A 57,671-nucleotide genomic window follows, 5' to 3' on the forward strand; every position below is an offset into this window, starting at 1 on the left:
GCGCCAGAGGCAGGAGATGCCACGCCGATGCTTGAGAAGCCCCATTTCCCATCAGCGTGAACTGCCAGACTAGCGACAACGCCTCCTGCAGCGTCACCGGTTTGATCCAACCCAAGCCCGTCGTATTCGCAAGTTGAGCAATCAGATGAGGTACCCAAGGCAAATACAGGACCACGACAGTCAGGTTAGCAAGTAGCCATTGCCCTAGGGTAATCGCCATCCCGGGACGGTTATTCCGGCTCAGCCACCAAAACAACCAATGCACCAGTACACACAAACCTGCGAAGTAGTGAGTGTAAAAAGCAGCGCTCATCAGGAGCACGTAGATCACCGCAAAACGGCCTTGCTCCGCAACCCTCGCCCAACAAACCAACGCAACAGTTGCAGCCATCAACCAGCACCCGAGCAAGCTGTACATCCTTACTTCCTGGCTATAGCGCACCGAAATCGGGAGTAACGCCAATAGCAGCGCAGCAATCCATGTCGCCCTGCGCGTTGCAATCAGGCTCATCAACTTGATACACAGTAAAAGAGTGCCGAGATCCGCGAGTGCACTCAACGCCCGGGCAGACAACGCCGAGTCTCCCCACACCGACACCCAGTAGTGCAACAGCATGTAGTAAAGCGGTGGGTGCACATCCCGTGCCGTCAGCGCCCAGATGCGCTCCGGTGTTTCGCGTGCAAGCAGCAGACTATAGGCTTCATCGTTCCAGATGGCGGGTACTGAAATAGCGTAAAACCGTACGAGTAGTGCGAGGATCAAAACGATAGCGAGCGCGAATCGATCAACGAGCACTGGCGTAAAGGCTCGTCTGACAAATGCAACGGCCGCAAAAGTCTTCATAGCCGTTGTCTGCGAAACAATACAAACCTGAAAAAGCTGTACCCCAGCAACAGATTCAGCAGTGTAAACACCGCCACCGTCAGCAATCCCGGCAGATCACGCGTATCGGCGATCGAACCGATGGCAAAACTGAGCGCGCCCATCACCACGATAAACAGCAGATAACCAAGCACCGACGTTCGGCTGTCAAAGGTGTACAGCATGTTCACGTAAAACGAGAACATGGCCGCTACGCAGAAAGCCGCGAAATTGCTGGCGGCTTGGGTCAGTTCGGCAGCCGTGCACAGGACGAAAAAGATCTGCCAATGGATCAATCCATCGGCGATTCCGATAACCGTCAATGCCGAGAATCCCTTCATGCCGGTGCCCCGCTCTTGCCACGTTTGGCGAAGCTTCAACCTAGGCCAAGGCAGGTACCAGGTCTACTGTCAGAAATTACAGGTGCGCGGCTACTTCCGACGAGTGGCCTTCAAACTGCTGCTGAGCTAGCGCAGGAGGCTCAGCTTTGGAGACGATCCGCGGCATGGGCAATAAAAAACCCCGATCTCTCGACCGGGGCTTCGTTTTTTCAGCAGCTACGACTTAAGAGGCCGAACGCGCAGCACCCTGCGTTTCACCGGTCGGTTGCAACTTGAACACATAGAACAACACGGTCAGCAGCACCAGGAACGCCGGCCCCACATACAGCGCCACGCGGGTGTCCGGGAAGTACGCCATCAGTCCGACCACCAGCACCAGAAACGCGAGGGCAAAATACGAGCTGACCGGGTACAGCCACATTTTGTATTTCAGTGCCGCACGTTCGCTGGCGCTCAGGCCTTTGCGGAATTTCAGCTGGGCCAGCAGGATCATCACCCAGGTCCAGATCGCGCCGAAGGTGGCAATCGAAGTCACCCAGACGAAGACTTTCTCCGGCACCAGATAGTTGAGCATTACGCCCAAGAGCAACACCGCAATCGACAGCAACAGCGCTCGACGCGGTACACCATTATTCGATGTTTTGGCAAAACCGGCCGGGGCCTGGCCGTTCTGCGCCAGGCTGTAAAGCATGCGCCCGGTGCTGAAGATGCCGCCGTTGCACGACGACAGCGCGGCGGTGATCACCACGAAGTTGATGATGCCGGCGGCGGTCTTGATGCCCAGACGCTCAAAGGTCATCACGAACGGACTGCCCTGAGTGCCAATCTCGTTCCACGGGTAGATCGACAGAATCACGAACAGTGCGCCGACGTAGAACAACAGGATCCGCCAGAACACCGAGCCGATCGCATCAGGAATGGTCTTTTGCGGATTCTTCGCTTCACCGGCGGTCAGGCCGATCATCTCGACACCGAGGTAGGCGAACATGACCATTTGCAGGGACATCAGCACACCGGTCACGCCATTGGGCATGAAACCGCCATGGGCCCACAGGTTGGAAATCCCCAGGGCCACGCCGTCATTGCCGAAACCGAACGCGATGATGCCGATGCCGCCGATGACCATGGCGATGATGGTGACGATCTTGATCAGCGCGAACCAGAATTCGAACTCACCGAAGGCTTTTACCGCGATCAGGTTGATCGAGCCCATGCTGATCAACGCCGCGAGGGCCCAGATCCAGCGCGGCACATCGGGAAACCAGATGCCCATGTACACGGCCACTGCGGTGATTTCCGCGACGCAAGTCACCAGCCACAGGAACCAGTAGTTCCAGCCAGTGAGAAAGCCTGCCAGCGGGCCGAGGTAGTCTTGTGCGTAACGGCTGAACGAACCGGCCACCGGGTTGTGCACGGCCATCTCGCCGAGGGCGCGCATGATCACCAGGATCGCCAGACCACCCAGAATGTACGAAAGCATGATCGCCGGGCCGGCCATTTCAATGGCCTTGGCCGAACCTAGAAACAGACCGACGCCGATGCAGGCACCGAGCGCCATCAGGCGAATATGCCGTTCACCGAGTTCGCGTTTGAGCGGACCGCCCTGAGCGGTACCGCCGTGAGGCAGGTGATTGCCAGTTGGCATAGGGGGACAACCTCGTCTTGTTATTGGATATGACCACCGAGTATCGAAGCGTCGGCCGATAAGCCTTAGCTGCTGTGAAACCGCGCCGGCCTCGTGGGCCGACACGTCTTGCAGGATGACCTGAAAGATCAGCGGGGCGTGCAGTATAAAAACCTTGCTGCAGGTCTTTTCACTCTATAAATCACAAGATTCAGCGGGAGTTGTCGCGAATTTGCCAACAGACCGAGGTGATCAACTGGCAAATGTAGGAAAACTCGCCACCAAAAAAGGCGGCGAGTATTGCACAAGGATGGTGCAGCGTCACATCAGCCTGCCGTCGCACCGACTATCGTCATCACTGGCCTGTTCACTACTTTCATCACTTTGTAGTCAGAGTACACCTCCACGACCGTCTCCGGCGGCGTTCGCCATCCAGGCACTGCTGAGGAGTGTTTACCGATTCTGGGCCCCCCCTGGACGGACTGAAAATGCAGTTTCCAGGCACTCGTCTGGCGGTCGTACTTCATAAATGCAAATCCGGTAAGTAACGAATCTGCGCTACCGTTTGCGTCCACGCGAAATCCATAATCCTGAAATTCCATGGACGTGCTAAGACCCCAACCATGCTCGCCCGCAGGAAGGCCATTGTACTGAGCGAATTCTTTTGCTCCTTCAACGTGCCTGACCCGTAGCAGATTAGTATCCAACTGGTCGACCACCAACGAACAGCCAGTGAAATCAGGTGTGAATAGATAATCCGGTTGACCCCATTCGGGATGAACCGGTATATCCACGTAGCCTCCCTGGGGCATCCAATAACCACTGACGGCATTCGCGCCCACAGGAAGTTTGTTGATTTCAAGGTCATGTATTTTCAATGCATTGAATTCCTTCCCGACCGAGTTCGCAGGCTGGATCCGCTCCATTACAAAAAAGAAATTTGCACCGCCGTCTGTTCTGGCTAACTGTGCTTTGATCGAGGCGCTATATTCAGAGGCGTTCGTCGTCAAGCTCCCCACGACCGACAATCGACTGAATTCAGTTGCTGACAGCGCCTGATGAATGCTGGTGCGTTGGATCGAATAATGCGTAGTCGACTTTTGTCCCCAATCAAAAGGCAGGTGCGCCGTTTGACGATTATTGATGGTTTCAATGACAGGCTCCCACAAACCGTTGGGCAGTCGCCCACGCGTAAACACCAAGTCGAGTCCCAGTGCATTGCGGGATGTGTGCACGAGCCGGGCTGCAAAACTCGCGCTCTCATCAACAATCGCGCCTGCCGGGATTTCCGTCGCACCTGCTGAAAGGTCGCCGCCGCGCAGAGACACCGGCTGCCATTGATCTGGCGCCACTTGCCAGAGCCGGCTGCCATGCGCCCGATTGGTTACGCGATCGACAAGGATGACATCCGTCAGATCTGCGCTCAGGGAGAAATCATTTTTGATCTGGTAAAAAGCCTCTTGGCCTGTCCCATCAATGTTACGAATGTAAAAGCTCTGCCCGTCGGTGCTTCGAAAAATACCTCTGGCATTGGCTTCAAGACCGGCAATGACCGAGGATTTGACAGTGAAACGTCCCATCTCGGCGTTGCCGAACCCGCCAGATCCGGAGGGCCGAAAGTTGCCCGGTGCGCCATACAGCCGTTGGGTCCGGGTGTTATATGGATGCCAGCTACTGCCTTTCAATACACCCACGCTCTCAATACTTTGCTCACCCACTTTAAAGGTGCCCAGCGCTGCCGGCCCGTGCTGTTTGCTGACGCCAATCAGCAAGTCGTACCCAAACACAGCATCTCGAAACTTGTCGAACTGCTGCAAGCCTTTGACCCCCACATATTTGATCCCCGCCCCCAGAAGCTTCCCACCTGCCACCAGTACACTCAGCGGGTTGAGTTCGCCAATGACAAGCACGCCAATGATTTTCGCGGCCTTGAGCGCTTGACGAAGTGCCGAGGTTGTCGTGGCCGCCACTTTTGTCAACTTTGCCGCGACACTCACGCCAGCGGTGACGAAACCCAATACGTCGAGGAACAGATCAATTGCACCATCTGCGTATTTGCCGTCGATAAAATTGCTGACGGCCGATTTGAAGGGGATCAGGTTGAGTAGAAACTGCACGCGCGAATTCAGCACCGCGAGTTCTTTGTCCCACGTGGTCTGGCCTTCAGCCGCTTTGCGAATATCTTCATTGTCGAAATCAAGATGTTCGACAAAAGCATCGGCAATGATGTGAGATCTGTTGCTGGAATAATTGCTGGGGACGGGAAAAATCCCGGACGAGGAAAATATCTGCTTCAGATGCTCGGCATGTTTATTATTGGCAGGCTGGAAAAGTCTCACACCATACGACACGCTCGGGATATGCACGTCGACCCGATCTTCAGAAATGGCAGGATCCGACGCTCGCCTGGTGATTGATGCCGCACCCAGATCGATACAATACACCGAGACTTTTTTATCAATGCCTCGCTCGACTCTCAACGTCAGAGTCTGGTTGGAGTTGGTAATTTTCCTGTTCCAGAAATCCGTAGCCAACTTGATGGTCTTGTCCTGATAGAAATCGATCTTGCCATACTCGAGGTTCTCTCGGTCTTCGAGCGGCAACTCGGATATCAGACGACGTACGCTCATCTGAGTACCCTTTTTGAGGTTATTCAGCGTCGTCTCAAACTCATGATCGAACGTCTCTGGCACACGCAAGTCCATCGTGTTGATGGTGTGAAGATGTTGCACCAGAAACGGGTCGCGGGTATCCCATTTGAACCCCCCACGCATCATTGCCGCGTCCAGCAGTGTATGCAGTTTGCCTTTCGCTACCGGGGTGCCCGATGCTGCCGCCCAATTCGCGTCGCTATCAAGGACGCGCTCTTCAATCGGAAAGCCTTTGCCGAACTTCTTCTCCAGTGCGACCCGGGCTATTTTCTCGCGATTGGGAAACTCACTGCTTAGCAGCATTGGCGTGTTGAGTCGGTCGGCCAACTCGCTATTGAACGTTTCTTTCAACTCGCGAAGTTGTGCTTCGGTATAACTTTCAACCTCTTTCCTGTTCATCAGACCATGGACGACGCTCCAATCTGCCAAGGTGATTGTCTGGGCGTACTGCGCAACCGCCGGATCGCGCAACGCCGCACTTTCGGCGTAGACCATGACCTGGGCAAACGTCATGTTTGCGACCTTTCCCGGCGACTGGGCTTCGATGGTCGCTGCGGCAACTGCCAGGTTGAACCATGCAGGGCCGCCGTACTTGACGCCGGCAGGAGTATTTTTGATCAGGAACACGGGAGCGTTTTTCGCCAGCAAAATGTAGGCGCCCAAACCGGACATTTCGGGGTTGCTGCTGAGCTCTTTGATCAGATGTTCGCGCAGTTTGTCGAACACTGCTGTAACCGGTTTTCCCCAATGTTGCTTACTGTCCAGATCGAAACCCGCGACGCTATTGCGTTTATGGATTTCAATCGACTGCGGATCAAGATGCAGTTGAACAGCGGCCAGTGCGTAGTCGTTGACGCTGACATCCGAGGCGTAACCTTTCAAGCGGGTTTGCACCGCCAGCCCCAGTGCCTGGCCGCGAGCTCCGGCAATCAGGGTTTCCACTGCCTTGGCTGGATCGCGCAATGTTTCGGGGCTGAGCGGTTGCTCTATGTTGAGAAGTTCCAGCAGTCCTTGACCCGGCCGTGGCAAGTCATCAAGACCCTCGATATAAACCCGGACAGCTTCCAGTACTTGCTTCTTTTGGTCGACACTTAAAGGAATCTGCCAGGATAAAGCGCCGGCAAAATCACCCAGTGCGGAAGGCAAAACCTTTTCGGCTTCAAGTCTTACGGACTCAATATTACTTGTCTCACTATCAGACGCCGAAACAACATTCGACACAGAGTCTTTGGACTCAGACATACACTACTCCTCGTGAATTAAAACAAGGAAAAAGTAAACATGCAAAATTCTCAAAACAACAGTCGACAAGCATTACCAATTAAGTGTTTTACCAACTGTATATAAAGTTTAACCAGCATCTCTTCAAACAACCCGCACTGATTCACAGGCCAAACTATCAACCTCAAGCGCGCGAAAGCGCAAACAGCCAGAAAACCCAAGACCATAAAACTTTATCCACTTATGTTTTTTGTAAACTTTCATACTCACCATTGAATATAAGAACACTCATGTTTTTAACCACCAGCAACCCGTCCAGATTATTGGAGCGGCAACCTCTGCAACGTCGCCACTCATCGAGGGCTGGAGCCTCGTCAGCGCTTCGATGCTCAGCGCCCGCACAATTCCCTCGCCACTCGCCAACCACCGTCTAAGCTTCAGACAAGTCCGATCAATCTGCGTGAATGGATCAATCGACTATGGGCGCTTTGTGGCAAACCGATTCGAGTAAAGCCGTGGTTCCGACTGAACGAGTGGATGAAGCGCCTGTCCCTGAAAAAACCCGCCGCAATCGGCATGGGTGGAAGGCTTTCTGGTTGTTGCTGGTGATTATCGCGATCGTGGTGGGGCTGGCCGCGTCCAAGGAAATGCGCACCTCGCGCTTTCAGTCACGCGAGCTCAGCCAGTACGCGGCGTCACTGACCTACCATCTGGAACCCGGTCCCAGCGAAGCGATTCGCTATCCGGGCAATGGACCATTCGATCTGCGTCTGGGCTACAGCTCCCTTGATGAATTCCTGCCGCGCTTGCTCAAACGCAATTACGTCGTGACCGAGCAGACGCGTTTTTCGCCGGCCCTGCTCAGCTACACCGACAAAGGCCTGTTCGTACCGTATTCGGAGAAGATCCAGGCCGGGCTGTCGATCACCGATTGCCGCGCCGCGCCGCTGTACAAGTACAACTATCCGCAACAACTGTACGCCGACTTCGCCGCTATTCCGCCCGTGGTAGTCAGCAGCCTGTTGTTCATCGAAAACCGTTTCCTGCTCGACCCGAAACAACCGTTGGCCAACCCGGCGGTAGACTGGCCGCGCTTCGGCATGGCGGCGTGGTCGCAAGTGGCGAAATTGCTGCGCTTGCCCGGCCAGTCGGCGGGCGGCAGCACGCTGGCGACGCAGCTGGAAAAGTACCGCCACTCCCCGGATGGCCTGACGGTGTCCGGTGCGGAAAAACTGCGGCAGATGATGTCCGCCAGCGTGCGCGCCTATCAGCCCGGCCCGCAGACCTTGGGGGCACGGCAGAACATCGTGCGTGACTACCTCAACAGCGTGCCGCTCTCGGCGGTGCCGGGGCATGGCGAAGTGCATGGCATGGCGGAAGGGTTGCGGGTCTGGTACGGCAGCGACTTCAAGCAGGCCAACGAACAGTTGAACAGCCCGGCGACCGATCCGAAAACCATGGCCGCCAAAGGTCTGGCCCTGCGCGAGATGTTGTCGCTGATGATCGCCCAGCGCCGCCCTTCGTATTATCTGACCAAGGGCCGCGAGGAACTCGCTGATCTCACCGACAGCCATTTGCGTCTGCTCAAACAGAACGCGGTGATCGATGGCGCATTGGCCGATGCCGCCCTTGCCAGCAAGGTCAGCTACCGCGACTGGCAGACCCAGCCGACCATGCAGCCCATCGAAACCAACAAGGGCATCAGCGCCGCCCGCAGTCGTCTGGCGAGCATGCTCAACCGGCCGCTGTACGACCTCGACCGCCTCGATCTGTCAGCCACGAGTACCCTTCAGGGCGAGCTGCAAACCCAGGCCACCGCGTACCTGAAAAAACTTGCCGACCCGGCCTATGCCGCTGAAATCGGCCTGCTCGGCGAACGCTTGCTGACGCCGACCAGTACCACGCAAGTGCGCTACAGCTTCACCCTTTTCGAACTGACCCCGGACGGCTCACGGGTGCGAGTGCAGACTGACAGCACCGACCAGCCCTTCGACATCAACGAAGGCAGCAAACTCGAACTCGGCTCAACGGCGAAAATGCGTGTGCTCACCACCTACCTGCAAATCATCGCCGAACTGCACGACAAGTATGGGGCGATGAGCGTGCCGGAGTTGAAGAAAGTCGAAGTCCCCGATCAGGATCGCCTGAGCCAGTGGGTCATCGATTACCTGATTCAAAACAAGGATCACGACCTGTCGAAGCTGCTCGGCGCCGCACTCGATCGCAAATACTCGGCGAGCCCCGGCGAGGCATTCTTCACCGGCGGCGGCTTGCACACGTTCCACAACTTTCGCAAGGAAGACAACGGCCGCCTACCGACCCTGCGCGATGCCCTGCGCGAGTCGATCAACCTGCCGTTCATTCGCCTGATGCGCGATCTGGTGCGTTACACCACCTACTCCGGCCCCAACAACAGTGCCGAATTGCTCAAGGATGATCGCGACCCGCGTCGCCAAGAATACCTGGCCAGTTTCGCCGACCGCGAAGGCACCTCGTTCCAGCTCAAGTTCTGGAAAAAATACAAAAACAAAGACACCCAGGCGCGCCTCGACACCTTCCTCGACAGCATGCGTCCGACGCCGATCCGCATGGCTGCCGTGCATCGCTATTTGTTGCCCGATGCCAGTCAGGAAGACTTCAACACCTTCGTGCGCTCACACCTCAAAGGCGCCAAGCTCAGCGAAAAACTCACCGACGATCGCCTGATCCGCCTCTACGATTCCTACGGCCCCGGCAGTTACGATTTGCCCGATCAAGGCTTTATCGCCAAGGTGCACCCGCTGGACCTGTGGATGATCGGCTACCTGCTCCACCACCCTGACGCGACCTTCGGCGAGATCGTCAAGGCCAGCCATTTCGAACGTCAGGAAGTCTACAGCTGGCTGTTCAAAAGCAAGCACAAGGGCGCCCGCGACAGCCGTATTCGCACCATGCTCGAGATCGAGGCGTTCCTCGATATTCACCAGCGCTGGCAGAAAGTCGGTTATCCGTTCGATCACCTGGTGCCGTCGCTGGCCACCGCCATTGGCAGCTCCGGCGATCGCCCCGCCGCACTCGCCGAATTGATCGGCACCATCCTCAATGACGGCGTGCGCATGCCGACATTGCGCATCGACAGCCTGCACTTTGCCGCCGACACGCCGTACGAAACGCAACTGGTCAACGACCCACATGTCGGCAAGCGAGTGATGCCGGTGGAAGTGGCCAGAGCAATGCGCGAGGCGCTGTCGCAAGTGGTCGATGCCGGTACGGCAAAACGTGTTTCCGGCAGTTTCAAACTGGCCGATGGCAGCCCGCTGGCCATGGGTGGCAAAACCGGGACCGGCGACAACCGCATCGAGGCCATTGGCTCGGGCGGACGCATCCTCAGTTCGAAGTCGATCAACCGCACGGCGACCTTCGTGTTCTACATCGGCGACCACCATTTCGGCACCCTCACCGCGTTCGTTCCGGGGCGTTCGGCGGAGAACTTCAAGTTCACCTCGGCCCTGCCTACACAGGTGCTCAAGGGCATGGCGCCGATTCTCACGCCGTATCTGCAACCGGGCAGCGACTCGCAATGCAAGCCGACGCAAACCGCCAGCGTTGCAATGCTCGAGGCACAGCGTCCTACAGCGAGGTAACAAATCGTGTCGGGGTATTCGGAATCAGGGTGACGTTTTTTCTCGGCGGTGGGTGGTACTTATGTATTTTTCAGATTCGAATTTTCGTCGGGTTAGCCGCCCGCCAAGTCGTTTGCCTCCCGATCTTTGAACTTTTGTTTTGCCCTGCCGTGGGTAGGCTGATCACTCCTCAACAATCAAGGATGATTGGCCATGTCTCTCGCTCCCCTGCCTGCCGAACTCGCGGACAAAGGACGGCACTACGAATTCATCAAAGCCGCCGTCGACGACAGTTTCAAGAACGCCACCCTCGGTCGTGCCAACGCCCTGGCAGCCGCGCCACTGACGAACCCTGCCTGGTACAGCACTGCGCCCGCCGCCTACCGGAAGAAACTCGCCGCCGCCAACCTCAAGGCCTGGGGTTCGCAGAACCAGGTGGATCATCTGCTGGCGAAAACCGACCTGTATGCCTTCGCCGAACCATTGCTCAAGGCAAAAATCAAGGAGCGTCACGGCATTGAGCCGGATGTCAAAAAAACGTGGCTACGCCTGTACCTTCCCACGAACAGTGACTCCGACGGTGCCAAGACCCGCACCGTCTCGGTACTGGACGCCGCACTGCATAATTTCGCCCGCAATGAAACGCTTGGCCATGGCTCGGACTACATCAGCGAACCCGATGAGCGCGGTTTGTTCAATGTCGTGCCGATCAAAAGCGTCATGCCCATCAACCAGTTTCAAACGCTGTGCCGGGAGCTGGACATCGGTGCGCAGTACAAAAAGCATCTAGAGAGCTACCTGCTGCCCGGCGAACCGCTGGCCGAAAGCGTTCTGCAACACAAAGTGACTCAAAGCCAGAAAGACGCTCTCGCCGTCGCGGCGCAACTGGCGCTGATCAAGGATGACGTCCCGTACGACGCCTACAAAATGGTGTTGGGTCTGGCCGAAAACAAACCGCAACTGTTACTCAATGGCCGCTCAATGCAGTGCGCGGACCTGTCGCTGCTCGGTACGCGACTGACCGGGATCCTGCTGCTGACCCATGCGCAGCCGGACAACCGCGGCATTAATCGCCTGATTGTCTACATCCCCCACGACCCCGATCATCCACTCAAGGAATACGACTCGCTGAAAGCGTTCCGGGAAGAGTTAGCGCGCCAGTTGCGCGAAGACCGTTTCAGCGACACGACCCGGCAGACCTATCGTCAGTTTTTCAGCCAGTTCGTCGATCAACAGCAGCGCGGACACTTCTTCGCTGAACTCGAACAACGCCTGTTCATCACGCGCTACCACCACCGACAGGATCCGACCGATCAGCGACCGGCATGGCGCAAGGATCCCGTGAGCAACCCCAACCTGCGATTCAGTCGGGTGAAACTGCAAGGCGATTACTGGCGCCACGCCTATCAGCAAAAACTCAACAAGATCCTCAACGACGCCCCGGAAATCGCCGTTTCCACTGCCGACGCCGACAGTAAGGCGCGCGACGCCTGGTGGGACAACTTCAAGAAAATCCTCTCGGAGATCTTCAATGTCGCCCTGTTGATTGCCACGCCATTCGTACCGGGGCTGGGCGAATTGATGATGGCTTACACCGTCTACCAACTGACCACCGAAGTCATCGAAGGCATTGTCGATCTGGCCGAAGGTCTGTGGCAGCAAGCCGCCGATCATGTCATCGGCGTGGTGACCAGCGTTATTCAGCTGGCGGCTTTTGGTGCGGGCGCGGAAATCGCCAGTGCCTTCAAAATCAAACTGTCACCGCTGGTCGAGGGCATGAAACCGGTGCGCTTGCCCGATGGCAAACCGACGCTGTGGCACCCCGACCTCGGCCCTTATGAACACAAGAGCCTGCAACTCAATGCCGCCTCGAAACCCGACTCTCATGGCCTGCACAACCACGGCCGCGAAAGCATTCTGCCGCTCGAGGGCAAGCTCTACAGTGTGGAAAAAGCCTCGACGCGTGCCGACATAAAAACCTACCGGGTCAACCATCCCGAGCGAGCCAATGCGTACAAACCGATCATTGAACACAACGAGCACGGCGCCTGGCGACATGAGGCGGAAAACCCGGCGGACTGGGAGGAGCAAGCCCTGATGCCGCGCCTGGGCCACCGCGCCGAGCGCTTCTCGCCGACGCAGCTGGAGCAGATCCGCATCAGCAGCGGCACCGGGCACGAACAGCTGCGCCGCATGCACAGCGCCAGCAGCGCACCACCACCGTTGCTGGCCGACGGTCTCAAGCGTTTTTCAGCTTACGATGACGCGAGGATTGCCAGTGCCAATATTCGCGCCGGCCGGCCGATCGCAGCCGAGTCGGACTGGTTCGAACCGATCGTCACCAGCCTGCCCGGCTGGCCGCGCCAACGGGCGATGAACGTGCTGTACGAGCATCTCGATGGCTATTCGCGCCGGTACGGCAATCCGACGGCCAGCCCGGCCGACACCCTGACGATCACCCAGTCCGAACTCAATGCCGGGCACTTGCCGGAGCGGCTGGTGAGGTTTCTGAATGACGCGCAAATGCGCGCTTTGCTGGGGCGCGAGGTGCCCTCGGCGGAGCGTGTGCAAGCGCTACGCAATGTGCTTGCCGATGCCGTCGACAAACGCCAGACGGAGGTGTCCATGCGCCTCTATCAAGCGAGCGAACGATCCAGCAAGCCTGAGGCAGGCGTCCTGCGCAAAACGTTTCCTGAACTGCCGTTGCCACTGAGTGAAAAACTTCTGGCCGAGGCCAGTGCTGCCGAGTTGCAACGCACGGTGAACGAAAAACGCCTGCCACTGCGCCTCAAGACTGAAGCACGAGAACTGGATTTTGAAGCCAGGGCCAGCCGTGCCTACGACGGTTTCTATCGCGACGATCAACTGTCTGCCGACACCGAACGGCTCGCGTTGGGGACCTTGCGCATTCACACTGACACCTTTGCCAACCTGCGCATCGAGGTACGCGAAGGCACGCACGACGGGCCGTTGCGTTGCAGCGTCGGAGCGGAAGACGCCAGTACCCTCAGAAGCCTGATCAGAGATGAACACGGCCGCTACGAAGTGTTCGACGCCAACCACCGGTCGCTGCACGGCGCCGATGATTTCTATGAATCGATGCTGCATGCGGTACCGGCTGAAACGCTGTCAAGCGTGGGCTACCGGCAAGGTCAGGGCCAAGCGTTGAAATTGTGGCTGATGGAGCAGTCGGCCGCTCCCGCTGAACGCCGCAGCGTGCTGGCAGACCCGCCGATTCGCCCGGTGATCACCATCGAAACCGAAACGCTGGTACGTGGCTTGCCCCGGCCTCTCCGTGCATCGACCCGGGAGGAAAAAATCAGCGACCTGTATCCGTCAATGAACCCGAGGGAAGTGGCCTCGTTCCTTAAGGTGTTGCAGCGCCGGGGCGACCCGGATGAAGCCATCGCACGCCTGCACCAGGAGCTCAAGGAGCTGCGCAGCGAACTGGATAACTGGCGCAACAGTTTTCCTCCCGAGGTGGATCCAGAGACAGGCTACGCCGGCGTGTCATCGGACTATCTGCACAATGGCGGCGAAATGATCGAGCAACAGCTGATCGAATGCTTCCAGCGCCAAAGCACGTTTTTCGACGAGCGCAGCGTCCATCCAGAGGAAGGCTACACACTGGATTTGTCCGCCGAGCTCCAAGGCAAAAAACTCGAACCCTGGTGGAATGCGCTGCGCAAGCGCCCGAAAATGAAACAGTACTTCGATCGCATCACGGCCCTCAGCCTCGACCGGGCGCAACTTTCTGCAGATCCCAGTGCGCTGCTGAGCAGTTTCCCCAACCTTCGCCAATTGAGCGCCCGCAAGTGTGAGTTGCAGGAACTGCCTTCGATCCTCGGATTGATGCGCCCGCTGAGGGTTCTGGATCTGGCCGATAATCGAATCAGACTGAGTGCTGACTCCACGCAACAGCTCGCAGGCCTGACAGAGTTGCGAACGCTGAATCTGAACGGCAACCCTTTGACCCTGCCACCTGACGTCGGGCGTATGGAATATCTGACCGAGCTGAATCTGGCCAATACCGGCATCGAGAGCTGGCCCGAAGGCCTGTTCACGGTCAATGACCTGGACAAACAGCGGCCACGCAGTTTCATGCTGGACATGCGCGCAGCGCCCATCAAGACCTTACCCAAAGTCACTCCCGGTTCCAGTCAGGCGCACATTCTCGGTCGCGCGCGTTTCGATACCGGGCGGCTGTCCAACGAGGATCGCGTGCGCTATGGCACCTACCGCAAATCCGTAGGCATGGCGTTTGTGCAGGACTATTCAGCGGCGGCCGATGACGAGATCAGCCACTGGAAGTTGTTTCCTCAGGAACAATCCCCTTTCAGCCCTTCAGCAGCGTTCAGCAAATACCGCGAAGAATCCTGGCATGACCTCATGGCCGAACCCGATTCCGGCGGTTTTTTCGCCATGATCCGCAAACTGCGAGAAAGCGCCGATTACCGCTTCGACCAGGGTCGCCGACGCTTGACTCAGCGTGTCTGGGAAATGGTCGATGCCGCAGCGCTGGACGCAAAACTGCGCGGGAAGCTGTTCAAGCAGATCGTGTCGCCGAAAGATTGCGGCGATTTCGGTGCGCAGTTGTTCAACTCGCTGGGCATGAAGGTGCTGGTGTCCAAGGCCTACGCAGAATCCACCTCAGCCGCCATGCTTGAGGACAAACTCGTGCGCCTGGCCCACAGCGCGGCGCGCTTGAATCGGGTGACCGACGAAGCGGTGTTCGAATACAAGACACAAGCAAGGCTGAACGAAGAGGACCCGCGCAATCTTGCGCCGGATGAAGTCGAAGTGCACATGGCCTTCGAAACGGGGCTGGCTGAACGTCTGCAATTACCCTGGCAGACCGAAGGCATGCTGTACCGGCCTCGTTCGGGCGTGACCGACGAAAAGATCAATAACGCCTACGACAGGATCATTGCCGGTGAACACGGCGATGGTCTGGTCAACGGCATGCTCGATCTGTATTACGGCAAGTTCTGGGAAAAGTATTTGCGCAAGACTTATCCGGAGGAGATCGCACGCAATGATCTTGCGTTTCGTCCCAAGGAGGACTTGCTCGCAGAACTGAAAGAGGCAAAGGCTGAATGGGCCTTCCCGAACGAGCAAACCAATCTGCACACACTCACCGCCCGGATCGAGGACCTGGCCAGACAGCTGGGTATTCCTGACGCCCCGGAGCTGTTCGACGATGCGCCGTTGAGCGATAAACTTTATAAAGAGCTGTATGACGGTATCAGCTCGCAACGCAAGGAGTTGTTGCGGCGCTGGACCCGTGAAGCAATGGCCAGAGCCGGCCTCTGACGGCGCCGCTTGTCAACTCGGCCAGCGCCGCCGAAGGCTGGCCGGGATTGCCTAACCGGTTTCCGAATCCCAGATCACCGTGATATTGCCTTTATAGGGCCGGCCTTTGGCGTTGTTGATCAGCCAATCGGTCCAGTCTTTACTTATTTCGAAGTGCAGTGTTCCGGGCCTGCGATCAACATAAAAACCCGGTTTAAACACCGGACTGGTGTCACGACGCAACGGGAAACGCCGGACCGCCTGACCAGCGCTGTCAGTCAAGCCGTTGGGCAAGCTGACGCTGACGTCGACGCCACCCGCGTAACCGGTCTCGCGATCCAGAATGGCACAACCTGTCCCCGTGCCCAGTTCATGTTCGCACTCAAGCTTCATGGTGAACTGCGACGACGCGGAGATATGGAAAAGCTGATCGCGGTAAAGCCGCACCGGTTTGCGCCCGCTCTCCAGCCAACTGCGCCAGCCGCCCTGAGGCTCCAGCACGATGTGGTTACCCCCGGGCGGAATATCCACTTTCAGGGTGTGCTGCACGTCCAGTACGAAGTCCAGAGTAAGGTTGCTGTCGTCGGCCTGCATCAATGACCCCATGTCGAAATCGCCGCCGGGCCCGAGGGTGTAAGTCAATGAGCCGACATAGCGACCGGAGGCCATGCCCAGTGGATTGGGCGTGAGCAGTTCGTAGGCGAAATCCAGCGTATCGAAAGACATCGATGGAATGTGGTACGCCGGGATCTTCGCGCACATGGCATCAAACGGGGTTTTCCAGAAGAAGCGGAAGGTTTCCGGACCATGTTCGGCAACGCCGCTGTAGGTGCAAGGACGGGCAACACCATTCACCCAACTGTCCGTGGTCCACAGCCTGCCATGCGCTTCAAGCGGGGTGCTACCGCCTGCCAGGCGCATTGCCGGATGGCTCAGCACATAATTGGAGCCGAGCCCGGTGATGCGCACCGCGAGCGTTTCCGTGGCTTGCGTTTGCGTATGGGTCACGGTCAGCTGGCTCCAGCGGACGGGGGCCTTGACTCCGACCGAGTCGCCGATGCCGACGTAGCGAGTCGAAGTGAAACGCGCCGGTACGCGAATACTGAACATGCGGAAGTTGGCGCACTCGGTCGGATGTGTCTGGCAATAACCGCTGTTTGGCGTCTGGTTAACGAACGCGTTGTTGTTCGGTTTGGACGAATCGGGCTGAAACAACGCCCGGATCTCCTGATTCAGTGCCAGCGCCTCGGGGACGTTCATTATCAGCAGGCACAGCAGCAAGATGATTTTCTTCATGATTCAACTCGCCTGACGGTCACGGTTCTGACTCCCCGGCTGGCGCGGCGGCACTGAACATCAGCAACACATTGCCGCTGTAATCACCCGAACGATAGCCGCCCTGCGGCTCGATCGGCTCGATTTTCAACGCCACGCGCTTGCCGCCGGCAGCCTCCTCCTTCGAGACCACTTGCTGAGGAACAATGTGTGAACTGAGCACGACGTCATTGAACGTGACCCGCAGCATGATCACCTCATTCGGCCGGCCATTTTCCAGATAGGGCTCAAAGAGCAGGCGTGCATCGATGGCGCTGCTGTCATGGCGCACGTCAAAGTTTTTCTCCAGGCTGCCGAGGGTTGCCTTGGGGTAATCCCAGAACAGCTGTTGCGGCCGGTGAATCCAGTCCGGCTCGGCGGGAATGACATAAAAGGGCCGGCTGGGAATGGTCAGGGACACCTCGAAGGTGTGCTCTTCCCGGGCCGCCCACGCCAGCGCGCCGGTCAGCCCGGTGGCGACCATCAGCGCAGCGACGGTGCATTGCTTGATCATGTTGATTACCCGATGCGTCAATGGAAACAGACCCTAGCGACTCGCGATCTTCACGTTTTTTTTGTCGCTGCCTTCGATCAGGAAGAAGCGGTATTCGCGCCCCTTTTCCTTATCGAAAGCGAACGTCTTGCCCGCCAGCACATGGTGCTTGGTGGTCGCACCGCAGTCGGATTCCTTGCTCAGCGAGCAGCTTTTGAACTCGTCGACGACGATCACCGTATTGCCGTTGTTGCGCAGTTCGTAGCGGCTGGCGCTGTCATTGATCAGCGTGTCGAAACGCGCGTCTTTTGGCCGCACGAAAAAGATCGTGCCAAACCCGGTCATCACGTTGACCCCGGCCGACAGCGAGTTTTTATAGTCCTCGCGCTCTTCGTTGCTGACCACGAATTCGTCTTCCTTCTCCGGCACCACCGGCACGAAGCGCACGCGAAAATAGCGCTCGCGATCACGCTCGCCCATGTACAGCAGACGCGTGCCCTGCATGCCCTGCGCCGGCACGATCAGCCGCGCGGGACTGGCCATCAGGCCATTGCGCGAGGCACCGTCGGCCGCGTTTTGCACAGCAATTTCCTGCGAAGTACCGTCGGCGCCGTAGACGATTTCCAGCACGTTGACCTTGACGAACGCGGTGGCATCGCCGCTATTGAAGACACGTTTGAGGTAGGTACTTTTATCGGCGTCGAGATAGTCGTACACGGTGCCGACATTGATCTGCGGACCGGCCTGGGCGGTCAGACAAAACACGCTGAGCACGCCCAGCAGAAAACCACGGTTCATCGTTTTCAACTCCCTGAAATTTGAGTAAGGCCTCGCTCGGACGGTCATACGTCCGAGTCCCAGATAATGGTGATGTTGCCGCGCAGCCGGTCGGTCTTGCCGGGCCGCAGAAGAAAATCGATAGCGAAGGGGGTCATTTCGAACAGCAGCGAACCTGGCTTGCGGTCGACATAGATACCGGGCTGGTAGGGTCCCGCCCAATGGTTGAAACTCAGAGGCGACCGGGTGACATTGCCACCGCCTGGGCCGCTGATGCCTGGCGGTAACGTCAGGAAGACTTCGACCTCAGTGGAATCGCCCTTCGGGCTCCCCAACTTGCATGCCGTTCCGCCAGTGGAATTGCACAACATCAATACCTTGAAGCGCGATGACGCCGAGATATAGAACGGTTGATCGCGAAAAATCCGCGTTGGTTTGCGACCACTGTCCATCCAGCGCGCCCACCCGCCTTCAGGTTCCAGAGAGACGTTGTTGCCACCGGGCGGCAGGTCGATCTTGAGGGTGTGCTGTACGTCGAGGACGAAGTCGAGGGTCAGGTTGTCGTCGTCCGGGCGCATCAAGTGACCCATGTGAAAATCTCCACCGGGGCCCATGGAATAGCTGATCGATCCGGTGTACAGGCCGCTCGACATGCCCAATGGGTTAGGGGTTTTCAGTGCATAGGAAAAGTCGAGCTTCTCGAACCACATCGATGGAATCGGCAGAGCGACGGTCTTGGTACAAGTGGACTCCACCGGTGTGTGCCAGAAAAACCGATAGGTTTTATTACTGACTCCGCTCACTGGGCTGTTGCGACAAGGCGGCGCGGCATACACCCAACCGTTGGAAGTCCACAGTCGATCATGGGCCTGGAACATGTTGTCGATTCCGGTGAGATCCTGCACCGTCTCACTCAAATGAAAAGTTGAGCCGACGCCAGTGATACTTACCTCGACCTCCTCCGTCTCGCCGGTATCGCGATTGGTCACCGTCAACCGTCGCCAGTTGACGGGAACCTGCAGCGAGACGCCCCAACCGGGGACGAGGTCGCGGTATGACGTGAAACGAACCGGCACTTCGATGCTGAACATATTGGTGGCGGCACACTGATCGGGATAGCTCACGCAATAGCCGCTGTTGGGCGTCTGATTGACGAAGAGGTTGTTGCTCGGCTGCGCAGGATCGGGCTGAAACAACGCACGAATTTCCTGATTCACGGCCTGCGCCGGCGACACGCTGAGCGCCAATGCCACTGCGCAACCGGTTGCAATTATTCTCATAGGATCAACCCGCCTTCTGTTCAGTGGTCGTGACATCGGCCAGGGTGTCCGGCGTACAGCGCAGGTCACCGATCATCAGCACGTTGTTTTCACTGCGATGGTCGGCCTCGTTGAGGCGGAACTGGCACAGCAACTGATTGCCCTGACGGACTTCCAGAGTCGGCGAGCCGGCGTTCATTTCCATCGAAAAGAACCCGTCGACCTCGGTCACGCCACGGCTGGCGTGGTTGATCACGTGATGCCCCTTGAGCGGCTGCCCCTGCGCATCGACCAGGCGGCCGAGTACGGTCAGGGTTTTCATCACGCGGACCTTGCGATACTCCACGCCGCCCTTGTTCAGGTGATAACGCGTGCGCGCCGGCTCGATCGTCGCCGCTGGCACGTTGTTGCCCTCGAAATCGAAACTCACCGAGCTGTTCTGGTAGGCGGTGATCGGTATGAAATTGCGCCCCGGCTTCAATGCCGCGCCGCCGCCGCTGTAATCATCGGCACGCAGCGCGATGTCCTCGATGTCCGACTCGACGTCGACAATCATCCCGGCGCCACGCACTTCGCTCTGGCTGGTCATGAGCATCTGCTGCCCCCCCACCACCAGCGTGCTGTCGACGTTGAGGCCGCCGGTGAAATTGCCGTTGTACGAGGAGCGCTGAACGAAGGCGTCGCCGTTGACCGCATCGGTGCGGAAATTGGCCAGGCTGGACATGCCCACGCCATAGGTGTCGGTGAGCGCAGTGACCGAAACGCTTTGCAGCACGTGATCCTTGAGATCCTTGCGCCAGCCGAGGGAGGCGTTGTTATCGCGCGCGCCGTCCCGGGCAGTGCGCGAGCCGATACTGCCGGTAATCTGCTCGCCGGGTGCACCGAGTGCCATGTTGATGCTCAGATCGACGCCGCGATTGCGCGCATCGCCACTGCTGTAACTGCCCGGCCGATCGAACAGCGACAAGCGCCAACTGGCATCGCTGCCCAGCACCACCGTGCGCTGGGTCCAGCCCAGATCCACGCCCATGCCTTCGACATTGCCCTCGCTGTGCGAGACCCGTGCGTTGACCGAACTCTTGCTGCTGATGCGATGGTTAAGCGCCAGCGACGAATTGCTGGCCTGGCCGATAAACACATTGCGCGGCCGCACGCGGGTACCGTCGGGTAACGTGTCGTAGGTATTGGTGGTGTCGAGCCAACTGCGGTTGTGGCTGACGACGATACTGCCGGCGCCATAGTTGTAGAGGCTTTGCAGATCGAGACCGGTGCCGTAATCCTCGGTCTTGTAGACGTTGGCGTAGAGGCTGACGTGATTGGCCAGGGTCCAGTCGATGGACGTGCCGTATTGCAGTTTTTCACGGATCTGCCGCGCCGACAGGCCAAGGATCACCCGCGGGTGCAGCAGGTAGTTGACCGCCGCGCCCGCCGTCGGCTTGCCGCTGGCCTGGGTATCCCAGTTGCTCAGCAGCTTCTGTTCTTCACCGGCGAATACGTTGTAGCGCCAGCGCTCGTCGAGGTTGCGCCAGTTGTTGGGCTTGTACACCAGCTCCTGGGTTGTCGACGTGATCTGGCCGTCTTCGATCAGACGCACTTCCACTTCATAGATACCGCCGGGCAGCGGCCGGGTGTCGAGGGTCTGCAACCCGGCCGGCACCGATTGCGTGTTGATCAGCAGGCCGTCGCGCCAGATCTCCACCGAACCCTGACGGTTGGCAGTGACATAGATCGGATAAACGCTGGGCATCGGGCTATTGATGGCCAGGCTGTCGGAGCTGCCATACATCACACCGACAGCGGTGTCGGGGCTGCTGCCGAACGTACGTGGCTGGCGCGTCAACCCTTCGGAATTGGGGGTGAAATAACCCAGACGGAAAAAACTGCCTTGCAGTTCGCGCTGGGTATGAAGCTCATGGACGGCGTGGTAGAGCTTGTCGTCCGGACCGCCGAGACGGGCCATTTGCAGATTGAGTGTCTGGCTCCAGTTGCCCAGGCTTGAGCTGGCCTCAAGACCGAAACGTCCACCGAGGTCCTGATCCTGACCGCCATTGAGATTGAGCTGATTGCGCACCATCAGGCCGCTGCTGCCGCCATCGGGCTGCTCGTAATAGCGCTTGGCAGCTACATCGCGTTCAGCGTTTTCGGTGACGAGCGACACCAGCGAGTTTTCCAGGTTGTAGTGCACCGCCAGAAACTGGTCCGGGCAGGAACCGCTGCACGCGCCCAAGGGCACGCCGGGTTTCAGATAGCTCGCCCATTTTTCCCGCTCGGCGGGGCCGAAACGGTTTTCGCTGGTATCGGTGAATTCCAGCAGGGTGATGCGATCATCACGGGACAACACCACCATGGCCTCACCCAGTGGTTGCTGATCGACTTCAACCCGTACCGCCAGCGGCACATCAAAGAAATGCTCCTCGAAATCCGCCGGCAAACCCTTGGCCTGCGCCAGCAGACTGCGGGGTGTGGTACCGGTGGAGTTGGAAGCCACAGCTGCGCTGGCACAAAACAACAGCGCAAGCGCAGCCGCGATGGGTGTCATCGGGAACATGAACGCGTACTCGGATAACAAACAATGGGAGTCCGTCGAGGCAAACAAAGCGTCAGCCCCGACGGTCAAGCGTCAACATTGAAGTTGGGCTTAGTGCCTGATCGATCGATCAAGTGACGGCTGTTATGGCGTCACGGCGTCGAAGATCATCGCCACGGCTCCGGTGTAATCACCTGGCTGGAAGTTGCTGCCCACGGCGCTGATGTTCAGCGGCGCACGGTAGTTGACGTCGGACTCGGCTTCACCCACGACCATTTGCGGAGTCAGGGTCAGTTCCTTGTTGTTGAACAGCACGCGCAGGTCGATAGAAGTACTGCCCGAGACCAGTTTTGGCAGGCTCTCCAGGCTGGCGTGTACCGAGCCATTATTGTTGCGCACATCGAAGAAGCCATTGACGTCGCGCATTTTGCCGGTGGTCGGCTGATAGCTCATGTCCTGGTCCTTGTTGACCAGATCCGGATCGGTCGGCACGACATAGAAACCGTTGGTCGGCACATGCGCGACAAGGCTGATCGAGTGCGACGCTTCACCGGCGGCGAATGCGCCAGTGGAACCCAGTGCCAGAAGAGCCAGTGGAGCGGCGATTGCGAATTTCTTGAACATCGTTATGTACCTGTTTTCTTGATAGGGGGATGAGCATTGAAAGTTCAAGACAAACACTGGCCGAATCGCTGCCCGGCTTGTTTCAGGTCAACTTGAACTTTCAATGCCGGAGCATCATCGGCTGTTAACTCTGGGAAGTAAGCAGGCAACTTCCGACAACCTCGTAGTTAAACAACCCCATGACCCGCAAGAAAAAAGAACAAAAAAACAATATTCGAAACAGTGACTGTAAGTTCCACCCTACAGACAGTTTAAGTTAAAAAACCATACAGCAACTTCGCCCTGCCAGCACGGCTCGCCTAGTGCAATTTAGAACATATGCTCTACAAAGAATAGAGTGATGACTTTAACTTTCAGGTTATTGCGCGCGCCGTTCGCCGGCGAAATCATCGCTTGCCTGGGTGGCAGGTTGCCGCTCGTCAGCCCGGATCACGGCTCGGGGAAAAACATCTTGCACCCGCCTTAAGATATATCTTAAGTTGTATCTAAACACGACGAGAGAAGACTGAAATGAGAGACCATCATTCCCCCCACCGCGAACACGGCGACGGCCGTGACGGCTTTGAGAAGCGCCCCGGACGTGAGCGCGGCGGCCGTGGCCCACGGGTATTCGCCCCCGGTGACCTGAAATTGCTGCTGCTCGCGCTGGTCGCCGAGCAGCCATGCCACGGCTACGACCTGATCCGCCAGATCGAAGGCATGTTCGACGGCGCGTATAGCCCAAGCCCCGGCGTGATCTACCCGACCCTGACCTTTCTCGAAGAGAGCGAACTGATCACCGGCGACGCCGAGGGCGGCAAAAAACGCTACAGCGTCACCGAGGCCGGTCGTTTGTCTTTGAGCGAACAAGCCGTTGCCCTCGACGGCGTGCGCATGCGCATCGATGTGAGCAAACGCTCCCTGCGCGGCCATGATCGGCCGCCGGAAATCCACGAGGCGGTGCACAACCTGCGCCATGCTTTGCAAATGCACCACGGCCGCTGGAGCGCGGCAGAAATCCTGCGTGTGCGTGACCTGCTCAACGACACCGCCAAAGCCATCGTCGACGGCCCTGCCGTTCAACCTGTTTCGGAGAAAAGCGAATGACTGCAGTCGATACCCAAACCATTCACCGCGTGATGCACGAAATCAAACGCCGCAAGCTTGAGGTGTTGCGCGTGGTCGACCTGACGCCACGCATGCGCCGCATCACCCTTGGCGGGCCGGAACTGGCCGGGTTTATCAGTCTGGGCACTGACGATCACGTCAAGCTGTTGTTCCCGCAGAACGCCGAGCAGGTGGCCGCACTCGAAACGATGGTGCTTGGCGCCGGCAAGGACGATGGGCCGAAGCCCGAAATGCGCGACTACACCCCGCGTCGTTACGACCTCGATGCGCTGGAACTGGACATCGATTTTGTTCTGCACGGTGACGGCCCTGCGTCGACCTGGGCCGAGCAAGCCAAACCGGGGCAATTCCTGCACATCGGCGGCCCGCGCGGTTCGATGATCGTGCCGGACATTTTCGACAGCTACTTGCTGATCGGCGATGAAACCGCCCTGCCCGCCATCGCCCGCCGCCTCGAAGGCCTGGCGGCCAATCGCAAGGCGTTGGTGGTGATCGAAGTGGAAAACGGCGCCGAGCAGCAAGTGCTGGAGAGCCCGGCGCAGGTCAATGTGATCTGGGTGTTGCGCGAAGGCAGCAAGGACAACCTGCTGGCGACGGTTAAGCAATTGCAGGTGCCCAAGGGCAATCTGTATGCGTGGGTTGCGACCGAAACGAAAGTCTCACGGCAGATTCGCCGGGTGCTGATCGATGAGCATGGGCTGGATGAACAGTTCATCAAAGCCGTCGGCTACTGGCGCGCCGAAGGCACTCCTGAAGAAGAGTGATATCCCTTGTAGGAGTGAGCCTGCTCGCGATAGCGGAGTGTCAGTCAATAAATTTGTAACTGTTCCACCGCCATCGCGAGCAGGCTCACTCCTACAAGTGCTTTAACTTCGTGCAAATCTCCAGCGGTCGAGACCAATGACCACCAAGCCAATCACCACAAACCCCAGTAATATCCCCCCGGCATTGATCAGCACCTGTGGATAACCCAACACCGCCACATCAATGAACGGATACGCATACGCGCCGAGCAAATGCCCGCGCAGCAAGGCGTAGATGAAATACACCAGCGGATAAATCAGCCACACCGGCAGATGCCACCAGCGCAAAGTGCCCTTGGGTACGCACGCCCACCAATAGCCCAGAAACAGCAGCGGCATCACGTCGTGCAGCAGTTCATCGGCGACAAATTGCCAACCTTCGGGATGCCACAAATGCCGCAGCAAAATGCTGTAGGCCAGTCCGACCACAGCAATGCTCACGGCAATCCCACTGCTGACCCACGGCTGCAAAAACCAGCGGCGCGCAGCGGATTCGCGCGCAGTCACGGCACAGGTCAGCACCGTCGCCACCAGCGTATTGGTCAGAATCGTGAAGTAACTGAAAAAACTCACCAACCCGCCCAACAGGCTGGCGCCGACACTCAAGCGTGCGAAGAAAATCAGGTACAACTGAATGCCCAACCCCGCCCAGCCCAGTACGGCTGCGCAGGTGATCAGGCGACGACGCCAACAACCGGCGTCCATGTCAGAGCGGTCGCTTGGTGCGCATCAACTTAACGTACAGACGCTCGACCTTTTCCCGCGCCCACGGGGTTTTGCGCAGAAACGTGAGGCTCGACTTGATGCTCGGGTCGCTCTTGAAGCAGCGAATATCGATGCGCTCGGCCAGCCCCGACCATTCGTAATGGCTCACCAAGGCATTGAGGATCTGTTCAAGGGTGACGCCGTGCAGCGGATCGGGGGTTTGTTCGTTCATGCCAGGCCTTTGGGCGAAGTGAAAATGCAGAAGCCGCGCACCTTAGCCGAGGGGGTGTTCGGGTGGAAGGCCTACCTTCAAATGTAGGCCAACCTGAAAAGATCGCAGGCCGCGAACCGGCCGACAATGCGCCCGTTTGCCGCACTGTTACCGAATCCGAAACGCTGCATGTTCACAAAAGGCCTTTGTCTTTTTGTAACAGATCATTATCCTGCCGCCCTTCAGCTGAATCGCTTCACTGCCTGCGACTTATTGAAGCACTCAGCTCGCACCCCGAAAACACCAAAAAAAGACTTATCCATGCCCGATTTTTCCTTCTCCCGAGACAGCGCTATCTCAATCCTGCGCACCCTTGGCGGCTGCACCGCTCTTGGCCTCGCCACTTGCGCTCAAGCGGCGCCCGCGTTCGACAGTGAATCACCGTACATGCTCGGTGACTGGAACGGCACGCGCACCGAACTCTCGGAAAAAGGCTACGACTTCAAACTCGATTACACCGGTGAAATGGGCAGCAACCTGCACGGTGGCTATGACCATGACCGCACCGCGCGTTACAGCGATCAGTTCGGCCTCGGCACCCACCTCGACCTGCAAAAGATCCTCGGCTGGGACGACGCCGAGTTTCAACTGACCATCACCAAACGCAGCGGCAACAATATCAGCAACGACCGCATCAACGATCCGCGCGTCGGTGGTTTCACCTCGGCCCAGGAAGTCTGGGGCCGTGGCCAGACCACACGTCTGACGCAGATGTGGTATCAGCAGAAATTCTTCGATCAGAAACTCGACATCAAAGTCGGCCGTTTCGGCGAAGGCGAAGACTTCAACAGCTTCCCGTGCGACTTCCAGAACCTCGCGTTCTGCGGTTCGCAGGTCGGCAACTGGGTCGGCGGCATCTGGTACAACTGGCCGGTCAGCCAATGGGCGCTGCGCGTCAAATATCACCTGACCCCGGAGCTGTATGCACAGGTCGGCGCTTACGAGCAGAACCCGTCGAACCTCGATCGCGGCAACGGCTTCAAACTCAGCGGCAGCGGCACCCAGGGCGCGATCCTGCCGATCGAACTGGTGTGGACGCCTAAGCTCAACGGCCTGCCGGGCGAATACCGCGCGGGTTACTACTACAGCAACGCCAAGGCCAGCGACGTCTATAAAGACAGCCACGGCCAACCGGCGGCTCTCAGCGGCGAAGCCTACCGCAGCGCGTCGAGCAAACACGGCGTGTGGCTGGGTATTCAGCAGCAGATCACCAGCGTCGCCAGCGATAACAGTCGCGGCTTGAGCGTGTTCGCCAACGGCACGATGCACGACAAGAAAACCAACGCGATCGACAACTACGTGCAGGCCGGCATCACCTACAAAGGCCCGTTCGACGCGCGCGCCAAGGATGACATCGGTTTCGCCCTCGCCCGCGTGCACGTCAACCCGGCCTTCCGCAAAAACGCCGAAGCGAGCAACCGTGCCAATGCGGTCTACGACTATGACGATCCGTCGTTCCTGCCGCCGCAAGACACCGAATACAGCGCCGAGCTGTATTACGGCGTGCACGTGACCAACTGGCTGACCGTACGCCCGAACCTGCAATACATCCGCCACCCCGGTGGCGTGAACAACGTAGACGACGCCCTGATCGGCGGGATCAAGATCCAGTCCTCGTTCTAGAAAACCACTGAGATCCAATGTGGGAGCGAGCCTGCTCGCGAAAGCAATTTCAACTTCACCAACGAAGTCGTCTGACACACCGCTTTCGCGAGCAGGCTCGCTCCCACAGGAAATTTCGTTAGCTAGACAAGTTTTTATCTGAACCATGCCTGTGCCAAATCGTCATCTAAAGTGACTACAGCGCGGGACTACATAAAACGTCACGGAGAATCACACTATGAGCACCGAAAGTGCTTCGAGTCGGGGCCGTTTGCTACCGAGCCTGCTCGGCATTCTGCTTCTACTGATGGGCCTGGCCATGTTGGCCGGTGGGGTCAAGCTGAGCATGCTCGGCGGCTCGCTGTACTACCTGCTGGCCGGTATCGGCATCGCGCTGTCCGGCATTCTGATGCTGATGCGCCGTCGCGCGGCGCTGGGCCTGTACGCCATCGTTCTGTTCGCCAGCACCGTCTGGGCGCTGTGGGAAGTCGGTCTGGACTGGTGGCAACTGGTGCCACGTCTGGCCCTGTGGTTCGTCCTCGGCTTCGTGATGTTGCTGCCGTGGTTCCGTCGTCCGCTGCTGCTTGACGGCCCGGCGCCGATGGGCACTGGCGGTCTGACCGTCGCCGTGGTGCTGGCCGGCGTTACCGCTCTGGCCAGCCTGTTCACCCACCCGGGCGAAACCTTCGGCGAGCTGGGCCGCGACACTGCGGACACCACCAGCACCGCGCCAGCCATGCCCGATGGCGACTGGCAGGCCTATGGCCGCACCGAGTTCGGTGACCGTTACTCGCCGCTGAAGCAGATCACCCCGGCCAACGTCGGCAAGCTGCAAGAAGCCTGGCGCATCCAGACCGGCGACCTGCCGACCGCAGATGACCCGGTCGAGTTGACCAACGAAAACACCCCGCTGAAAGCCAACGGCATGATCTATGCCTGCACCGCGCACAGCAAAGTGTTGGCTCTGGACCCGGACACCGGCAAAGAACTGTGGCGCTTCGACCCGCAGATCAAGAGCCCGGTCGGCTTCAAAGGCTTCGCCCACATGACCTGCCGTGGCGTGTCGTACTACGACGAAGCCGCTTATGCCAAGTCTGAAAACGCTGCCTCGGCGGTGATTTCCGAGGCTGGCAAAGCCGTTGCGCAGGCTTGCCCGCGTCGTCTGTACCTGCCAACCGCTGATGCCCGTCTGATCGCACTGAACGCCGACACTGGCAAAATCTGCGAAGGCTTCGGCAACAAAGGCGTGGTTGACCTGACCCAAGGCATCGGCCCGTTCACCGCTGGCGGCTACTACTCCACCTCGCCAGCGGCGATTACCCGTGATCTGGTGATCATGGGCGGTCACGTGACCGACAACGAATCGACCAACGAGCCATCGGGCGTGATCCGCGCCTTCGACGTGCGCGACGGTCACCTCGTATGGAACTGGGACAGCGACAAGCCAGACGCCACCGAGCCATTGGCACCGGGCGAAACCTACAGCCGCAACTCGGCGAACATGTGGTCGCTGGCCAGTGTCGACGAAAAACTCGGCATGGTGTACCTGCCACTGGGCAACCAGACCCCAGACCAGTGGGGCGCTGACCGCACCCCGGGCGCCGAGAAATTCAGCGCCGGTGTAGTCGCTCTGGACCTGGCCACCGGTAAAGTGCGCTGGAACTACCAGTTCACCCACCACGACCTGTGGGACATGGACGTTGGCAGCCAGCCAACCCTGCTCGACATGAAAACCGCCGACGGCGTGAAACCGGCGCTGATCGCCCCGACCAAACAGGGCAGCCTGTATGTCCTCGACCGTCGTGACGGCACGCCGATCATTCCGATCAAGGAAATTCCGGTACCGCAAGGCGCCGTGAAAGGCGACCACACCGCACCGACCCAGGCCCGTTCGGACCTCAACCTACTGGCCCCGGAACTCACCGAAAAAGCCATGTGGGGCGCGAGCCCGTTCGACCAGATGCTGTGCCGCATCCAGTTCAAGGAACTGCGTTACGAAGGCCAGTACACCCCGCCGTCGGAACAGGGCAGCCTGATCTACCCGGGTAACGTCGGCGTGTTCAACTGGGGCGGCGTCTCGGTCGATCCGGTTCGCCAAATGCTGTTCACCAGCCCGAATTACATGGCCTTCGTTTCGAAAATGGTGCCACGCGAGCAAGTCGCCGCCGGCAGCAAACGCGAAAGCGAAACCGCTGGCGTGCAACCAAACACCGGCGCGCCATACGCGGTGATCATGCACCCGTTCATGTCGCCATTCGGCGTACCGTGCCAGGCCCCGGCCTGGGGCTACGTCGCCGGTATCGACCTGACCACCAGCAAAGTCGTGTGGAAACGCAAGAACGGCACCAGCCGCGACAGCTCGCCAATCCCGATCGGCTTCACCTTGGGCGTCCCAAGCATGGGCGGCTCGATGGTGACTGCTGGCGGCGTCGGCTTCCTCAGCGGCACCCTCGACCAGTACCTGCGTGCGTACGACGTGAACAGCGGTAAAGAGTTGTGGAAATCGCGTCTGCCAGCAGGTGGCCAAGCGACTCCGATGACCTACACCGGCAAGGACGGCAAGCAATACGTGCTGCTGGTTGTCGGCGGTCACGGTTCGCTGGGCACCAAAATGGGTGACTACGTGATTGCGTACAAACTGCCGGAATAAGTTTTAGCGGCGGTGAAAATGAAGGCGATGTCCCGCAGGGGGCATCGCCTTTTTTATGCACGCCATTTCTGCATCCACAGGAGAACCCTGTGGGAGCGAGCCTGCTCGCGAAGGCGTCAGCACATTCAACATCTACAGTGCCTGACACACCGCTTTCGCGAGCAGGCTCGCTCCCACAGGTTGAAAAGTGTTTATCTGTGGGAAATGTGCTCGTCCTACAGACGTTGAAAGTGGCGCGGAGTTTTCCGACAAGTCGCGTCGGTTGTGCCTCGGAAATCGGCTGGATAGGCTCGGGGGGTCGCTGCAAATTCAGCGAACGGGCGTCGCGGCCCGAGCAGTTCATTCGATTTGATGCATAATCGCCGGCCCAAACTGGAGCGCTCAGGTGCTTTTAGTTTGGTTTGATGGTGGCTGTGCGCGGGATACCTTCGGGTATGCCGAGATTGCCGAATGGCTCGGTCCGCGACCCCGCGTACAGCTGCCACCCTCTGTCGCGTCGCGGTGATTGAGAGTGACAGCCCCACTTATCATTCGGAGCGTCACCATGAAAAAGCCAACACCCAATCCGCCAGAAACCGACGACACCTCGCCCTACGAATCCCCCGATTCGAAGAAATTCCACGAAGCCGCAGAACGCGCCCTCGACCACTACCTCAAACCCAACGCGTTAACCCTGCGCTTCCACAAACCCAGCACCATGTTCCAGGTCGCCCCTGAACAGGACAGCGAAAGCCTGCTGGTCCACGCCTGCGAATCCCTGGCCCAGGCCAGCCTCATGACCAGCGACATCGCCGCCTACATCGACCTGCCGCAACGGCGCACGATTCTGGCGATCCAGCAAATCATCATGCTCGCCGAACTGGCCGTGAACCGCGTGCTGGATAACCACGAAATATCTCAATCTCCACCACACAGCTAATCCTCTGTGGGAGCGAGCCTGCTCGCGAAGGCGTCAGCGCATTCGGCAGTTGGAGTAACTGACACAGCGCTTTCGCGAGCAAGCCTGCCCCACACATGATCAGCAATGCGCCTTCTATATAACCCCAATCAAGAAGGTTCATCGCGAACAAGTATAAAAACCTGTCAGATATGACAGTTCCCCGTTTTTGACATTAATTCCAGACTTCCTTCTCCAAACAAATCAGGCACAGGAAGCTTCCCATGACCAATCCAAAGGCATCCCCAGCCGTATGGGTAAACGGTATTCTTAACGTTGATGTAAAAGGCACCATTGGCGACACGCCAGTCAAGCTGACCAGCTTCCTGTCGACCAGCCTTACCACGTCTTTCAGCCCGCTCGGCGGTTATGATTTTTCTTTCGAAGATAATCACAGTTCATCCAGCCGACGATCACTCACCATCTCGCTTCGCAAGCTGCTGGATCCTTCAATCGCTGACTACTATGAATATGTCGTGACCGAACGAGGTATTCATCCTTATGACTATGAATTGACATCCTCTTCCGGCATTACTGTAAGTCAACTCAATAGCGGCCTGTATTTATACTCCCTCGATAACTTGCAAATTTCCGCCAAGGCAGTCCACGGTGATGAAACGCGTGAACTCACCGGTAACGGATACTTTTTTCTCCAAGAGCTGACTTACCCTATCTAACAAGAAGGTCAGGATTTCAGTCATCGGGTTAATCGTGCGTCTGCCTTTCCGTCACGTGCAGGAACCGACGGAGGACGCACGCCGACATGCAATACCGAGTTGAATTCACATACTGAAAAGCCCCTCACCCTAGCCCTCCCGAAACGTCGGACCGCCCGTAGGGAGAGGGGACTGACCGAGGTGTTTTGGCGAGCTACGCCGACGTGCGATACCGAGTTGAACTCAGATTCCGAAACAGATCAAAAGCCCCTCACCCTAACCCTCTCCCGGTGGGAGAGGGTACTGATCGAGGTGTTTGGATGAGCTACACCGACGTGAAATACCGACTCGAACTCAGATTCTGAAACAGATCAAAATCCCCTCACCCTAGCCCTCTCCCAGAGGGAGAGGGGACTGATCTGAGGCGTTTGGACGAGTTACACCGACGTGAAATACCGAGTTGAACTCAGATTCTGAAACACATCAAAAGCCGAACACCCCACGCTCTTCACCACTCAATAGGCCGAGTGTCAGCTCGCCTGCTCTTGATCTTGATCTTGATCCACGGGCGACGTCGGAAGGCTGAGTGGAGGGATTGATCCGGGCGTGGGAGCGCAGCGACCGTTTGGCGCAGCCAAACACAGCGAGAGGAGGTGCAGCGAAGCAAACCGTAGACGCTGCGCCCGGATCGATCCCGGAGCGAAGGAACCCCGAGCCCCAGCGAGCGGGCCGCACGTAGGAGCAAGCGTTTTTTTGCTTACTTTTTTGAGGCGTTTGTCAAAAAAGTGAGTCGCCGTAAGGGCGAAACCGCCAGCCGCAGCACCCGAAGCAACGGATATACCCCCAAAACCCCAAGAACCTGGTCGGCCCAAAGGCCGCCAAGTCAAAAGCGTGAACCCTGTCAAAACCCTGAACACACAAGCAGAAACATCCCCTCCCATTGAAACCACCCAAAGCCTGCCCCATCTAAGACCCATACCCCATTGCGCAGGTGCCCCATGAGCGACCAGCAAGAATTCTCGGAAAACCCCGACGACTACACCGAAGCCGAAAACATCGAACACACCTCCTCCGGCAAAGGCCTCGCCCTGCCAGGCCAGAACCTGCCGGACAAGGTCTACATCATCCCGATCCACAACCGCCCGTTCTTCCCGGCCCAAGTCCTGCCGGTCATCGTCAACGAAGAACCCTGGGCCGAAACCCTCGAACTGGTCAGCAAATCCGAACACCACTCCCTGGCGCTGTTCTTTATGGACACCCCCCAGGAAGACCCGCGCCACTTCGACACCGGCGCGCTGCCGCAATACGGCACGCTGGTCAAAGTCCACCACGCCAGCCGCGAGAACGGCAAACTGCAATTCGTCGCCCAAGGCCTGAGCCGCGTCCGCATCAAAACCTGGCTCAAACACCACCGCCCACCGTATCTGGTCGAAGTCGAATACCCGCATCAGCCCACCGAGCCGACCGACGAGGTCAAGGCCTACGGCATGGCGCTGATCAACGCGATCAAGGAACTGCTGCCGCTCAACCCGCTGTACAGCGAAGAACTGAAAAACTACCTCAACCGCTTCAGCCCCAACGATCCATCGCCGCTGACCGACTTCGCCGCCGCCCTTACCTCGGCCACTGGCCCCGAACTGCAAGGCGTGCTCGACTGCGTACCGATGCTCAAGCGCATGGAAAAAGTCCTGCCGATGCTGCGCAAGGAGGTCGAAGTCGCGCGTCTGCAAAAAGAAATTTCCGCCGAAGTTAACCGCAAGATCGGCGAGCATCAGCGCGAGTTCTTCCTCAAGGAACAACTCAAGGTCATCCAGCAGGAACTCGGCCTGACCAAGGACGACCGCAGCGCCGACCTTGAACAGTTCGAACAGCGTCTGGAAGGCAAAGTCCTGCCGGCGCAGGTGCAGAAACGCCTCGAAGAGGAAATGAACAAACTGTCGATCCTCGAGACCGGCTCGCCGGAGTACGCGGTCACCCGCAACTACCTCGACTGGGCGACCTCGGTGCCGTGGGGCGTCTACGGCGACGACAAACTCGACCTCAAGCACGCACGCAAAGTCCTCGACAAACACCACGCCGGCCTCGACGACATCAAGGATCGCATCCTCGAATTCCTCGCCGTCGGTGCCTATAAAGGCGAAATCAGCGGCTCGATCGTGCTGCTGGTCGGTCCGCCGGGCGTAGGTAAAACCAGCGTCGGCAAATCCATCGCCGAATCCCTCGGCCGGCCGTTCTACCGCTTCAGCCTCGGCGGCATGCGTGACGAAGCCGAGATCAAGGGCCATCGCCGCACCTACATCGGCGCGCAGCCAGGCAAACTGGTGCAAGCGTTGAAAGACGTCGAAGTGATGAACCCGGTGATTATGCTCGACGAGATCGACAAGATGGGCCAGAGCTACCAGGGCGACCCGGCCTCGGCGCTGCTGGAAACCCTCGACCCGGAACAGAACGTCGAATTCCTCGATCACTACCTCGACCTGCGCATGGACCTGTCGAAAGTCCTGTTCGTGTGCACCGCCAACACCCTCGATTCGATTCCGGGGCCACTGCTGGACCGCATGGAAGTGATTCGCCTGTCCGGTTACATCACCGAAGAAAAAGTCGCCATCGCCAAGCGTCACCTGTGGCCGAAACTGCTGGAAAAGGCCGGTGTGTCGAAAGGCAGCCTGAGCATCAGCGACAGCGCGCTCAAAGCCTTGATCGACGGTTATGCCCGCGAAGCCGGCGTGCGTCAGCTGGAAAAGCAAATGGGCAAACTGGTGCGCAAAGCGGTCATGAAGCTCATTGACGAGCCGAAAGCGGTGATCAAACTCGGGCCGAAAGACCTCGAAGCGTCACTGGGTCACCCGGTGTTCCGCAACGAGCAAGTGCTGTCCGGCACCGGCGTGATTACCGGGCTGGCGTGGACCAGCATGGGCGGCGCCACATTGCCGATCGAAGCGACGCGGATTCACACGCTCAATCGTGGCTTCAAACTCACCGGGCAACTGGGCGATGTGATGAAGGAATCAGCGGAGATCGCCTACAGCTACGTCAGCTCGCACCTGAAACAGTTCGGCGGTGACGCGAAGTTCTTCGACGAAGCCTTCGTCCATCTGCACGTGCCAGAAGGCGCGACACCGAAGGACGGCCCGAGCGCCGGCGTAACCATGGCCAGCGCCCTGCTCTCGCTTGCACGTAATCAACCGCCGAAAAAAGGTGTGGCAATGACTGGCGAACTGACGCTGACCGGGCATGTGCTGCCGATTGGCGGGGTGCGTGAGAAGGTGATTGCGGCACGGCGGCAGAAGATTTTCGAGCTGATTTTGCCGGAGCCGAATCGGGGTAATTTTGAGGAACTGCCGGATTATCTGAAGGAAGGGATTACGGTGCACTTCGCGAAGAAGTTTGCAGATGTGGCGAAGATCCTGTTCTGACAGACAGCCCCCCTCACCCCAGCCCTCTCCCGGAGGGAGAGGGAGCCGACCGAGTTGTCTTGCGCTATACATCGACCTGAAACACCAAGTCGATTATGGATTCAATGATCTATTTCAGGTCGGTGGACTTCTGGAATATCCCCCGGTCAGTCCCCTCTCCCTCTGGGAGAGGGCTAGGGTGAGGGCTTGGTGTTGTCACACTTTGTCTCATCTTCAGTTATGCTCGCCGTTCGTCGCCAACGTCGGAGCCGCTGACCTTATGTCCCCCACTCGCCTGTTTCTCCCCCTCGCCCTCTCGTTGCTGGCCGCCTGCGCCACGCAGCCGAAACACAATGTGACCGTGGAAAAACAAAGCGAATGCCCCGTACGGCTGACCAACGGACAAAACCTCATCATCATGCTGCCAAGCAACCCGACCACGGGTTATCGCTGGGCCATTCAGGATTCCGCCGGTGGCGTGCTGCGCGCACTCAGCCCCGAGGTTTACAGCAATCCGGAAGATGCCGGTGTGGTCGGCGCAGCAGGCCTGTCGACCTGGCGCTTCCAGGCCTTTGCCCCCGGCACCGGGCGTCTGCGCCTGACTTCGCAACAGCCGTGGGCGCCGGAAGTGCTGCCGGTGGAAACCTTTGACTGCGCCATTTCGGTGAATTGATCGTGGGCTGGCTGATTCTGGCGCTGATGGGCGCGGTGACGTTTCTCTAAGGCGTCAGCACCCATGCGGCGTTGCTGTGCTTGCTGGTGAAACCGCTGCCGGTGCTGGCGCTGCTAGGCTGGCTGCACGATGCGCCACCCAGCGACTATCGGCGCTGGATCAGTCTCGGTCTGATTTTCTCGTTGCTGGGTGATGTGTTGCTGGCCTGGCCGGGGGACCTGTTTGTATTTGGCCTCGGTGCGTTTCTGGTCGCGCATCTGGCTTATCTGAAGGCTTATCTGAGTGACTGCAAGCGTCTGGCGATTTTGCCGCTGGTACTTGCCCTCGGAGTGGGCGCGGTACTGCTGGGTTTTCTGATTTCCAGCGGTCTTGGGCCATTGCTGGTGCCGGTGATTGTTTATGGCACGGCGATCAGCGCGATGCTCTGGCGCGCGCTGGCCCGTTTGGGCACCGATGTGCCGAAACGCTCGGCGTTGCTGGCGGCGGGCGGTGCGCTGGCGTTTGTATTCTCGGACAGCGTGATCGGTATTGATCGCTTCGTATCGCCATTCCACGCCGCGCCATACGTCATCATCCTCAGCTACTGGCTGGGCCAGTGGGGCATCGCGGCCTCGGCGTTCTCCCAGACTAAACGGATCTGATCGTTCCCACGCTCCGCGTGGGAATGCATCCTGTGACGCTCTGCGTCATTTGCGCAGGGACGCGGAGCGTCCGGGGCGGCATTCCCACGCGGAGCGTGGGAACGATCACCGGCAAAAAAACGCTTTATCAGACAACCCAAGCATCCCCGCGCCCTTTTGGCTAAAATGCCGGCCTTTCCATTTACACCGCCGGAACCGCCGTGAGCAAAGAACCCGATCGTATTTTCGCCAAGCCTTTGGCCCAGGTGCCTGACTTCGCCTTCAATGAAGACGTGGTGCGGGTGTTCCCGGACATGATCAAGCGCTCGGTGCCGGGTTACCCGACCATCGTCGAAAACCTCGGCGTGCTCGCGGCGCAGTTCGCCCAGCCGAACAGCGTGCTCTACGACCTCGGTTCATCGCTGGGCGCGGTCACTCAAGCGCTGCGCCGTCACGTGCGCACCGACGGTTGCCGGGTGATCGCTGTGGATAACTCGGCGGCGATGGTTGAGCGCTGCCGCGAATACCTCAACGGTCAGGACTCGATGTTCCAGGAGTTGCTGCCGGTGGAAGTGATCGAAGGCGACATCCTCGCCCTCGATTTCCAGCCGGCTTCGGTGGTGGCGCTGAACTTCACCCTGCAATTCATCGCTCCCGATCAGCGCACCGCGTTGCTCTCGCGCATTCGCCAATCGCTGCTGCCGGGGGGCGCGCTGATTCTCTCGGAGAAGCTGCGTTTCAACGATGCCGAAGAACACGCGCTACTCACCGATCTGCACGTCGCCTTCAAACGCGCCAACGGCTACAGCGAACTGGAAATCGCCCAGAAGCGCAGCGCCATCGAAAACGTCATGAAGCCCGACAGCCTCGAAGAACACCGCGAACGCCTGTTGGCCGCCGGGTTCTCGAAAGTCGTGCCGTGGTTCCAGTGTCTTAACTTTGCCTCGTTGATTGCCTTGCCATGATTGATCTGTCCCCCCTCGCCCGCCGTCTGGCCGGCACGCCACTGGCCGAATGGGCCAACACCCTGCAAGCGCAACTCGACAAGAAAATGGAGAAAGGTCACGGCGATCTGGAGCGCTGGCAAAGTGCGCTGGATGCCTTGCCGAAAATTCAGCCGAGCGAAATCGATCTGCTTAACGGCCTGAAACTCGACACCGATTGCGACGACGCAACCCGCGCGCAGATGCGTACTGCACTGATGGGTCTGTCGCCATGGCGCAAAGGGCCGTTCGATCTGTTTGGCGTGCACGTCGACACTGAATGGCGCTCGGACTGGAAATGGTCACGCGTCGCCCCGCATCTGGATCTGAAGGGCAAACGCATCCTCGATGTCGGTTGCGGCAATGGTTACTACATGTGGCGCATGCTCGGTGCCGGCGCGAACAGTGTGATCGGTGTTGACCCGAACTGGTTGTTCTTCTGCCAGTTCCAGGCGGTGCAACGTTATCTGTCAGAGCCGAATGCCTGGCACCTGCCATTCCCGTTCGAAGACTTGCCACCGAATCTGGAAGGTTTCGATACAGTATTTTCCATGGGCGTGTTCTACCACCGCCGTTCGCCGATCGAGCATTTGCTGGCGCTGAAGGATTGCCTGGTCAAGGGCGGCGAGCTGGTGCTGGAAACGCTGGTGGTTGAAGGCGACAAGCATCAGGTCCTGGTGCCGGAAGACCGTTATGCGCAGATGCGTAACGTGTGGTTCCTGCCGTCGGTGCCGGCGCTGGAATTGTGGTTACGTCGTGCGGGGTTCACCGATATTCGTTGCGTGGATGTGAGCACCACGACGGTCGAAGAACAGCGCGGTACCGAGTGGATGAAGTATCAGTCGCTGAGCGACTTTCTTGATCCCGATGATCACAGCAAAACCATTGAAGGTTTGCCGGCGCCGATGCGTGCGGTGATTGTCGCGAAGAAGTAATCCAACCACCCACCGCGGTGAGCCCACCCCTCACCCCAGCCCTCTCCCAGAGGGAGAGGGAGCTGATCGTTGAGCTTTTCAAAACTTGAGTTCGACTCGGTATCTCAGGTCGGCGGACCTCGCCCATCCAGCTCGGTCAGTCCCCTCTCCCTCTGGGAGAGGGTTAGGGTGAGGGGCTTTTTGCTCTTCGGGCGCGGAAGAACTCGGTCAGCACGGCGCCACATTCTTCGGCCAACACCCCGCCTTCATACAACACCCGGTGATTCAAAAATCCCTGGGTAAAAAACTGCCCCTGACTCTGCACAATCCCCGCCTTCGGCTCCAGCGCCCCATACACCACCCGCGCCACCCGCGAATGCACGATCAAACCGGCGCACATGCTGCACGGTTCCAGCGTCACATACAGGGTGCTTCCCGGCAGCCGATAGTTATCCACCGCTTGCGCGGCCGCGCGGATAGCGACCATTTCCGCGTGGGCACTCGGGTCACTGGCACTGATCGGGCAGTTGAAGCCGCGCCCGATGATTTCGCCATCCTGCACCAGCACTGCGCCGACCGGCACTTCACCCAGCGCTGCGCCTTGTGCGGCGAGGGCCAGGGCTTCGCGCATGAAGTCGCGATCACGGCTGCGGTCGATGATCGCGGCAGGGCGAATCTGGCGCATCACTTCACCTCGATGGCGGCCATCAGGCCGGTTTCCATGTGGTCGATCACGTGGCAATGGAACATCCACACCCCTGGATTATCGGCCACCAGCGCCACTTGCGCGCGCTCATTCTTGCCCAGCAGATAAGTGTCGGTGAAGTACGGAATGATCTTGTGCCGGTTCGACGCGATCACTTTGAAACTCATGCCGTGCAGGTGGATCGGGTGCTGGTACTGAGTCATGTTCTTCAGTTCGAAAATATAGCTCTGACCCAGTTTCAGGCTGGCGATCGGTCGATCGGCGCAGGTCTTGTCGGTGATGTCCCAAGCCTTGCCGTTGATTTGCCACAGGCTCGGCGGCCGCCCGTTGTCGACATCGACCGACACCGAACCGACCCATTCGAAATTGAAGTTGAGTTTCTCGGCGTTGGCCAGGTCCGGCTCAGCTACCGGGTTGGCGGGTAGCGCTTTCGGCCAGTCAGTCGGCGCATCGTTATTGGCCACCGAACGCAGCGTGCCCAGACGTACCGGCCCGTTGCGCAGCGACAGCTCTTCACCCGCCGCCGGCGCCTTGATCGCCAGACAAATACGCATGCCCGGACCGAGCCAGTATTCCTTGCCCAATGGCCGCGGTTCGACCGGGTTGCCGTCCAGCGCATAAATCTTCGCTTCGACGCCGGGAATGTTGATGCGGTAAGTCAGCGTGTTGTCGAGGTTGAGCAAACGCACCCGCGTGATCTGCCCGGCCGGCAGTTCGATCACCGGGGTCGGCACACCGTTGATCGTCGACAAGCGCCCCGCCGTGCCGCCACGCGCTGCTTCACGGGGGATGCTGAACTCGACGAAATTACCTTCGTCATCGATATGCCAGTTCTTCAGGCTCAGGGTCTTTTCGTACTTGAATCCGGTCGGCTCGCGCTCTTCGATGATCAGCGGCCCGACCAGCCCGCGACCGAGTTCTTCGCTGCTGCTGACGTGTGGGTGATACCAGTAGCTGCCGGCATCCGGTACGCGGAACTTGTAATCGAAGTACTCGCCCGGCAGCACCGGCAGTTGCGACACGTACGGCACGCCGTCCATTTCCAGCGGCAGACGAATGCCGTGCCAGTGAATGGTCGTCGCCACCGGCAGATGGTTGATGAAGCGCACCCGCAGCCATTCACCCTGACGCACGCGCAACTCGGTGCCCGGCGCCGACGGGCCGAATGCCCAAGCCTCGGTCTTGTGCCCCGGCACCAGCTCCACGTCCAGTGGCGCGGCGATCAGCTCGTAATCGTGCCCAGCCTCAGCGTCAGCCATTTTCCCGAGCCAATAACGCGACGCGCCCCCCGCTCCGACACCAACGACAACAAGACCGGCCAGGCCACCGAGGATTTGGCGACGGGTAAAGGACATGAACTCAACTACCTCACGTATCAGCGACAGACCCCTGAAGGCCCGTAAAAGGCGAATACGATACACCTGCGGTTGAGAAACAGTAAGGGCGACCTGAGGCCGCACGCCACTGATCGGCTTACGGTCGCAGCCCGGTAATCAAATGCACCACACCACCCTCCAAGGGCATGACGCCCGCAATACCGGCGGCGCTCAACGCCTGTTGATCCATGCTCGACACATCACGCAAAACAACCCGCACCCGCGTCAGCGCCAGTGGTTGCTGCGATTGAAGATTATCCACTCCGCCCAGCGCCGCAACGATAGCGGCGCTCAACTCGCCAGTCGGCTCGGCCGGTGCTTTCGGTGTGTCCGCGACCAGATCCGGTGTCAGGGCTTTCCAGAATGCCTTCTGCAATTGATCGAACATGTTCAGTTCTCCAGAACCCGTAAAGTATCGACGGTTGCCTCGTGAAACAGCTGCAACGCCTCGCGCACCTGCCCGGCGCTTTCCAGACCGAGCACCTGTTGCGCGATGATCTGACAATCCGCCAGCGCAAGCTCGCGCACCGTTGCCTTGACCGACGCAATCATCGGCACGCTCACCGACAGCTCGTCCACGCCCAGCCCCAGCAACAACGGCACCGCCAGACGTTCAGAGGCCATCGCCCCGCACACACCGACCCACTTGTCATGGGCGTGCGCAGCCTTCACGGTCATGGCGATCAAGCGCAAGACCGATGGATGAAAACTGTCCGCCTGACTGGCCAGGCGCGGGTGATCGCGATCCATGGCCAAGGTGTACTGCGTCAGGTCATTGGTGCCGATCGAGAAGAAATCCACCAGCGGCGCAAACAGATCCGCCATCAGTGCTGCGGCCGGCACTTCGATCATGATCCCCAGCTTCGGCCGTTCCGTCAGCCCCAGCGCCAGCACCTCCTCATCCAGCATCTGCCGCGCCTGACGCAGCTCCGACAGCTGCGTGACCATCGGCAACATGATGTGCAAACGTGTCAGATCACAGCAGCCGAGCATGGCCCGGAACTGCTCGCGCAATAACTGCGGGCGCTCCAGACACAAGCGAATGCCGCGTACCCCCAGGAACGGGTTGGTTTCGCTGTCCATGGGCACATAGGCCAGCGGTTTGTCGCCGCCGACATCGAGGGTGCGCACCACCAGATTGTGTGCAGATCCGACGCAGCGAGCGATCGCATTGTAAGTAGCGACCTGTTCGTCATGGCTCGGCGCATGGTTGCGCCCTATATAGAGGAACTCCGATCGCAGCAAGCCGACGCCCGCGCCACCCGAAGCCATCGCCTGCTCGGTTTCGGAAAATGAAGCGACATTAGCCGATACCTCGACGTGATGCCCGTCACGGGTCCTGGCGGCGAGCGTTGCATTGGCCAGCTCATGCTCATGGCGTTGACGCTGCTGCGTGTGGCGAGCCTGCCATTGATGGATCGTCGCGGGGTCAGGACGCACCTGCAGTTCACCTTTGTCAGCATCGAGCAAAACCTGAGTGCCATTGCTCAGTGCGAGCATTTGCACCGGCACCCCGCAGATCGACGGCAGGCCACAGGCGCGGGCGAGAATCGCCACGTGGCTGGTCGCCCCGCCACCGACCGTGGCAAAACCCAACACTTTGCTGGTATCGATTCGGGCAGTTTGCGATGGAGTCAGTTGATCGGCGATCAGAATGCTCCCTTGCGGCAGCTCCAGCGCCTGCTCGCCAACACCCAAAAGCAGCTTGAGCACGCGACGCCCGACATCGGTCAGATCCGCCGCCCGCTCGGCCAGTAACGCACTGCCCAGTTGCCGAAACATCGCCGCCGTCTCGTCCGTGGCCGAACGCCAGGCGAATGCCGCACTTTTGCCCGCACTGATCAGCGCTTGGGCCTGATCGAGCAGACCCGGGTCTTCGAGCAGTTCCTGATGCGCCTTGAAGATCTCGGCTTCGGCCTCGCCAGCGGCGGTATCACGCAAATGTTGCAAGGCCAGATCCGCTTCGATCAGCGCATTGGCAAAGGCCTCGCGCTCGACGTCTGCTCCGCCGCCGAACTCGCTGACGTCGAAGACCGGCTCGCTGATCTGCACCACTTGGCCCAACGCCGAACCGGGTGATGCGCAGACCCCACGCAGAAGCGTCAGCGTCTCGACTTCAACCACCTCGACAGGTGCCACTGCTGCTACCGTTTCGCCACAGCCCTCGGCCAGCAAGCGGGTCAGTGTATTGATTGCAGCGTCTGCATCTGTACCGACAGCACTGACCTGCACACTGTCACCAAACGCGGTCTGCAACGCCATGATCGCCACCAGGGATTTGGCGTTGGCCTGGGATTGTTGCTTGTGCAGGCAGATGCTTGCGCCAAACCCCTTTGCTGCTTGCGCGAACACCGCAGCCGGACGCGCGTGCAGGCCATTGGGGTTGGGCAGTCTCAACGTTTGCGAAAACAGCACCTGGCCCTCTTCCGCGACACCCACCTCGCTGATTGCCTGCACCGCGGCGAGCTCAAGCAACGGCTGGCCGCTTTCGACCCGTCCGCTCGGCGCGCTCAGCCAGGTAAACGGCTCACCACTGACCACCAACATCAGGGTCAACAGGCTGCGCGCATGGCGGGCAATGTAATCGGCATCGAACTCGATCAGCGCCTGTCCGGCTGCAACCCGCTGCCCCTCTTCGACCAGAGAGGTGAAGCCTTGCCCGGCGAGGTTCACCGTATCGAGGCCAATATGCATCAACACTTGAACGCCATGGTCATCGGTGATGCTGACGGCATGGCCGCTGGCCTGCACGTTGCTGATGATCCCGGCCAGCGGTGCGCACAGGGTCGACGAGGTCGGGTCAATGCACAGACCGTCGCCGATCACGCGCCCGGAAAACACCGGATCGGGCACCTCGTCCAGCGCCATCAGGACACCGGACAAGGGAGCCAGCAGTTGCAATTGTTGGGGTGTGGCCATGACGTCACCTGCATTTTTATGCGTTGAAGTGCCGATGGAGCGCAATGCTCCATCAGCATCGCTTATTTCCACCAGTATTCGACCTGCAATCCGACATTCGCACCGTGGCGGGCATTACCGAAGGCGCCGGTGTCGGACAACGCCGAACCTTTCGCCAGTTGGTTGGCCGCACGCTTGGCGGCCTCGTTCCAGGTGGCGTACGTGTAATACAGACGCACCTCGGGACGCGCCCAGAACTCTGGCCCCTTGGGCGACCAGGTCGGGGCAAACGTGAATTTGCTCAGCTTGCGCGTGCCGCCCGGCGCTTCGACCTGATCGTGGCCCAGTTCGCTCACCAGTTTGAAGTGTTCGCTGAGCGCGTAGGTGGGACGCACGCCCAGGGAGATCCAGTTCTGATCGGCACCGTCAGGGCGAATGTCTTTCTGATACACCGCAGCGACTTGTCCACCAAAACGCGGGGTCACCTGCCAGTCGAAAAACTCGACGATCCGGTAACTCTTGTTGCTGTCGTCCAGTTTGACGTTGCCGGTATAACCCAGCCCGGTGCCCGGCCCTTCACCATATTGCAGCGCCAGTTTGTTCTTGCCGCCGAGAAAGCCTGTCTGCAGATGTTGCGTGGTGATCGCCCAGCCCCGGTGGGCATCGCGGCTGTCAGGCTTGTCGATGTAGCTCAAACCGAACTCCAGCTCACCGCCAGGATTGGTCTTGAAACCGGCCACGTTGAAGTCGTGCCGATTGATGTAGTCCTTCTGGTACAGGTTGTCCTTGCGCGAGAAGGCGTAGCTGTATTTCAGGTCGCCGATCAGCACGTCTTCGACCCCGCCTCCCGTGGCGCTCTGGTTCCAGTAATAGAAGTCGGAAATGTGAATGTCATTTCGCTTGTAGTAACGGCGCCCCGCCCACAACGAACCGCCATTGAGCGCAGGCACCGCCGACCACTGTGCGTAGGCCTGCGGCAAGCGTATCGAACCATTGTCTTCTTTGAAGGTGGGGCTGCGGTCGTAGCGGTTATACAACGAGGCCATGCCATCGACGCTGAGCACCGAACCGTCGTCGAGGGTGTACAAATCCTGGCGCAGTTCCAGTTCACCGTACTGCTCGCATTCGTTACCCAAGCGATATTTGGTCTGCGCACCGGGTAACTGGAAGCACGATTGACCGCTGCTGTTGACCGACGTACCGACGCCGCTACGCAAGTAACCGCCAAACTCCAGCGCTTGTGAAGTCGGCGGTAAGGCCAGGCAAAAACCTGCGACTGCAAGGCTGCGATTTATTGTTGTTTTCATAAGCCACCCCATTGTTTTTATTGTCTGGTTGCATGAATTCGGCGCGCAAAAATCCCCCGCGCAGTGCACTGCGTGTTTTTTTTGAAAGCTGGTTTTTTAGTTAAATGTCAGGGATCGATCAGGTGCACGACGAATGACTCGTAAGGTCGCAGCATCACTTGTCGCTTGCGCAACGCGCCGTCCGGATAATTGCTGATCAACTGTCGCTGTCTCATCGATTCACTGATGACCGTCGCCGGTAATTCCACTTCACAGGGTATCCCGTAGAAGTTGTTCACCACCAACAGGCGCTCGGCATCACCTTCACGCACATACGCCCAGACTTGCGGATGTTCCGGCAGCAATTGTCGGTACAGCCCTTCAGTGATCAACGGTTCGTGGCGACGCAGCGCGATCAGACGGCGGTAGTGATGCAGCACCGATTCCGGGTCATCAAGCTGGTGGGCAACGTTGATCTGCGCGGCATTGGCCGGTACGCCGATCCACGGCTCGACGCTACTGAAACCGGCATTCGGGCCGGCGTCCCAGTGCATCGGTGTACGACCGTTATCGCGGGATTTCTGCATGATCGCCGCCATGTTCTCGGCATCGCTGCTGCCGGCTTCGCGCTTGAGGCGAAAGATATTCAGCGTCTCGACATCGCGATACTGCTCGATCGATTCGAACCCCGGATTGGTCATGCCCAGTTCTTCACCCTGATACACGAACGGCGTGCCCTGCAGAAAGTGCAGTGCGATGCCGAGCATCTTCGCCGACAGTTCACGGTACTCACCGTCATGGCCGAAGCGCGAAACCACTCGCGGTTGATCGTGGTTACACCAGAACAGCGCGTTCCAGCCACCACCGGCCTGCATGCCGGTCTGCCAGTCGGACAGGATTTTCTTCAGTTGAAGGAAATCGAAGTCGGCGCGCACCCACTTCTGCAGGTTCGGATAATCAACTTTCAGATGATGAAAGTTGAAAGTCATCGACAATTCTTTCGACTGCGGATTCGAATAACGTACGCAGTGTTCAAGGCTGGTCGACGACATCTCGCCGACGTTGATCAGGTCGTGGCCTTCGAAGACTTCGCGGTGCATCTGCTGCAGGTACGCGTGGACATTCGGCCCGTCGGTATAAAAACGTCGGCCATCGCTGTTGTCTTCGGGGAAGTCTTCTGGCTTGGAGATCAGATTGATCACGTCCAGACGAAAACCGCCAACGCCCTTGTCCCGCCAGAACTGCATCATCCTGAACACTTCGGCGCGCACCTTGGGATTATCCCAATTCAGGTCGGCCTGAGTGTGGTCGAACAGGTGCAGGTAGTACTGACCGGTCTGGGCTTCATATTCCCAGGCGGAACCGCCGAACTTGGACTCCCAGTTGTTCGGCTGATCACGCCAGATGTAGAAGTCACGGTAAGGGTTGTCGAGACTGCTGCGTGCCTGCTGGAACCAGACATGTTCGATCGAGGTGTGATTGACCACGATGTCGAGCATCAGCTTGATCCCGCGCTTGCCCGCTTCAGCGATCAACAATTCACAATCGGCCATGCTGCCGTAGCTCGGGTCGATGGCGTAGTAATCGCTGATGTCATAGCCGTTATCGCGCTGTGGCGAACGCAGGAATGGCGTGATCCACAAACAATCGACGCCCAGCCAGTGCAGGTAGTCGAGCTTGGCGACGATACCGCGCAGATCCCCTGTCGGGTTGCCGGCGTGGCTATGAAAACTCTTCGGATAGACCTGGTAGATCACCGAACGCTGCCAGTCTTGCATGGCGCAACTCCTTCAATAATGTCAGGCAACCCGATAACCGGGCCGGACAATCTTCATGCTCAATGCACAGGTCAGAACAAACGGCACGAGCATGGCAATCAGCATCCCGATGACGAACATCGGGATGTACTGCGGAATGATCGAGATGAAGCCCGGCAGGCCACCGACACCGATGGCCGAGGCCTGAACCTTGTTCAGCGAGAGGAATACGCAGCCGAGCGCCGAACCGGTCAATGCGGCATAGAACGGAAACTTGTAGCGCAGATTGACGCCGAACATCGCCGGTTCGGTGATACCGAAATAAGCGGAAATCGCCGAGGTCGATGCCATGCTCTTGTCCCGCGCATTACGGGTCATCCAGAACACCGCCAGCGCTGCACTGCCCTGGGCGAGGTTGGACATGACGATCATCGGCCAGATGAAAGTACCGCCCTGGGTCGAGATCAATTGCAGATCGACCGCGAGGAACATGTGATGCATGCCGGTGATCACCAGCGGCGCGTACAGCAGTCCAAAAATCGCGCCGCCCACCATCGGCGCCAGGTCAAACAGCATGACCAGCCCTTCGGTAATGAAGATGCCGATGTGGCGGGTCACCGGGCCGATGACCGCCAGCGCCAGCACCCCCGTGACGACGATGGTGGTGATCGGCACCACGAGCAATTGAATGGCGTTCGGCACGCGGGCGCGCAACCATTTTTCGATGACGCTCATCACGTAGGCCGCCAACAGAATCGGCAGGATCTGCCCCTGATAACCGACCTTTTCCACCTGAAACAAGCCGAGAATGTCGAAGTACGGCAGTTGCTGCCCGTCCAGCCCGGCCACGGCCTTGCCGTAGTTCCAGGCGTTGAGCAGATCCGGGTGCACCAGCATCAGGCCGAGCACGATGCCGAGGATCTCGCTGCCGCCAAAACGTTTGGCCGCTGACCAGCCCACCAGCGCCGGCAAAAACACGAACGAGGTATTGGCCATCAGATTGATCAGGCTCCAGAGCCCGTCGAGTTTCGGGTAGGCATCGAGCAGGGTCTGCCCTTCGATGAACATGCCTTTGGCGCCGAGCAGATTGTTGATGCCCATCAACAGGCCGGCAATGATCAGCGCCGGCAGGATCGGCATGAACACGTCGGAGAACACCCGCACCAGACGCTGCATGGCGTTGATCTTTTCGGCGCTTTTCTGTTTGACGTCAGCGATGGTCGACGCAGCGAGGCCGGTCTGCCGACGCAGTTCGGCGTAGACCTTTTCCACTTCGCCCGGACCGATTACCACCTGATACAAACCACCGGTGAAGAACGAGCCTTTGACCAGATCGATCTGATTGAGCGTCGCAGTGTCGACCAGGCTCGGGTCCTTCAGGGCCAGTCGCAACCGCGTGACGCAATGGGCGGCCTGTTCGAGGTTGTCGCTGCCACCGAGGCTGTGCAGCAATTGCCTGGCAATGTTCGGATAGTCGTGGCTCATGCTTGTTCTTCCGCTGTGGATTGTTGTTATTGGCAGCACGCCGAAGCGAAAAATACTCGTCTGTACGAGTTAATGCAACAACTCGTACAGACGAGTTTGTTTATGTATGTTCCCACCAGACCAACGACGAATTTTCCTACTTGACCCTAAGGTGTTTCCATCGTCCACATGGACAAAGCCCTACCCTGGCCTTAAGGTTCGAAGCTTTGAGCACCGTCGGCACCGAGCCTCCCCATGAGTAAATACAACCAGATCTATAGCGATCTGCTGGCCAGCATCACGACTGAGCGTTTGGAGCGCGGCGCCCGCCTGCCTTCCGAAACCGAACTGATGGACAGCTATCAGGCCAGCCGCGGCACGGTGCGCAAGGCGATCGAGCTGCTTCAGGAACGCGGTTTTGCGCAGAAGATCCATGGCAAAGGCACCTTCGTGCTTTCGACCAACCCGATCGAATTTCAGCTCGGCGGCATCGTCAGTTTTCAAGAGACCTATCCGCGCCTCGGCAACGATGTCAGCACCGAGGTAGTCGAACTGAGCCAGATCCCGCTTGAAGGCGCGCTGCTCGAGCACATCCATGCCGAGCCCGGCAGCCTGATCACGCGGATCAAACGCGTGCGGCGGATCGATGGCAAACGGGTCATCCTCGATATCAACCACTTTGTCAGCGATGTGATTCCCGGCCTGTCCCTCGACATCGCCGAGCAGTCGATCTATGCGCATATCGAACAGACCTTGCAGTTACAGATTGCCTACGCCCAGCGCACCATCGAAGCGGTGCCGCGCAGCAAGGAAGATCAACTGCACCTGGACCTCGATGGCCAGAGCCATGTGATCGTGGTCAGCAACCAGACCTTCCTCCAGGACGGTCGTCAGTTCGAGTACACCGAATCGCGGCACACCCTGGACAAGTTTTACTTCTCCGACGTGGCACGACGCTGACCCCCGCACGTTTCGAACGACAATGTGCGGTACATATGTAGTGCACTCCCCTTGAGCGAACAGGCCATGCTCGGCCTTCATTTTCTCAAGGATGGAGAAAGCATGAACGCAGCCCAGCAACCTCCTCTGCCGAGCCCGGCAGACAAAGCAGCTCTCAAGCGGATCGCCTTTACTGTCGTGCAAAACTGCCCCGGCCTGCAGGATGCAGCACGCGAAGCCGCGCGTGATCTGCTCGAAGCAAAAGGCTTGTCGAGCCTTGATCCGGATCAGGTGTATTTCCATCGTTTCAAGACAGCCCAGAGCAGCACTCGCTCGTTTACCGGGTGGGAGCACATCCGCGAAAAACCCTACGAATCGACAACGCTGACACAACTGGTGATTCATCGTTTTCGCGCCACCGACCAAGACAACGCCGATCTTCTCGATCTGTACGGCGGCTTCTATACAGAGGGTCCGCAGGGCGAAAACTTCGACGAAAAAAACCAAGTTCGCCTGCATGGCAATGAGGTCTTGAAATCGTTTTGGAGCCTCGACTTCAGTGGTCATTACAGCGCCACTCTGACGGACTTCTGGAACAGCCACGCCGATGATTTCCGCACCTTGGCCAAGTGCAATTTCCTCAGCCGCGCGGTGCAGGCGCTCGACCTTGGGCAACTCACCGGCAGTGACTTTCAATGGTTGGTCGACTCGGTAGTGGGGCCTGTCAGCTGGCCGGTAACCCTGAGCATGCTGCAAGCGAGTCACATGGCGAGCGGGGATGTATACGCCTTCGACATTGACGGGCATGTCGCCACGCAACTCCTGCGCATTGTCGATCCCGGTGGCCGGCAGATTATTTACCTGCCCGGTGAAACCAAGGCGTTCGTGGTCAAGGAGACGGCCGCAGACCTGCACTGGTGGGTGCTTGACCAAATGAACGACGCGAACCGCCGCGCGGCCTTCATGGAGCATTTTGCACTCGCCGACCGTCAGCACATGACCGAGAACGTGACCGACCTGATGAATCGGCTGGTCGGCACCTGGGGCCGGGCCGACCATCACCTGATCAACCGCACAAACCTGCTGTTGACTGATGATGCGTTCAGTTGGCTACGCGATTCGACCCGTCAGGCGATGTTCGCAGAAGCTCAGCTGTCTCTGACATCGAATGGCGATCTGCGCAAAAAACTGTGGATCGGCTACCTGAGTGCCGGCCTCAAAGCGTTTGGGCCGATGGCCACTGTCGGCTGGCCGCTGGCGCTGCCGGTGATTGGTGCCACCCTCGCGAACATGGGCCTGAATATCGATCAGGCGCAAAACGCTAAAACCAGGGCCGAGCGCAAGGCCGGCGTACTGGGTGCGGTGCTCAATGGCATCAATCTGCTGTTCAACCTTCCATTGCTCATCGGCACCGGGCCGATGCTGGAGGTGGGCGCTGAGGTCGATGCGGCTGAGGCCGCTGAAATGGCCGAGTACAGCGAATTCCTGAGCCCCTCCGTCGAAGCTGAAAACCCGACACAGATCATGGTGCCGGACGATGTCGACATTGCCGTGCCGAATCTTGATGAAACGGTGCTGGTTCCAGCACAAAAGGCTGCACCTCCACCGGTGCCCGAACGTTATCAGTGCAACGAATTGCTCGATGGCACCGCACTCGGCGAAGAGTCCGGTAAATACCAGGGTATTTACCGACTCGATACTGATCCGCCCTACGCCATTCTGATGAACGACAATCCGTACTACGTGCGTTATTTCGCTGACTCGAATGGCGCTGGCGACTGGGCAATCGTTGATCCGCAAAGGCCCAACCAGCTTGTCCACTCCTTGCCGATTCGCCTCAATGGTGCCGGTGAATGGGAGCGGATGCCGGCGCTGGGACTCAAGGGTGGCGGACAATGCATGGGCAAGCAATGCACTCCCGATATCCAACTCGACACCTTCGAACCCGCAGCGCCCGAGACGCCCGCGCAACCGCTGGCAGATCCGCAACCGTCGACATCGCGCCCGCCACGCGCTGTGCGCAGCGCCTACGATATCGATCCGACTGTGCGCCGCTCGATAAAGGGCTGGGCGCTGAACCTGGATGAAACCCATGCCCAAATGCAGAGCGACGGTGCTGGCGGTCTTGGCATCGAAGACCCGTTCGAGCTGTATGCAGTCGGCAAACGCCAGCTGTTGCAGCGCTCAGCCAGAAGCTTTTTCAAGAACCTACCGTGGATTACCCAGCCTGCGCGTCCGTCGATCCCCGAGATCAACCGCCTGATGCCACTGGCCGACCTCATCGACGGAATTTTCGAAAACGCTTCAGGACTGGTGGTGGGAGCAACTCTCGACCGCATCGCCAGTATGCGTTTTCTGATTGAAAACATGCCGGCGCTGGCCCGGCATGCGAAAACGCTCTACATGCGTGGCCTGCTCAGTGACTTCGCTCAAGTGGAATTGAACCGCTACTTCACGAGCGGCGATATGTCTGCGGATTTGCACACCTACTTGAGCAGTCTCGGCACTGACCCGGGCGGGCGTTTCAACCCGATTGAACTGGTCAAGGTCGCCAGAAGCCACGGTGTTCGGCTTCAAGCCATCGACTGCGCGGCGAGCTACAAAATGAAAACACCGCTGCCCCCCGTCGACGAGCAGATGATGGGCACCTACCTGACCAACGACATCATGACGGGGGATGCTTACCTCAACAGCCCGGAAAAATGGATCGTAGTAACGGATGCTCACAACACCAACACCTTCAGAGGGCTGGCGGGCGTCAGTGAATTGAAGAGAGGGATCGGCCTGCGTATTGATGAAGTCGCAGCCGATGAGGAACTGGGTGTGGATGTCGATCCGGGAATTGAAATACCACGCGGCAGCTCTCCTGGCAGTGGCGCCAGACAAGGCAATCTGGATCTGCTTCGCGCCGACTTGCGCTTGAAAGTCCAGGCACCCGAGGTGAACTGGAGCGAGGTGACGCTGGAAAATCTGCTGCATAGGCGCGGCATGTATCTGTTCAAGAAAACCGGCGACGCCTACACCCTGATCCATCGCAGCAAGCAAGGCATGCTCCAGCGCACCGCAATCACTCGCTTGAGCGACGGCAAGTTCTCCATCCACCGACCCGCCTGGCAGCGCGTGAATGACGTCGAGTTTACAAGCCTGGAAGAGATGTCCCAACGTCTGGTCGAGACTGGGCTGATCCTGCAAAGCCGAATCCCTGATTGACCCTGACCGATAGTACCCATTGTTCTGGTGAAGCCGCTTGTTACCGTTGAGATATGCAGCGACCTGACAAAAAAGCGCAACGTTACGTAGAATACCGCCGTGGCTATGGAACACCTTCCTTCTAAACCTCCTATGACCTAGGGGTTTCGCTCTCCACACCGCGCCTGCTTCTTGCAGGCGTTTTTACATCTGCTGTAGACACGATGCTGCAGCTCGTCCGTGACGGCGACCAAAGGAGAAAATCAAGCATGAATCAGGAGCTGTTCCTGCGTCGCCGTACCAAGGTTCACGTACCGACGGGCAATGGGGGGGCCACGCGTGCTCAAGTCGCGTCGGCTGTCCGGGAAATCGCCGCATTCAGATGCGCACTATCAGAGCCTCTGATCAAGCAGATCGGCACGTTGTCAGCAACAGAACTCACTTACTGGCTGCGCGACGTTGTCGGAGTGCTTCGACGGCAGACTGGCGCTCATGTGCACCACCGACCGTTTTATCCTGACTTTCCAGAGCAGGTTCTGACGGCCTCGGAGGCGGAGTTGTACCTTAACGCCGTCTTGCACTACCTCACGCTTTCGCGCATACCACCGACTGAAAGCTCTCGACCTGCAATGCTCGAAGGTAACTTCATCTCCCGCGTAATTGAGCCGGGATGCGTTCAAGAGTTCGAGTCACTGCTCGAGCCACTGGTGTCATCGCGCACTTCGCTCTCCGAAGAGGAAACGGCCGATGTTGCCTGGTTTATCCGAAACTACAAAAGCGATGTGTTCCGACTGCTGCCCGAGACCATCCCGTTCCGGGAGATCCGTGCACAGGTTGGCGGCACACTGATCCTGCATGTCGCCGGCGACAAACGGGTAGACACATTCCTGGAGCGGAATGTCGAAACAGCGACTGATGTACTACGACTGGCAGTCGCCCTGAGCGGAGGAGACGTGTCGCTGGCGACCGCTTCGACACGTTTCAAACCGATGAAGCGCTCGATGCGCCGTCTGTTTTTGCACCTGCTCGATAAAATACCCAACGCTGCCGAAGACGTAATGCGTCATACGGAGCGCTGGAAACGTCTGGCTGAAGTACTGCATCCGGGCGACTACGCCGATAAATATCCACACGCTCTGGCCGCCATCACGGCAGCGCGTCGAAACGAACCGCCCGCCACGTTTAATTCACGCGTGGAAATATTATTGGCCCAGCGTGACATCGCCACGCTTATGCCAATACTGCAAAGCCGTCCGGGCGAGTTCGCACGACGGCTTGACGTGGCCCTGCGCCGATCGAAAGAAGCAGACGCGGTACTCGACGCATTCGAGGCTGTCGCGGCACAAGTGTCCTCGCCTGTCCTGCTGCAGTTGCTGGCCCAGTTACATGCACCGCGCCCTCTGCCCCTGCGGGCCTTCATACCGAAAGGTTCGTTCGCCAAAGTCTATGGAATCAAGGATCAGCGAGAGCCTCTCGCACCTGAAGCGTTGGCGCGTGCATCCCGTATCTGCGAAAACGCGCTCGTGCAGCGTTTCGCGTCACTGCCGCCGCTAGGGCGCTGCTTCATCGATCCGGCATTACGCGAATACAGGGTGCCCCTAGCGCAGCGCGCCTCTTCGAAGTCGCTACGTACGCTGGTGCGAGGCAGTCGGTTGCCCATGCCTGACACACGTTTCATTCGCCTATTCCTGTGGTGGAAGAACGGTCGTGCACGCACTGACATCGACTTGTCCGCCGCATTCTTCGATGCAAACTTTATGTTCCGAGAAACGGTTGCGTACTACAACCTGAAAGGTTACGGCGGCTACCACAGCGGCGACATCGTCGATGCGCCCGACGGAGCTTCGGAGTTCATCGACCTCGACCTTGATGTTCTGGTCGAAAAGGGAATCCGCTACGTCGTCACGTCTATCAACTCATTCACCGAGCAGCCTTACTGCGATCTTCCAGAATGCTTCGCTGGCTGGATGGCCCGCGCCGACACGGCGTCGGGTGAAATATTCGAGCCGCGGTCCGTGTTCGACCGCGTCGATATTGCATCCGACACAGCTATTTGCCTGCCATTCGTAATGGACTTGCAGGAACGGCGCATGATTTGGGCCGACTTGGGGCTGACCTCATCTCCACGATGGAATAATGTCGGGAACAACCTCAGCGGGATATCGCTGATGTTGCGGGCTTTGGTACATACACCACGGCCGGATCTGGAAACTCTGTTCGACTTACATGTTCGAGCGCGAGGGGAGCGAGTGGCTTCGCTGCAGCAGGCACAAGCAGTGTTTGCGCCTGATCAAGGGATTACACCGTTCGATACGGATTTAATTCGATCACAGTTTCTCTGATACCTGGGCCAGCTCGCCTGTGAATCTGGCGCTGCACTCTGGTCAGGCTTGAAATTAGTTGCTCTAGCCAGACAACCCAACAAAAAAGGCGCCTAAGCGCCTTTTTTGTTCACTACGAAACAACTAGCGGGATCACTCCCACTCAATCGTCGCCGGCGGCTTGCTCGACACGTCGTAAGTGACGCGAGAGATGCCTTCGATTTCATTGATGATGCGGCCGGAGACGGTTTCCAGCAATTCGTAAGGCAGGTGTGCCCAACGTGCGGTCATGAAGTCGATGGTTTCTACGGCACGCAGCGCAACCACCCAGGCGTAACGACGGCCATCGCCAACAACGCCAACCGACTTCACTGGCTGGAACACGACGAATGCCTGGCTGACCTTGTGGTACCAGTCGGCTTTGCGCAGTTCTTCGATGAAGATGTGGTCAGCGCGACGCAGCAGGTCGGCGTATTCCTTTTTCACTTCACCGAGGATGCGCACGCCCAGGCCTGGGCCCGGGAACGGGTGACGGTAGACCATGTCGTACGGCAGGCCCAGTTCCAGGCCCAGACGACGGACTTCGTCCTTGAACAGTTCGCGCAGTGGCTCGACCAGTTTCAGGTTCATTTCTTCCGGCAGGCCGCCCACGTTGTGGTGCGACTTGATCACGTGAGCCTTGCCGCTTTTCGCGCCAGCCGACTCGATCACGTCCGGGTAGATGGTGCCCTGAGCGAGGTACTTGATGTTGTCCAGTTTGTTCGACTGGGCATCGAAGACGTCGATGAAGGTGCGACCGATGATCTTGCGCTTCTTCTCCGGATCGGCTTCGCCGGCCAGGTTGTTCAGGAACTGCTCTTCAGCGTTGGCGCGGATCACTTTGACGCCCATGTTCTCGGCGAACATGGCCATCACTTGCTCGCCTTCGTGCAGACGCAGCAGGCCATTGTCGACGAAGACGCAGGTCAGTTGGTCGCCGATGGCTTTGTGCAGCAGCGCAGCAACTACCGAGGAGTCAACGCCGCCGGACAGACCCAGCAGCACGTTGTCGGTGCCGACCTGTGCGCGGATGTTGGCGATGGCGTCTTCAGCGATCTTCGACGGGGTCCACAGGGCTTCACAGCCGCAGATGTCGAGGACGAAGCGCGACAGGATGCGACCGCCCTGCTTGGTGTGGGTTACTTCCGGGTGGAACTGCACGCCGTAGTAGCCACGGTCGTCGTTGAACATACCGGCGATCGGGCAGCTCGGGGTGCTGGCCAGAATGTGGAAGTCTTCCGGCATCTTGGTGACCTTGTCACCGTGGCTCATCCATACGTCGAGGCCGAACAGGCCGTCAGCGTCGATGTGGTCTTCGATGCCGTCGAGCAGGCGGCTCTTGCCGACCACGTCAACGCGGGCGTAACCGAACTCACGCAGCTCGGAACCTTCAACCTTGCCGCCCAGTTGCTCGGCCATGGTCTGCATGCCGTAGCAGATACCGAAGACCGGTACGCCCAGGTCGAACACTGCCTGAGGGCAACGCGGGCTGTCGGCGACGTGCACGGACTCGGGGCCGCCGGCGAGGATGACGCCTTTAGGAGCGAATTCGCGGATCGCATCTTCGTCCATGTCGAACGGGTGCAGTTCGCAGTACACACCGATTTCGCGCACGCGGCGGGCAATCAGTTGGGTGTATTGCGAGCCGAAGTCGAGGATCAGGATGCGGTGAGCGTGAATATCGAGGGCCATGATTCAGTCTCGTCTAAGTCGTTCAGAAACAGTCGTGATTCAGAAACAACTCGGGGCTGAATCAAACAGCCCCGGTTGCTTACTTTATTGCTTGAAGGCTCAACCTACGCGGTAGTTTGGCGCTTCTTTGGTGATCTGCACGTCATGAACGTGGGATTCGGCCATACCAGCGCCGGTGATCCGCACGAACTCAGGCTTGGTGCGCATTTCTTCGATGTTGGCGCTACCGGTGTAGCCCATCGAAGAACGCAGACCGCCCATCAACTGGTGAATGATCGCGCTCAGGGTGCCTTTGTAAGGAACACGGCCTTCGATACCTTCCGGAACGAGTTTCTCGGCGCCTGCCGAGGAGTCCTGGAAGTAGCGGTCGGAAGAGCCTTGTGCCTGGGACATGGCGCCCAGCGAACCCATGCCGCGATACGCCTTGTACGAACGGCCCTGGAACAGTTCGATTTCGCCCGGCGCTTCTTCAGTACCGGCGAACATCGAGCCCATCATCACGCAGGAAGCACCGGCTACGATGGCCTTGGACAGGTCACCGGAGAAACGGATGCCGCCGTCGGCGATCAACGGAACGCCAGTGCCTTCGAGGGCAGCGGCAACGTTGGCGATGGCACTGATTTGCGGGACGCCGACACCGGCGACGATACGGGTGGTGCAGATCGAGCCAGGGCCGATACCGACCTTGACTGCGTCAGCGCCTGCTTCGGCCAGAGCCTTGGCAGCGGCGCCGGTGGCGATGTTGCCGCCGATCACCTGCACTTCAGGGAAATTCTCTTTGACCCAGCGAACGCGGTCGATCACGCCTTTGGAGTGACCGTGCGCGGTGTCGACTACCACGACGTCCACGCCAGCATTGACCAGAGCGGCAACGCGGTCACCGGTGTCTTTACCGGTACCGACAGCAGCGCCCACGCGCAGACGACCTTGATCGTCCTTGCTGGCCAGCGGGTAAGCTTTGGCTTTTTCGATGTCTTTGACGGTCATCATGCCTTTGAGGGCAAACTTGTCATCGACGATCAGAACTTTTTCCAGACGGTGCTTGTGCAGCAGCTCGCGGACTTCGTTCTTGTCGGCGCCTTCACGCACGGTGACCAGACGCTCTTTAGGCGTCATCACTTCACGGACGGTGGCTTCCAGACGGCTTTCGAAACGCACGTCACGGGAAGTGACGATGCCGACCAGGTCGCCATCGTGCAGCACCGGAACGCCGGAAATGTTGTGCATGCGGGTCAATTCGAACAGGTCACGCACCGTGGCATCAGCCTCGATGGTGATCGGATCCTTGACGACGCCGGCTTCGAACTTCTTGACCTTACGCACTTCGGCAGCTTGCTGCTCGATGGTCATGTTCTTGTGGATAATGCCGATGCCACCTTCCTGAGCCATGGCGATTGCCAAACGGGCTTCAGTGACGGTGTCCATTGCAGCAGAAACCAGAGGAATGTTCAGCTCGATGCCACGGGTAAGGCGGGTCTTGAGACTGACTTCGTTAGGAAGTACCTCGGAATAACCGGGCACTAGGAGAATGTCGTCGAATGTCAGAGCTTCTTGGCTGATACGCAGCATCGCGGGGGCTCCCGAGCGGGAAAATGGAAGCGCGCCATTATAGTCAGACACCCCCTGCTGTTCAATGTAAAACTCAGCTTAATATCAATGTTGCTGATGTACGGGAATCCCCGCCGTTACAGCTCCACCTTGACCCAAGAGACAGGTTGATCGAGCCAATCAGCAAACTCATCGATAAAGCTCTGCTTGAAGCCCGCCTCCAGCCAGTTGTTGAAGATGAAACCGAGGTTGGAAAACCCGCACTCCTGCAAATAAAGGAAGCCATTGATGTCGTCTTCATGCCCGCATTCCGGACAGGTGAAGTTGTCAGTGCGACCCGGGAACCAGTCTTCGAGGCTTTCGAACAGCGCTTCGCCGATCTCACGCCGACACTCGGCGCAACCGGCCTCTTCGAGAAAACCCTTGGCCGGTGTGTAGATGCAGCGCTTGGTGACGATCTCCAGCCCGTTGATCGGCTCGCCGAAAGGCAGCGCTTGTGGATGCAGGACCACGGCACGCGCGCCATCGGCAATCGCGTAAGCCATGCGGTTGC

The 57,671-nt window shown here is 58.7% G+C and carries 37 protein-coding genes and 1 pseudogene (2 of these 38 only partly in view); 16 read left to right on the top strand and 22 right to left on the bottom strand.

Going from position 1 to position 57,671, the window contains the following annotated elements:
- From AB4N44_RS11365 to AB4N44_RS11380, 4 genes are all read right to left on the bottom strand, one after another.
- On the bottom strand, positions 1 to 844 hold the 5' portion of the coding sequence (locus AB4N44_RS11365) for a glycosyltransferase family 39 protein (RefSeq protein WP_460108895.1). The gene continues 827 nt to the left of window position 1, outside the view; 844 of the gene's 1,671 nt are visible here — the first part of the coding sequence; it begins with the start codon at positions 842 to 844; its stop codon lies beyond the left edge, outside the window.
- Positions 841 to 1,203, bottom strand: a complete 363-nt coding sequence (locus AB4N44_RS11370; RefSeq protein WP_127929624.1) for a GtrA family protein — start codon at positions 1,201 to 1,203, stop codon at positions 841 to 843. Before AB4N44_RS11370 ends, AB4N44_RS11365 begins: the two co-directional genes overlap by 4 nt.
- A 223-nt stretch (positions 1,204 to 1,426) precedes the next feature.
- Entirely contained in the window at positions 1,427 to 2,848 is a 1,422-nt protein-coding gene (locus tag AB4N44_RS11375; RefSeq protein WP_127929625.1) for an amino acid permease, read from the bottom strand.
- 305 nt (positions 2,849 to 3,153) lie between these two features.
- Positions 3,154 to 6,720 (bottom strand): hypothetical protein, encoded by a 3,567-nt coding sequence (locus AB4N44_RS11380; RefSeq protein ID WP_460108893.1) that lies wholly within the window; start codon positions 6,718 to 6,720, stop codon positions 3,154 to 3,156.
- 458 nt (positions 6,721 to 7,178) lie between these two features.
- On the opposite strand from AB4N44_RS11380, the gene AB4N44_RS11385 reads away from it, so the two are divergent.
- Both AB4N44_RS11385 and AB4N44_RS11390 read left to right on the top strand, forming a co-directional pair.
- Positions 7,179 to 10,322: a transglycosylase domain-containing protein gene (locus AB4N44_RS11385; RefSeq protein WP_160041677.1), complete on the top strand. Its 3,144-nt coding sequence runs from the start codon at positions 7,179 to 7,181 to the stop codon at positions 10,320 to 10,322.
- 192 nt (positions 10,323 to 10,514) lie between these two features.
- Entirely contained in the window at positions 10,515 to 15,614 is a 5,100-nt protein-coding gene (locus AB4N44_RS11390; RefSeq protein ID WP_460108891.1) for a dermonecrotic toxin domain-containing protein, read from the top strand.
- A 51-nt stretch (positions 15,615 to 15,665) separates the two neighbouring features.
- Here the strand turns inward: AB4N44_RS11390 and AB4N44_RS11395 are convergent, their stop codons facing one another.
- The 6 genes from AB4N44_RS11395 to AB4N44_RS11420 all read right to left on the bottom strand — a co-directional run bounded on the left by AB4N44_RS11395 (position 15,666) and on the right by AB4N44_RS11420 (position 22,587).
- On the bottom strand, positions 15,666 to 16,889 hold the full coding sequence (locus tag AB4N44_RS11395) for a hypothetical protein (RefSeq protein ID WP_460108890.1): 1,224 nt from the start codon (positions 16,887 to 16,889) through the stop codon (positions 15,666 to 15,668).
- 19 nt (positions 16,890 to 16,908) lie between these two features.
- The gene (locus AB4N44_RS11400; RefSeq protein ID WP_177413880.1) at positions 16,909 to 17,421 is read right to left on the bottom strand and encodes a CS1 type fimbrial major subunit; all 513 of its coding nucleotides are present in this window, start codon (positions 17,419 to 17,421) and stop codon (positions 16,909 to 16,911) included.
- A 33-nt stretch (positions 17,422 to 17,454) separates the two neighbouring features.
- Entirely contained in the window at positions 17,455 to 18,198 is a 744-nt protein-coding gene (locus AB4N44_RS11405; RefSeq protein ID WP_127929631.1) for a molecular chaperone, read from the bottom strand.
- 44 nt (positions 18,199 to 18,242) lie between these two features.
- Entirely contained in the window at positions 18,243 to 19,457 is a 1,215-nt protein-coding gene (locus tag AB4N44_RS11410) for a hypothetical protein (protein WP_460108888.1), read from the bottom strand.
- 4 nt (positions 19,458 to 19,461) lie between these two features.
- Positions 19,462 to 21,984 carry a CS1-pili formation C-terminal domain-containing protein gene (locus AB4N44_RS11415; RefSeq protein ID WP_127929633.1) on the bottom strand — a complete coding sequence of 841 codons (2,523 nt, stop codon included), beginning with the start codon at positions 21,982 to 21,984 and terminating at the stop codon, positions 19,462 to 19,464.
- A gap of 123 nt (positions 21,985 to 22,107) precedes the next feature.
- Positions 22,108 to 22,587 carry a CS1 type fimbrial major subunit gene (locus AB4N44_RS11420; protein ID WP_127929634.1) on the bottom strand — a complete coding sequence of 160 codons (480 nt, stop codon included), beginning with the start codon at positions 22,585 to 22,587 and terminating at the stop codon, positions 22,108 to 22,110.
- A 510-nt stretch (positions 22,588 to 23,097) separates the two neighbouring features.
- Between AB4N44_RS11420 and AB4N44_RS11425 the strand changes: the two genes are divergently transcribed.
- Together AB4N44_RS11425 and AB4N44_RS11430 are read left to right on the top strand one after the other, a co-directional pair.
- Positions 23,098 to 23,673 (top strand): PadR family transcriptional regulator, encoded by a 576-nt coding sequence (locus AB4N44_RS11425; protein WP_127929635.1) that lies wholly within the window; start codon positions 23,098 to 23,100, stop codon positions 23,671 to 23,673.
- Positions 23,670 to 24,458 (top strand): siderophore-interacting protein, encoded by a 789-nt coding sequence (locus AB4N44_RS11430; protein ID WP_150750433.1) that lies wholly within the window; start codon positions 23,670 to 23,672, stop codon positions 24,456 to 24,458. Before AB4N44_RS11425 ends, AB4N44_RS11430 begins: the two co-directional genes overlap by 4 nt.
- Positions 24,459 to 24,560: 102 nt before the next feature.
- Here AB4N44_RS11430 and AB4N44_RS11435 read toward each other — a convergent pair whose 3' ends face one another.
- Positions 24,561 to 25,202: a Pr6Pr family membrane protein gene (locus tag AB4N44_RS11435; protein WP_150750434.1), complete on the bottom strand. Its 642-nt coding sequence runs from the start codon at positions 25,200 to 25,202 to the stop codon at positions 24,561 to 24,563.
- A 1-nt stretch (position 25,203) separates the two neighbouring features.
- Complete coding sequence (locus tag AB4N44_RS11440; protein WP_007916799.1) at positions 25,204 to 25,434, bottom strand: VF530 family protein; 231 nt, start codon at positions 25,432 to 25,434, stop codon at positions 25,204 to 25,206.
- Positions 25,435 to 25,734: 300 nt separating this feature from the next.
- Between AB4N44_RS11440 and AB4N44_RS11445 the strand changes: the two genes are divergently transcribed.
- The 9 genes and pseudogenes from AB4N44_RS11445 (at position 25,735) to cmoB (ending at position 37,924) form a co-directional block, all read left to right on the top strand.
- The gene (locus AB4N44_RS11445) at positions 25,735 to 27,096 is read left to right on the top strand and encodes a carbohydrate porin (protein ID WP_160041686.1); all 1,362 of its coding nucleotides are present in this window, start codon (positions 25,735 to 25,737) and stop codon (positions 27,094 to 27,096) included.
- Positions 27,097 to 27,313: 217 nt separating this feature from the next.
- Positions 27,314 to 29,725 carry a glucose/quinate/shikimate family membrane-bound PQQ-dependent dehydrogenase gene (locus tag AB4N44_RS11450; RefSeq protein ID WP_095122452.1) on the top strand — a complete coding sequence of 804 codons (2,412 nt, stop codon included), beginning with the start codon at positions 27,314 to 27,316 and terminating at the stop codon, positions 29,723 to 29,725.
- 544 nt (positions 29,726 to 30,269) lie between these two features.
- Entirely contained in the window at positions 30,270 to 30,644 is a 375-nt protein-coding gene (locus tag AB4N44_RS11455) for a DUF6124 family protein (protein WP_127929640.1), read from the top strand.
- Between the two features lie 242 nt (positions 30,645 to 30,886).
- The gene (locus AB4N44_RS11460) at positions 30,887 to 31,339 is read left to right on the top strand and encodes a hypothetical protein (protein WP_127929642.1); all 453 of its coding nucleotides are present in this window, start codon (positions 30,887 to 30,889) and stop codon (positions 31,337 to 31,339) included.
- Positions 31,340 to 32,316: 977 nt separating this feature from the next.
- The gene (gene lon / locus AB4N44_RS11465; RefSeq protein ID WP_460108884.1) at positions 32,317 to 34,734 is read left to right on the top strand and encodes an endopeptidase La; all 2,418 of its coding nucleotides are present in this window, start codon (positions 32,317 to 32,319) and stop codon (positions 34,732 to 34,734) included.
- 259 nt (positions 34,735 to 34,993) lie between these two features.
- On the top strand, positions 34,994 to 35,386 hold the full coding sequence (locus tag AB4N44_RS11470; RefSeq protein ID WP_007916811.1) for a protease inhibitor I42 family protein: 393 nt from the start codon (positions 34,994 to 34,996) through the stop codon (positions 35,384 to 35,386).
- 2 nt (positions 35,387 to 35,388) lie between these two features.
- Positions 35,389 to 36,027 (top strand): annotated as a pseudogene (locus AB4N44_RS11475) (lysoplasmalogenase).
- A gap of 200 nt (positions 36,028 to 36,227) precedes the next feature.
- A complete protein-coding gene (gene cmoA, locus AB4N44_RS11480) occupies positions 36,228 to 36,971 on the top strand; it encodes a carboxy-S-adenosyl-L-methionine synthase CmoA (protein ID WP_007916813.1) in 744 nt (247 codons plus the stop codon).
- The gene (gene cmoB / locus AB4N44_RS11485; RefSeq protein ID WP_460108882.1) at positions 36,968 to 37,924 is read left to right on the top strand and encodes a tRNA 5-methoxyuridine(34)/uridine 5-oxyacetic acid(34) synthase CmoB; all 957 of its coding nucleotides are present in this window, start codon (positions 36,968 to 36,970) and stop codon (positions 37,922 to 37,924) included. Before cmoA ends, cmoB begins: the two co-directional genes overlap by 4 nt.
- 163 nt (positions 37,925 to 38,087) lie before the next feature.
- On the opposite strand, the gene tadA is transcribed toward cmoB, so the two are convergent.
- From tadA to treP, 7 genes are all read right to left on the bottom strand, one after another.
- On the bottom strand, positions 38,088 to 38,588 hold the full coding sequence (tadA, locus tag AB4N44_RS11490; RefSeq protein ID WP_053123497.1) for a tRNA adenosine(34) deaminase TadA: 501 nt from the start codon (positions 38,586 to 38,588) through the stop codon (positions 38,088 to 38,090).
- Entirely contained in the window at positions 38,588 to 39,964 is a 1,377-nt protein-coding gene (locus tag AB4N44_RS11495) for a multicopper oxidase family protein (protein ID WP_460108880.1), read from the bottom strand. The genes tadA and AB4N44_RS11495 overlap by 1 nt, the downstream gene beginning before the upstream one ends.
- 118 nt (positions 39,965 to 40,082) lie before the next feature.
- Positions 40,083 to 40,373, bottom strand: coding sequence for a PTS transporter subunit EIIB (locus AB4N44_RS11500; RefSeq protein WP_150775817.1), 291 nt, complete (start codon positions 40,371 to 40,373; stop codon positions 40,083 to 40,085).
- Positions 40,374 to 40,375: 2 nt separating this feature from the next.
- Positions 40,376 to 42,904 carry a phosphoenolpyruvate--protein phosphotransferase gene (gene ptsP, locus AB4N44_RS11505; protein ID WP_460108878.1) on the bottom strand — a complete coding sequence of 843 codons (2,529 nt, stop codon included), beginning with the start codon at positions 42,902 to 42,904 and terminating at the stop codon, positions 40,376 to 40,378.
- 62 nt (positions 42,905 to 42,966) lie between these two features.
- Positions 42,967 to 44,190: a carbohydrate porin gene (locus tag AB4N44_RS11510; protein ID WP_460108876.1), complete on the bottom strand. Its 1,224-nt coding sequence runs from the start codon at positions 44,188 to 44,190 to the stop codon at positions 42,967 to 42,969.
- 107 nt (positions 44,191 to 44,297) lie between these two features.
- Positions 44,298 to 45,947 carry an alpha,alpha-phosphotrehalase gene (gene treC / locus AB4N44_RS11515; RefSeq protein WP_460108874.1) on the bottom strand — a complete coding sequence of 550 codons (1,650 nt, stop codon included), beginning with the start codon at positions 45,945 to 45,947 and terminating at the stop codon, positions 44,298 to 44,300.
- A gap of 21 nt (positions 45,948 to 45,968) precedes the next feature.
- Positions 45,969 to 47,411, bottom strand: coding sequence for a PTS system trehalose-specific EIIBC component (gene treP / locus AB4N44_RS11520; protein ID WP_127929651.1), 1,443 nt, complete (start codon positions 47,409 to 47,411; stop codon positions 45,969 to 45,971).
- A gap of 234 nt (positions 47,412 to 47,645) precedes the next feature.
- On the opposite strand from treP, the gene treR reads away from it, so the two are divergent.
- The 3 genes from treR (at position 47,646) to AB4N44_RS11535 (ending at position 53,860) form a co-directional block, all read left to right on the top strand.
- A complete protein-coding gene (gene treR / locus AB4N44_RS11525; RefSeq protein WP_460108872.1) occupies positions 47,646 to 48,350 on the top strand; it encodes a trehalose operon repressor in 705 nt (234 codons plus the stop codon).
- Positions 48,351 to 48,452: 102 nt separating this feature from the next.
- The gene (locus AB4N44_RS11530; RefSeq protein WP_460108871.1) at positions 48,453 to 51,539 is read left to right on the top strand and encodes a membrane-targeted effector domain-containing toxin; all 3,087 of its coding nucleotides are present in this window, start codon (positions 48,453 to 48,455) and stop codon (positions 51,537 to 51,539) included.
- Positions 51,540 to 51,787: 248 nt separating this feature from the next.
- Positions 51,788 to 53,860 carry a TerD family protein gene (locus tag AB4N44_RS11535; RefSeq protein ID WP_455806170.1) on the top strand — a complete coding sequence of 691 codons (2,073 nt, stop codon included), beginning with the start codon at positions 51,788 to 51,790 and terminating at the stop codon, positions 53,858 to 53,860.
- A 132-nt stretch (positions 53,861 to 53,992) separates the two neighbouring features.
- Here the strand turns inward: AB4N44_RS11535 and guaA are convergent, their stop codons facing one another.
- From guaA to AB4N44_RS11550, 3 genes are all read right to left on the bottom strand, one after another.
- Complete coding sequence (gene guaA / locus AB4N44_RS11540) at positions 53,993 to 55,570, bottom strand: glutamine-hydrolyzing GMP synthase (protein WP_127929653.1); 1,578 nt, start codon at positions 55,568 to 55,570, stop codon at positions 53,993 to 53,995.
- A gap of 99 nt (positions 55,571 to 55,669) precedes the next feature.
- Entirely contained in the window at positions 55,670 to 57,139 is a 1,470-nt protein-coding gene (guaB, locus tag AB4N44_RS11545; RefSeq protein WP_085734111.1) for an IMP dehydrogenase, read from the bottom strand.
- Between the two features lie 116 nt (positions 57,140 to 57,255).
- Positions 57,256 to 57,671, bottom strand: the 3' portion of a protein-coding gene (locus AB4N44_RS11550; RefSeq protein ID WP_460108868.1) for a sugar ABC transporter ATPase. Its footprint extends 133 nt past the window's final position; 416 of the gene's 549 nt are visible here — the last part of the coding sequence; its start codon lies beyond the right edge, outside the window; the stop codon is at positions 57,256 to 57,258.

It is taken from the genome of Pseudomonas sp. S3_C06 (genome assembly GCF_054667675.1).

Excerpts from the sequence above, each read along its gene's own strand:
- AB4N44_RS11440 (WP_007916799.1), bottom strand. The coding sequence starts at position 25,434 with ATGAACGAACAAACCCCCGATCCGCTGCACGGCGTCACCCTTGAACAG.
- AB4N44_RS11375 (WP_127929625.1), bottom strand. The coding sequence starts at position 2,848 with ATGCCAACTGGCAATCACCTGCCTCACGGCGGTACCGCTCAGGGCGGT.
- AB4N44_RS11400 (WP_177413880.1), bottom strand. The coding sequence starts at position 17,421 with ATGATCAAGCAATGCACCGTCGCTGCGCTGATGGTCGCCACCGGGCTG.
- AB4N44_RS11535 (WP_455806170.1), top strand. The coding sequence starts at position 51,788 with ATGAATCAGGAGCTGTTCCTGCGTCGCCGTACCAAGGTTCACGTACCG.
- AB4N44_RS11455 (WP_127929640.1), top strand. The coding sequence starts at position 30,270 with ATGAAAAAGCCAACACCCAATCCGCCAGAAACCGACGACACCTCGCCC.
- AB4N44_RS11380 (WP_460108893.1), bottom strand. The coding sequence starts at position 6,720 with ATGTCTGAGTCCAAAGACTCTGTGTCGAATGTTGTTTCGGCGTCTGAT.
- AB4N44_RS11415 (WP_127929633.1), bottom strand. The coding sequence starts at position 21,984 with ATGTTCCCGATGACACCCATCGCGGCTGCGCTTGCGCTGTTGTTTTGT.
- AB4N44_RS11430 (WP_150750433.1), top strand. The coding sequence starts at position 23,670 with ATGACTGCAGTCGATACCCAAACCATTCACCGCGTGATGCACGAAATC.
- AB4N44_RS11495 (WP_460108880.1), bottom strand. The coding sequence starts at position 39,964 with ATGTCCTTTACCCGTCGCCAAATCCTCGGTGGCCTGGCCGGTCTTGTT.
- AB4N44_RS11385 (WP_160041677.1), top strand. The coding sequence starts at position 7,179 with ATGGGCGCTTTGTGGCAAACCGATTCGAGTAAAGCCGTGGTTCCGACT.
- AB4N44_RS11390 (WP_460108891.1), top strand. The coding sequence starts at position 10,515 with ATGTCTCTCGCTCCCCTGCCTGCCGAACTCGCGGACAAAGGACGGCAC.
- treR (WP_460108872.1), top strand. The coding sequence starts at position 47,646 with ATGAGTAAATACAACCAGATCTATAGCGATCTGCTGGCCAGCATCACG.
- AB4N44_RS11435 (WP_150750434.1), bottom strand. The coding sequence starts at position 25,202 with ATGGACGCCGGTTGTTGGCGTCGTCGCCTGATCACCTGCGCAGCCGTA.
- AB4N44_RS11395 (WP_460108890.1), bottom strand. The coding sequence starts at position 16,889 with ATGAAGAAAATCATCTTGCTGCTGTGCCTGCTGATAATGAACGTCCCC.
- AB4N44_RS11405 (WP_127929631.1), bottom strand. The coding sequence starts at position 18,198 with ATGAACCGTGGTTTTCTGCTGGGCGTGCTCAGCGTGTTTTGTCTGACC.
- AB4N44_RS11425 (WP_127929635.1), top strand. The coding sequence starts at position 23,098 with ATGAGAGACCATCATTCCCCCCACCGCGAACACGGCGACGGCCGTGAC.
- AB4N44_RS11410 (WP_460108888.1), bottom strand. The coding sequence starts at position 19,457 with ATGAGAATAATTGCAACCGGTTGCGCAGTGGCATTGGCGCTCAGCGTG.
- AB4N44_RS11510 (WP_460108876.1), bottom strand. The coding sequence starts at position 44,190 with ATGAAAACAACAATAAATCGCAGCCTTGCAGTCGCAGGTTTTTGCCTG.
- AB4N44_RS11445 (WP_160041686.1), top strand. The coding sequence starts at position 25,735 with ATGCCCGATTTTTCCTTCTCCCGAGACAGCGCTATCTCAATCCTGCGC.
- cmoB (WP_460108882.1), top strand. The coding sequence starts at position 36,968 with ATGATTGATCTGTCCCCCCTCGCCCGCCGTCTGGCCGGCACGCCACTG.
- AB4N44_RS11500 (WP_150775817.1), bottom strand. The coding sequence starts at position 40,373 with ATGTTCGATCAATTGCAGAAGGCATTCTGGAAAGCCCTGACACCGGAT.
- lon (WP_460108884.1), top strand. The coding sequence starts at position 32,317 with ATGAGCGACCAGCAAGAATTCTCGGAAAACCCCGACGACTACACCGAA.
- treC (WP_460108874.1), bottom strand. The coding sequence starts at position 45,947 with ATGCAAGACTGGCAGCGTTCGGTGATCTACCAGGTCTATCCGAAGAGT.
- treP (WP_127929651.1), bottom strand. The coding sequence starts at position 47,411 with ATGAGCCACGACTATCCGAACATTGCCAGGCAATTGCTGCACAGCCTC.
- AB4N44_RS11470 (WP_007916811.1), top strand. The coding sequence starts at position 34,994 with ATGTCCCCCACTCGCCTGTTTCTCCCCCTCGCCCTCTCGTTGCTGGCC.
- tadA (WP_053123497.1), bottom strand. The coding sequence starts at position 38,588 with ATGCGCCAGATTCGCCCTGCCGCGATCATCGACCGCAGCCGTGATCGC.
- AB4N44_RS11530 (WP_460108871.1), top strand. The coding sequence starts at position 48,453 with ATGAACGCAGCCCAGCAACCTCCTCTGCCGAGCCCGGCAGACAAAGCA.
- guaA (WP_127929653.1), bottom strand. The coding sequence starts at position 55,570 with ATGGCCCTCGATATTCACGCTCACCGCATCCTGATCCTCGACTTCGGC.
- AB4N44_RS11450 (WP_095122452.1), top strand. The coding sequence starts at position 27,314 with ATGAGCACCGAAAGTGCTTCGAGTCGGGGCCGTTTGCTACCGAGCCTG.
- AB4N44_RS11460 (WP_127929642.1), top strand. The coding sequence starts at position 30,887 with ATGACCAATCCAAAGGCATCCCCAGCCGTATGGGTAAACGGTATTCTT.
- ptsP (WP_460108878.1), bottom strand. The coding sequence starts at position 42,904 with ATGGCCACACCCCAACAATTGCAACTGCTGGCTCCCTTGTCCGGTGTC.
- AB4N44_RS11420 (WP_127929634.1), bottom strand. The coding sequence starts at position 22,587 with ATGTTCAAGAAATTCGCAATCGCCGCTCCACTGGCTCTTCTGGCACTG.
- guaB (WP_085734111.1), bottom strand. The coding sequence starts at position 57,139 with ATGCTGCGTATCAGCCAAGAAGCTCTGACATTCGACGACATTCTCCTA.
- AB4N44_RS11370 (WP_127929624.1), bottom strand. The coding sequence starts at position 1,203 with ATGAAGGGATTCTCGGCATTGACGGTTATCGGAATCGCCGATGGATTG.